At 70.8% G+C, this 54,269-nt stretch carries 55 protein-coding genes, 7 tRNA genes and 1 pseudogene (2 of these 63 running past the window's edge); 22 read left to right on the forward strand and 41 right to left on the reverse strand.

The genetic code is table 11. The annotated features are described in order from the left end of the window. Positions 1-78: the 5' end (the start) of a DUF4365 domain-containing protein gene (locus ACFU8W_RS13200; RefSeq protein WP_384035664.1), read on the reverse strand. 489 nt of this gene lie to the left of the window's left edge; only the first 78 of its 567 coding nucleotides appear in the window; its start codon is at positions 76-78; the stop codon falls past the left edge of the window. Positions 79-271: 193 nt separating this feature from the next. Between ACFU8W_RS13200 and ACFU8W_RS13205 the strand changes: the two genes are divergently transcribed. After that, positions 272-997, forward strand: a complete 726-nt coding sequence (locus ACFU8W_RS13205; RefSeq protein WP_384035667.1) for a 3'-5' exonuclease — start codon at positions 272-274, stop codon at positions 995-997. Positions 998-1,075: 78 nt separating this feature from the next. Here the strand turns inward: ACFU8W_RS13205 and ACFU8W_RS13210 are convergent. Together ACFU8W_RS13210 and ACFU8W_RS13215 are read right to left on the reverse strand one after the other, a co-directional pair. Beyond that, positions 1,076-1,147, reverse strand: a tRNA-Val gene (locus ACFU8W_RS13210). 39 nt (positions 1,148-1,186) lie between these two features. Further along, entirely contained in the window at positions 1,187-1,633 is a 447-nt protein-coding gene (locus tag ACFU8W_RS13215) for an SRPBCC family protein (RefSeq protein ID WP_384035670.1), read from the reverse strand. Between the two features lie 84 nt (positions 1,634-1,717). Here ACFU8W_RS13215 and ACFU8W_RS13220 point away from each other — a divergent pair, with 84 nt between their 5' ends. Then, positions 1,718-4,213, forward strand: coding sequence for an SCO7613 C-terminal domain-containing membrane protein (locus tag ACFU8W_RS13220; RefSeq protein WP_384035673.1), 2,496 nt, complete (start codon positions 1,718-1,720; stop codon positions 4,211-4,213). A gap of 63 nt (positions 4,214-4,276) precedes the next feature. On the opposite strand, the pseudogene ACFU8W_RS13225 reads toward ACFU8W_RS13220, so the two are convergent. The 3 genes and pseudogenes from ACFU8W_RS13225 to ACFU8W_RS13235 form a co-directional block, all read right to left on the reverse strand. Further along, positions 4,277-4,561, reverse strand: a pseudogene (locus tag ACFU8W_RS13225) (extracellular solute-binding protein); the annotation flags it as partial. Positions 4,562-4,809: 248 nt separating this feature from the next. Further along, positions 4,810-4,881 (reverse strand) — tRNA-Val (locus ACFU8W_RS13230). Positions 4,882-4,935: 54 nt separating this feature from the next. Then, positions 4,936-5,427 (reverse strand): TIGR02611 family protein, encoded by a 492-nt coding sequence (locus ACFU8W_RS13235; RefSeq protein WP_384035676.1) that lies wholly within the window; start codon positions 5,425-5,427, stop codon positions 4,936-4,938. 189 nt (positions 5,428-5,616) lie between these two features. Between ACFU8W_RS13235 and ACFU8W_RS13240 the strand changes: the two genes are divergently transcribed. Further along, positions 5,617-6,030, forward strand: a complete 414-nt coding sequence (locus ACFU8W_RS13240) for an SsgA family sporulation/cell division regulator (protein ID WP_003959770.1) — start codon at positions 5,617-5,619, stop codon at positions 6,028-6,030. A 347-nt stretch (positions 6,031-6,377) separates the two neighbouring features. Beyond that, on the forward strand, positions 6,378-6,950 hold the full coding sequence (locus ACFU8W_RS13245) for a CGNR zinc finger domain-containing protein (protein WP_345513158.1): 573 nt from the start codon (positions 6,378-6,380) through the stop codon (positions 6,948-6,950). Positions 6,951-6,977: 27 nt separating this feature from the next. On the opposite strand, the gene ACFU8W_RS13250 is transcribed toward ACFU8W_RS13245, so the two are convergent. The 4 genes from ACFU8W_RS13250 to ACFU8W_RS13265 form a co-directional block, all read right to left on the reverse strand. Next, positions 6,978-7,133 carry a hypothetical protein gene (locus tag ACFU8W_RS13250; RefSeq protein ID WP_266987865.1) on the reverse strand — a complete coding sequence of 52 codons (156 nt, stop codon included), beginning with the start codon at positions 7,131-7,133 and terminating at the stop codon, positions 6,978-6,980. A gap of 167 nt (positions 7,134-7,300) precedes the next feature. Next, positions 7,301-8,272, reverse strand: coding sequence for an acetylxylan esterase (locus ACFU8W_RS13255; protein WP_384035680.1), 972 nt, complete (start codon positions 8,270-8,272; stop codon positions 7,301-7,303). Positions 8,273-8,343: 71 nt separating this feature from the next. Beyond that, the gene (locus tag ACFU8W_RS13260) at positions 8,344-9,363 is read right to left on the reverse strand and encodes a LacI family DNA-binding transcriptional regulator (protein WP_345513156.1); all 1,020 of its coding nucleotides are present in this window, start codon (positions 9,361-9,363) and stop codon (positions 8,344-8,346) included. A gap of 256 nt (positions 9,364-9,619) precedes the next feature. Next, entirely contained in the window at positions 9,620-10,075 is a 456-nt protein-coding gene (locus ACFU8W_RS13265) for a hypothetical protein (protein ID WP_384035684.1), read from the reverse strand. A gap of 215 nt (positions 10,076-10,290) precedes the next feature. Between ACFU8W_RS13265 and ACFU8W_RS13270 the strand changes: the two genes are divergently transcribed. Continuing rightward, a complete protein-coding gene (locus ACFU8W_RS13270; protein ID WP_376666115.1) occupies positions 10,291-10,806 on the forward strand; it encodes a DsbA family protein in 516 nt (171 codons plus the stop codon). Between the two features lie 28 nt (positions 10,807-10,834). On the opposite strand, the gene ACFU8W_RS13275 is transcribed toward ACFU8W_RS13270, so the two are convergent. The 3 genes from ACFU8W_RS13275 to ACFU8W_RS13285 form a co-directional block, all read right to left on the reverse strand. After that, entirely contained in the window at positions 10,835-11,674 is an 840-nt protein-coding gene (locus ACFU8W_RS13275) for a GNAT family N-acetyltransferase (RefSeq protein ID WP_384035688.1), read from the reverse strand. A gap of 127 nt (positions 11,675-11,801) precedes the next feature. Continuing rightward, positions 11,802-12,623 (reverse strand): aminotransferase class IV, encoded by an 822-nt coding sequence (locus ACFU8W_RS13280; protein WP_384036197.1) that lies wholly within the window; start codon positions 12,621-12,623, stop codon positions 11,802-11,804. After that, positions 12,623-13,657, reverse strand: coding sequence for a chorismate-binding protein (locus ACFU8W_RS13285; RefSeq protein ID WP_384036200.1), 1,035 nt, complete (start codon positions 13,655-13,657; stop codon positions 12,623-12,625). Before ACFU8W_RS13285 ends, ACFU8W_RS13280 begins: the two co-directional genes overlap by 1 nt. A 163-nt stretch (positions 13,658-13,820) precedes the next feature. Between ACFU8W_RS13285 and ACFU8W_RS13290 the strand changes: the two genes are divergently transcribed. The 5 genes from ACFU8W_RS13290 (at position 13,821) to ACFU8W_RS13310 (ending at position 14,267) form a co-directional block, all read left to right on the forward strand. Beyond that, positions 13,821-13,893 (forward strand) — tRNA-Gly (locus ACFU8W_RS13290). A 37-nt stretch (positions 13,894-13,930) separates the two neighbouring features. After that, positions 13,931-14,004 (forward strand) — tRNA-Cys (locus tag ACFU8W_RS13295). 1 nt (position 14,005) lies between these two features. After that, a tRNA-Val gene (locus ACFU8W_RS13300) sits at positions 14,006-14,077 on the forward strand. Positions 14,078-14,097: 20 nt separating this feature from the next. Beyond that, positions 14,098-14,169, forward strand: a tRNA-Val gene (locus ACFU8W_RS13305). A gap of 23 nt (positions 14,170-14,192) precedes the next feature. After that, positions 14,193-14,267, forward strand: a tRNA-Val gene (locus ACFU8W_RS13310). A gap of 287 nt (positions 14,268-14,554) precedes the next feature. Here ACFU8W_RS13310 and ACFU8W_RS13315 read toward each other — a convergent pair. From ACFU8W_RS13315 to ACFU8W_RS13330, 4 genes are all read right to left on the reverse strand, one after another. Further along, complete coding sequence (locus tag ACFU8W_RS13315) at positions 14,555-14,827, reverse strand: zf-TFIIB domain-containing protein (RefSeq protein ID WP_384035690.1); 273 nt, start codon at positions 14,825-14,827, stop codon at positions 14,555-14,557. Positions 14,828-14,895: 68 nt separating this feature from the next. Beyond that, positions 14,896-15,861, reverse strand: coding sequence for a phosphotransferase family protein (locus tag ACFU8W_RS13320; protein ID WP_384035693.1), 966 nt, complete (start codon positions 15,859-15,861; stop codon positions 14,896-14,898). 254 nt (positions 15,862-16,115) lie between these two features. Next, positions 16,116-16,325 carry a hypothetical protein gene (locus tag ACFU8W_RS13325; RefSeq protein ID WP_345513150.1) on the reverse strand — a complete coding sequence of 70 codons (210 nt, stop codon included), beginning with the start codon at positions 16,323-16,325 and terminating at the stop codon, positions 16,116-16,118. A 191-nt stretch (positions 16,326-16,516) separates the two neighbouring features. Beyond that, on the reverse strand, positions 16,517-16,774 hold the full coding sequence (locus ACFU8W_RS13330; RefSeq protein ID WP_345513149.1) for a hypothetical protein: 258 nt from the start codon (positions 16,772-16,774) through the stop codon (positions 16,517-16,519). Positions 16,775-16,980: 206 nt separating this feature from the next. On the opposite strand from ACFU8W_RS13330, the gene ACFU8W_RS13335 reads away from it, so the two are divergent. After that, entirely contained in the window at positions 16,981-18,372 is a 1,392-nt protein-coding gene (locus ACFU8W_RS13335; protein ID WP_384035697.1) for a protein kinase, read from the forward strand. Here ACFU8W_RS13335 and ACFU8W_RS13340 read toward each other — a convergent pair. The 8 genes from ACFU8W_RS13340 to ACFU8W_RS13375 all read right to left on the reverse strand — a co-directional run bounded on the left by ACFU8W_RS13340 (position 18,339) and on the right by ACFU8W_RS13375 (position 29,122). Beyond that, a complete protein-coding gene (locus ACFU8W_RS13340; RefSeq protein WP_345513146.1) occupies positions 18,339-19,157 on the reverse strand; it encodes an RNA methyltransferase in 819 nt (272 codons plus the stop codon). The two genes, ACFU8W_RS13335 and ACFU8W_RS13340, sit on opposite strands and share 34 nt — an antisense overlap. A gap of 64 nt (positions 19,158-19,221) precedes the next feature. Further along, complete coding sequence (cobA, locus tag ACFU8W_RS13345; RefSeq protein WP_345513145.1) at positions 19,222-20,478, reverse strand: uroporphyrinogen-III C-methyltransferase; 1,257 nt, start codon at positions 20,476-20,478, stop codon at positions 19,222-19,224. Between the two features lie 237 nt (positions 20,479-20,715). Next, complete coding sequence (gene cobT, locus ACFU8W_RS13350; protein WP_384035702.1) at positions 20,716-24,000, reverse strand: nicotinate-nucleotide--dimethylbenzimidazole phosphoribosyltransferase; 3,285 nt, start codon at positions 23,998-24,000, stop codon at positions 20,716-20,718. A gap of 334 nt (positions 24,001-24,334) precedes the next feature. After that, complete coding sequence (cbiE, locus tag ACFU8W_RS13355; protein ID WP_384035705.1) at positions 24,335-25,549, reverse strand: precorrin-6y C5,15-methyltransferase (decarboxylating) subunit CbiE; 1,215 nt, start codon at positions 25,547-25,549, stop codon at positions 24,335-24,337. Positions 25,550-25,655: 106 nt separating this feature from the next. After that, positions 25,656-26,333, reverse strand: a complete 678-nt coding sequence (locus ACFU8W_RS13360) for a GNAT family N-acetyltransferase (RefSeq protein WP_345513142.1) — start codon at positions 26,331-26,333, stop codon at positions 25,656-25,658. A gap of 102 nt (positions 26,334-26,435) precedes the next feature. After that, positions 26,436-27,302 carry a MetQ/NlpA family ABC transporter substrate-binding protein gene (locus ACFU8W_RS13365; protein WP_345513141.1) on the reverse strand — a complete coding sequence of 289 codons (867 nt, stop codon included), beginning with the start codon at positions 27,300-27,302 and terminating at the stop codon, positions 26,436-26,438. A 75-nt stretch (positions 27,303-27,377) separates the two neighbouring features. Continuing rightward, on the reverse strand, positions 27,378-28,049 hold the full coding sequence (locus tag ACFU8W_RS13370) for a methionine ABC transporter permease (protein WP_345513140.1): 672 nt from the start codon (positions 28,047-28,049) through the stop codon (positions 27,378-27,380). Next, positions 28,046-29,122, reverse strand: a complete 1,077-nt coding sequence (locus ACFU8W_RS13375) for a methionine ABC transporter ATP-binding protein (RefSeq protein WP_384035711.1) — start codon at positions 29,120-29,122, stop codon at positions 28,046-28,048. Before ACFU8W_RS13375 ends, ACFU8W_RS13370 begins: the two co-directional genes overlap by 4 nt. A 625-nt stretch (positions 29,123-29,747) precedes the next feature. Here ACFU8W_RS13375 and ACFU8W_RS13380 point away from each other — a divergent pair. Both ACFU8W_RS13380 and ACFU8W_RS13385 read left to right on the forward strand, forming a co-directional pair. After that, a complete protein-coding gene (locus tag ACFU8W_RS13380) occupies positions 29,748-30,107 on the forward strand; it encodes a hypothetical protein (protein ID WP_384035715.1) in 360 nt (119 codons plus the stop codon). A 1-nt stretch (position 30,108) separates the two neighbouring features. Continuing rightward, complete coding sequence (locus tag ACFU8W_RS13385; RefSeq protein ID WP_384035718.1) at positions 30,109-30,537, forward strand: hypothetical protein; 429 nt, start codon at positions 30,109-30,111, stop codon at positions 30,535-30,537. Positions 30,538-30,754: 217 nt separating this feature from the next. On the opposite strand, the gene ACFU8W_RS13390 is transcribed toward ACFU8W_RS13385, so the two are convergent. The 3 genes from ACFU8W_RS13390 to ACFU8W_RS13400 form a co-directional block, all read right to left on the reverse strand. Next, complete coding sequence (locus ACFU8W_RS13390) at positions 30,755-31,258, reverse strand: GNAT family N-acetyltransferase (protein ID WP_384035720.1); 504 nt, start codon at positions 31,256-31,258, stop codon at positions 30,755-30,757. A gap of 46 nt (positions 31,259-31,304) precedes the next feature. Then, positions 31,305-31,841 (reverse strand): sigma-70 family RNA polymerase sigma factor, encoded by a 537-nt coding sequence (locus tag ACFU8W_RS13395; RefSeq protein ID WP_345513136.1) that lies wholly within the window; start codon positions 31,839-31,841, stop codon positions 31,305-31,307. A gap of 99 nt (positions 31,842-31,940) precedes the next feature. After that, positions 31,941-33,104 carry a glycerophosphodiester phosphodiesterase gene (locus ACFU8W_RS13400; RefSeq protein WP_345513135.1) on the reverse strand — a complete coding sequence of 388 codons (1,164 nt, stop codon included), beginning with the start codon at positions 33,102-33,104 and terminating at the stop codon, positions 31,941-31,943. Positions 33,105-33,337: 233 nt separating this feature from the next. Here ACFU8W_RS13400 and ACFU8W_RS13405 point away from each other — a divergent pair, with 233 nt between their 5' ends. Further along, positions 33,338-34,009, forward strand: a complete 672-nt coding sequence (locus tag ACFU8W_RS13405; protein WP_345513134.1) for a lysophospholipid acyltransferase family protein — start codon at positions 33,338-33,340, stop codon at positions 34,007-34,009. Between the two features lie 98 nt (positions 34,010-34,107). Here the strand turns inward: ACFU8W_RS13405 and ACFU8W_RS13410 are convergent, their stop codons facing one another. Both ACFU8W_RS13410 and ACFU8W_RS13415 read right to left on the reverse strand, forming a co-directional pair. After that, positions 34,108-35,652 carry an MFS transporter gene (locus ACFU8W_RS13410; RefSeq protein ID WP_384035725.1) on the reverse strand — a complete coding sequence of 515 codons (1,545 nt, stop codon included), beginning with the start codon at positions 35,650-35,652 and terminating at the stop codon, positions 34,108-34,110. Continuing rightward, positions 35,649-36,200, reverse strand: coding sequence for a TetR/AcrR family transcriptional regulator (locus tag ACFU8W_RS13415; protein ID WP_384035728.1), 552 nt, complete (start codon positions 36,198-36,200; stop codon positions 35,649-35,651). The genes ACFU8W_RS13410 and ACFU8W_RS13415 overlap by 4 nt, the downstream gene beginning before the upstream one ends. 85 nt (positions 36,201-36,285) lie before the next feature. Here ACFU8W_RS13415 and ACFU8W_RS13420 point away from each other — a divergent pair, with 85 nt between their 5' ends. Beyond that, the gene (locus ACFU8W_RS13420; protein ID WP_384035731.1) at positions 36,286-36,804 is read left to right on the forward strand and encodes a hypothetical protein; all 519 of its coding nucleotides are present in this window, start codon (positions 36,286-36,288) and stop codon (positions 36,802-36,804) included. Between the two features lie 20 nt (positions 36,805-36,824). On the opposite strand, the gene ACFU8W_RS13425 is transcribed toward ACFU8W_RS13420, so the two are convergent. The 3 genes from ACFU8W_RS13425 to argH form a co-directional block, all read right to left on the reverse strand. Next, positions 36,825-37,715: a sigma-70 family RNA polymerase sigma factor gene (locus ACFU8W_RS13425; RefSeq protein WP_345513130.1), complete on the reverse strand. Its 891-nt coding sequence runs from the start codon at positions 37,713-37,715 to the stop codon at positions 36,825-36,827. Positions 37,716-37,817: 102 nt separating this feature from the next. Continuing rightward, a complete protein-coding gene (locus ACFU8W_RS13430) occupies positions 37,818-38,789 on the reverse strand; it encodes an aldo/keto reductase (protein WP_345513128.1) in 972 nt (323 codons plus the stop codon). Positions 38,790-39,188: 399 nt separating this feature from the next. Continuing rightward, positions 39,189-40,622, reverse strand: coding sequence for an argininosuccinate lyase (gene argH / locus ACFU8W_RS13435; protein WP_345513127.1), 1,434 nt, complete (start codon positions 40,620-40,622; stop codon positions 39,189-39,191). Between the two features lie 206 nt (positions 40,623-40,828). Between argH and ACFU8W_RS13440 the strand changes: the two genes are divergently transcribed. From ACFU8W_RS13440 to ACFU8W_RS13450, 3 genes are all read left to right on the forward strand, one after another. After that, entirely contained in the window at positions 40,829-41,158 is a 330-nt protein-coding gene (locus ACFU8W_RS13440) for a hypothetical protein (protein ID WP_384035737.1), read from the forward strand. Between the two features lie 42 nt (positions 41,159-41,200). Then, on the forward strand, positions 41,201-41,794 hold the full coding sequence (locus ACFU8W_RS13445) for a pyridoxamine 5'-phosphate oxidase family protein (RefSeq protein WP_384035740.1): 594 nt from the start codon (positions 41,201-41,203) through the stop codon (positions 41,792-41,794). 74 nt (positions 41,795-41,868) lie between these two features. Beyond that, on the forward strand, positions 41,869-42,570 hold the full coding sequence (locus tag ACFU8W_RS13450; protein ID WP_384035743.1) for a L,D-transpeptidase: 702 nt from the start codon (positions 41,869-41,871) through the stop codon (positions 42,568-42,570). Positions 42,571-42,652: 82 nt separating this feature from the next. Here ACFU8W_RS13450 and ACFU8W_RS13455 read toward each other — a convergent pair whose 3' ends face one another. Genes ACFU8W_RS13455 through argC form a run of 5 tightly spaced genes read right to left on the reverse strand, consistent with a single transcriptional unit; the run spans position 42,653 to position 47,516 of the window. Further along, on the reverse strand, positions 42,653-43,189 hold the full coding sequence (locus ACFU8W_RS13455) for an arginine repressor (protein ID WP_037698928.1): 537 nt from the start codon (positions 43,187-43,189) through the stop codon (positions 42,653-42,655). A gap of 10 nt (positions 43,190-43,199) precedes the next feature. Next, complete coding sequence (locus ACFU8W_RS13460) at positions 43,200-44,411, reverse strand: acetylornithine transaminase (RefSeq protein ID WP_384035746.1); 1,212 nt, start codon at positions 44,409-44,411, stop codon at positions 43,200-43,202. Beyond that, a complete protein-coding gene (gene argB, locus ACFU8W_RS13465) occupies positions 44,408-45,340 on the reverse strand; it encodes an acetylglutamate kinase (RefSeq protein WP_384035749.1) in 933 nt (310 codons plus the stop codon). Before argB ends, ACFU8W_RS13460 begins: the two co-directional genes overlap by 4 nt. Continuing rightward, positions 45,337-46,491 (reverse strand): bifunctional glutamate N-acetyltransferase/amino-acid acetyltransferase ArgJ, encoded by a 1,155-nt coding sequence (gene argJ / locus ACFU8W_RS13470; protein WP_266987792.1) that lies wholly within the window; start codon positions 46,489-46,491, stop codon positions 45,337-45,339. The genes argB and argJ overlap by 4 nt, the downstream gene beginning before the upstream one ends. After that, positions 46,488-47,516, reverse strand: coding sequence for an N-acetyl-gamma-glutamyl-phosphate reductase (gene argC, locus ACFU8W_RS13475; protein WP_384035753.1), 1,029 nt, complete (start codon positions 47,514-47,516; stop codon positions 46,488-46,490). The genes argJ and argC overlap by 4 nt, the downstream gene beginning before the upstream one ends. A 527-nt stretch (positions 47,517-48,043) precedes the next feature. Between argC and ACFU8W_RS13480 the strand changes: the two genes are divergently transcribed. Both ACFU8W_RS13480 and ACFU8W_RS13485 read left to right on the forward strand, forming a co-directional pair. Further along, positions 48,044-49,090 carry an endonuclease/exonuclease/phosphatase family protein gene (locus tag ACFU8W_RS13480; protein WP_384035756.1) on the forward strand — a complete coding sequence of 349 codons (1,047 nt, stop codon included), beginning with the start codon at positions 48,044-48,046 and terminating at the stop codon, positions 49,088-49,090. A 500-nt stretch (positions 49,091-49,590) separates the two neighbouring features. Further along, a complete protein-coding gene (locus tag ACFU8W_RS13485) occupies positions 49,591-50,196 on the forward strand; it encodes a GPP34 family phosphoprotein (protein WP_384035759.1) in 606 nt (201 codons plus the stop codon). 165 nt (positions 50,197-50,361) lie between these two features. On the opposite strand, the gene ACFU8W_RS13490 is transcribed toward ACFU8W_RS13485, so the two are convergent. Next, a complete protein-coding gene (locus tag ACFU8W_RS13490; RefSeq protein ID WP_384035762.1) occupies positions 50,362-51,321 on the reverse strand; it encodes a GlxA family transcriptional regulator in 960 nt (319 codons plus the stop codon). 97 nt (positions 51,322-51,418) lie between these two features. Here ACFU8W_RS13490 and ACFU8W_RS13495 point away from each other — a divergent pair, with 97 nt between their 5' ends. Continuing rightward, complete coding sequence (locus tag ACFU8W_RS13495; RefSeq protein ID WP_384036203.1) at positions 51,419-52,351, forward strand: NADP-dependent oxidoreductase; 933 nt, start codon at positions 51,419-51,421, stop codon at positions 52,349-52,351. Positions 52,352-52,527: 176 nt separating this feature from the next. Here ACFU8W_RS13495 and ACFU8W_RS13500 read toward each other — a convergent pair whose 3' ends face one another. Then, entirely contained in the window at positions 52,528-52,932 is a 405-nt protein-coding gene (locus ACFU8W_RS13500; RefSeq protein WP_384035765.1) for a DUF5997 family protein, read from the reverse strand. A 58-nt stretch (positions 52,933-52,990) separates the two neighbouring features. On the opposite strand from ACFU8W_RS13500, the gene ACFU8W_RS13505 reads away from it, so the two are divergent. Further along, the gene (locus ACFU8W_RS13505; protein WP_384035768.1) at positions 52,991-53,755 is read left to right on the forward strand and encodes a LysR substrate-binding domain-containing protein; all 765 of its coding nucleotides are present in this window, start codon (positions 52,991-52,993) and stop codon (positions 53,753-53,755) included. 33 nt (positions 53,756-53,788) lie between these two features. Here the strand turns inward: ACFU8W_RS13505 and ACFU8W_RS13510 are convergent, their stop codons facing one another. Further along, positions 53,789-54,269 carry the final stretch of an alpha/beta hydrolase gene (locus ACFU8W_RS13510; RefSeq protein ID WP_384035771.1) on the reverse strand. It continues 1,127 nt past the right edge of the window, so only the last 481 of its 1,608 coding nucleotides appear in the window; its start codon lies beyond the right edge, outside the window; its stop codon occupies positions 53,789-53,791.

Genomic DNA, 54,269 nt, shown 5'->3' on the forward strand with positions numbered 1-54,269 from the left:
GGTGGTGGCGAGTGTGCCGCGCAGCGGAGCGATCCGCTGGGGCAACAGCCCGCTCGGGTCGGGCTGCGCGAGCGCCATGGCTCCGTATGCCTTCCGGGCTGTGCCGATCGGTTGGTCGGTCGGTGCGTCCTCAGGCAACTTTCTTGCCTGTCCTCTGTGTTGTCACCGCAGCGAGCGGTCCGCAAACGGCGTATCAGGCAAAGGGCGCGGGTATCACCGAATCGGGCAGGGGGATCACGCCATCTGCCGGTCAGGCACGAGGAGTTCGGGGATGAGTCACTGGTACGACGGGCCGCTGGCCGCTTTTGACACCGAGACAACGGGAGTGGACGTCGAGGAGGACCGGATCGTTTCGGCCGCCCTGGTCGTCCAGGACGCGGCGGGCGGGCGCATGCGCGTCACCCGCTGGCTGGTGAATCCGGGGATTCCGGTGCCCGTGGGGGCGACCGAGATCCACGGTCTGACCGATGACCATCTGCAGCGCAACGGCAGGTGGCCTGCGCCCGTGGTGGAGGAGATAGCCCGGGCGCTGGCCGAACAGTGCGCGGCGGGACGCCCGCTCGTCGTGATGAACGCGCCGTTCGATCTGACGCTGCTCGACCGGGAGCTGAAGCGGCACCGGGCGTCGTCGCTGGCCGGCTATCTGGGGAATACACCGCTGTGCGTGCTGGATCCCCGGGTTCTGGACAAGCACCTGGACCGCTACCGCAAGGGGCGGCGCACGCTCACCGATCTCTGTGCGCTGTACGAGGTGGTGCTGGACGGCGCTCATGACGCGGCGGCCGACGCGGCGGCGTCGCTGGAGCTGGTACGGGCGGTGGGGCGGCGCTTTTCGTCGCGGCTGGAGCGACTGTCTCCGGCGGAGCTGCACGCGCTGCAGGCGGTGTGGCATGCGGCGCAGGCGCGCGGTCTGCAGGCGTGGTTCGCGAAGAGCGGGACGCCGGAGACGGTGGATCCGGCCTGGCCGCTGCGTCCTGAACTGCCCGCCGCTGCGTGATCCCGGACGCCCCGGGGTGGTTCCGGACATGCAGAGGCCGGCCCGTCGATGCTGCTGACGGACCGGCCTCTCCCGGGGTGGGCGATACTGGTTTCGAACCAGTGACCTCTTCGGTGTGAACGAAGCGCTCTCCCACTGAGCTAATCGCCCGGGAACGGACTGAACCATACAGGTCCCGGTGGGTGTGGTTCAAACTCCTTCGAGCCGGGCCGCCAGTCCGCGGCGTCCCGCCCGCATCATGAGCGCGTGGTTCACCCGGAACACCGCACGTCCGGGCACGGCGAGCAGCCGCATGATCCGCCGCCGCACCTCGACCTCCTGCTCGTACGTGGCACGGCTGCCGGTGCCGTGCGCGGTGACGGTCCAGCGGGCCCAGCCGTCGAGGTCGCCGTCGAGGGTCACTTCGAGGATCCCGGCAGCCGGGTCGCGGCGGCTCGCGCGAACGGTCATGACCAGGTCGTACGGGAGGGCGGAGCGGATGCGCATGGTTCCGGTGGTGTCGTCGACGGAGGTGACCTCGCGAACCTGCGGCCACCACTGCGGGTACTCCTCGGCGCGTTCCAGGATTCCGTACACGGCATCGGGCGGGGCGGTTACGTCCCAGATGCTCACAAAGCGGTAGTGGCTCCAGCCCATGGGTCCCAGTCTGCGCGTACTCAGTCCCGTACCTGAGTATCCGAGCGCATGTCCGCATCTGTGGGCCGCGCCACACTCCCGAATATGGAACATGTGCCGCCGCCCGCCGAGGAATTGGCGCTCCTCGACCGCGAACTGGTTCGGCTGGACGCCCGCCGGATGCAGCTGCTGGCCCGTCGTGCCTGGCTGGTGAGCGTGCTGCAGCCGCCGGCCACGTCTGCGGGACCGGCGTCCGCCGCACCTCCCGGGCCGGCGCAGCCGTATCCGCAGTGGCCCGCGGCCCCCTTCGGCTCTCCCGGTGCGCCGGTCCCGCCGCGCAACGCCCAGAATGTGCTGCTGAGTCTCGGCGGACTGCTGCTGACGATCGCGGCGATCGCGTTCACCCTGGTCAGCTGGGGTCATCTGGGGATAGGCGGTCGCTCGGCGGTGCTCGCCCTGGTGACGGTCGCGGCGTCGGCCGCACCCGCGCTGCTGCTGCGCCGCGGTCTGTCGTCGACGGCCGAGTCGCTCGGCGCGCTGGCTCTGGTGCTGATGGTGCTGGACGCGTACGCGCTGCACGCGGTGGCGGCGCCGGACACGGACGGTCTCGGGTTCGGCGCGGTCGCGTCGGCGGTGCTCGCCGTGCTGTGGACGGCGTACGGCCTGGCACTCGGCAAGCTTCGTCTGCCGCTGCCGGTGGCCGTGGTGAGTGTGCAGTTCACGTTGGTGCTGTGGGCGTGGTCGGCGGGTGCGTCGGCCTCGGTCTTCGGTTGGGCGCTGGTGCTGACGGCGATGCTGGACTCTGCGATCGCCCGGTGGGGCAAGGGCGTTGGGGTCCGGGTGACCGCGTCCGTCTGCGGATGCGCGACGGGGCTCTCCGGGGCGCTGGTGGCGCTGGTGCAGTCGGTGACGGCTGGTTCGCCCCTCTCCGCCGTTGCCCCGGGGGCACTGTTGCTGGTGGGAGCGGCGGTCGCGCTGTTCGCGGTGTGGCGGGCGCCGAAGGAGATCGCGGTGGCCGGCGGGGTGGCGGCCGGACTGGCGGTGGTCGCGGCTGTGGGCGGTGTGCTGCGCGCGGGGGTCGCCGAGGACTGGTCGGTTCCGGTGTATCTGCTGTGCGGTCTGGTGCTGTGTGCGGCGGTACGGGCTCCGCTGCCCCGTCCGGCCGGACGGGGCGTCCTGTGGGCGTCGGCCGCGGTGGTCTCGGGCGCGGTGCTGGCGGCTGCGCCGGCGGTCGCCATGACGCTGACGGGTCCGGTGTCGCGGTGGGCCCGGGTGTGGTCGGGTGCCCCGGACGGCAGTGCGCGCGGTGCGCTGGGGCTGGAGGGTGCGCAGTGGTCGCAGCTGTACACGGCGCCGGTGATTCTGCTGGTGGTGGCCGGTCTGCTGGGGGCGGCACATCGCTGGTGGCCCCGGTGGGTGCGGGTGGCCGGTGCGGTGATCTCCCCGGGCGAGTCGTGGCGGGGTGCGGCGGGGGCCGGTGCGCTGGTGATCGGGTGGGCGGGGCTGCTGGTGGTGCCGGTCGCGCTGGACGCTCCGTACGCGGCCGCGGTGGTGGTGCAGTTGCTGCTGATCGCGGCGCTTCTCGCCGGGGCGGTACGGGTGTTGCGTCGTGGGGCGGGGCCGGTGGCGCCGGCGGCGCTGGTGTGCAGTGTGGTGGGGGCGGTGAGCGTGGGGGCACTGTCACTGGCTGCGGAGCCCGCCACCTATGCGGTGTTCGGGATCCTGCTGGTGCTGTTCGCTGCGGCCGCGGCTAAGACGCGTGCCGAGGGGTCACCGACGGCCCGGGTGACGCAGGGTGCTCTGGCGTGTGCGGCTGTGGTGTGCGGGATGGTGCTCGCCGGGGCCGCCGGGGTGTCGCTGGACCTCGAGGCGTACCGCGCCGCACCGATCATGCTGGTCGTCCCCGCACTGACGGTGCTGCTCGGGGCGCGGCTGCGGGGCGGCCCGTCGGCGCTGCCGGTCGAGCTGACCGGCGCCGTGGCGGGTGCGGTGGCGGTCGGGATGGCCGTGCCGGACAGGCCGTACCTGGCGCTGGTGCTCGCGCTGTGCGGGGTGCTGGCGGCGGGTACGGCGGTGCGAGCGGAACGGCGGCCGGCGGCCGGGTATGTGGCGGTGGTCCTCTTCGTCCTGGCGACGTGGGTGCGGTTGTCGGCTTCCGGGGTGTCGACTCCGGAGGCGTACACGCTGCCGGTGACGGTGCCCGCGTTGGTGGTCGGTGTGGTGCGGCGGCGCCGCGATCCGGCGGCGTCCTCGTGGACGGCGTACGGGGCGGGTCTTGCGGCGACGCTGGTGCCGAGTCTCGTCGCGGCCTGGACCGACCCGTCGTGGGTGCGGCCGCTGCTGCTCGGCGTGGTGGCGCTGGTGCTCACGCTCGCCGGGGCACGGCTGCGGCTGCAGGCGCCGCTGCTGCTCGGCGGCGCGGTGCTGGCATTGGACGCCCTGCACGAACTGACGCCCTATGTGGTTCAGGTGGTCGGTGCGCTGCCGCGCTGGCTGCCGCCTGCGCTCGCGGGTGTGCTGCTGCTCGTCGTCGGGGCGACGTACGAGCAGCGGCTGCGGGATGCGCGGCGGCTGAAGGACACCCTGCGCCGGATGCGCTGAGGGAACACGTGACCGGTGGGCCGGCCCGTTGCTTCACCGCCTCAGGCCGGCAACCGGTCGCCGCTTCCCGTTGACGTCGCCCGCCTTCTCCGGTCCGGCCCGGAAGTTCTCCATGCTGAGATTTCCGACCTTCACCTGGGAATTGAGATCGAGCAGAACCCGCTTGTCGCCGTACGTGCGCAGGAATGCGAGGGAGTTCCGGACGACATCGGGCGCATTGCCCGCGGAGGCCTGGGCATTGAACTTCTTCCAGAAATTCCCGTAGTCCTGAAAGTCCGTCTTGGCCTTGGTGTTCGGATGCTTCTTCTCAATCAGCGCGGCGACACACCCCTCCCGGGCAGACAGCACCCGCTGCCACGATCGATTGAATCGTGCGAGAAAGCGCTTGCGCGGGACAGCCGGGAGTCGAAGGGGTCGACGTCAGCGGTTGGAACGGAATCAGTCGAAGCGCTTCAACCGCATGCCGCGGCGCGTGGTTCGCGGGGCGTTCCGACGGGGCTCGTACCGCCGCGGAAACAGGCGGGAGGGCGCCCGATCGGCGCGGGAAACGCAGAGGGTCCGTGAGACTCTGCAGTCTCACGGACCCTCTGTCCGGGTGGGCGATACTGGTTTCGAACCAGTGACCTCTTCGGTGTGAACGAAGCGCTCTCCCACTGAGCTAATCGCCCGGGCGCACTGCAAACATTACCCCATGTCAGCGGTGCTCTCCGACCACCCCCGGGTCACTCGTGGATCTTCCACGGCATCACGATTCCGAACTTCCAGACATAGATCCCGACCAGCACGACGATGATCACGAGTCCGATCACGGTGAGGATGATGTTCCGCCGCCGGACCTTCGGGTCGAGCGCCTTCTGGGCGGCCTCGGTCACCTTTCGGCGCGTCCAGCGGAGCACCAGCTGCGCCCAGACGAACTCGGTCGCCCAGATCGCCATGCCACCGAAGATCACCAGCCAGCCGGGCCCGGGCAGCGGCAGCATGATGATGCCCGCCACGACCACGGCGAGGCCGACCACGAAGACGCCGACCTGCCAGCTCAGATGCAGGGCTCTGGACGCCTTGACGAACCCCGGCGCCCGGGAGCCGAGCGCCCGCTCCTCCTTGACCACATCCTCGATGACGTCCGGCGACCCGTCCCCCGTCACTTCCCCCGTGGCGGGCGACGGAGTCGCCGCTCCGGCGACTCCGTCCCGCGCGTCACTCTCCGCATTCATGGCCCCAACCTACCGGAACGGCCTTTGTCACCGGAATGGCCGCATAACCCAAAGTTACACACCGCCACACGAGCGACCTGAACAACCACAAAAGGGTCAGAGGGGTTTACAACGCCACCGTAGGTGGCATGTCGATTTCGCCGACGTGCGAATCCCCGAGCGCACACTGAGCGAAAGGCCCTGGCGCTTATGAACACCACGGTCAGCTGCGAGCTGCACCTGCGCCTCGTTGTGTCGAGCGAGTCCTCACTGCCTGTACCCGCGGGCCTGCGGTATGACACGGCCGATCCGTATGCCGTGCACGCCACCTTTCACACCGGAGCGGAGGAAACGGTCGAATGGGTATTCGCCCGCGACCTCCTCGCCGAGGGGCTGCACAGGCCCACCGGCACCGGAGACGTTCGCGTCTGGCCATCCCGAAGTCACGGCCAGGGCGTCGTCTGCATCGCACTGAGCTCCCCAGAGGGCGAAGCCCTGCTCGAGGCCCCGGCCAGGGCCCTGGAGTCGTTCCTGAAGAGGACCGACGCCGCGGTTCCACCCGGCACCGAGCATCGTCACTTCGACCTCGATACGGAGCTTTCACACATCCTGGCCGAGAGCTGAGCCAGGTCGAGAGCTGCACGGCGCCGTCCGACTCGGGGCGACGGTGCCGCGCGGACAACCTCATAGGGCAGACACCAGCGCCGTCATCACGGAATCCACTGTGGTGACGGCGTCGGCGCGCGTTCGACCGGAGGCATGACGGGTGCACGCCCCGGCCCTCCCGTACGCGCCGGGCGGGCCCTGTGCGCCCTCAGCGCCCCTGAGCGCCCCCGCTGGCCCCTGGTCGGCCGATACGTGCTCCTCGCCGGCCCCAGGGCCCCTCTCGGGCCGCAGTGCGTCCTCGCCGAGCCAGTAGAGTCAGCCGGCATCGGTGGGCGCCCGCCCGCCGGAGGCCAGGGAGCGAAAGCGTGCTGATCCCCCACGACACCCGGATCGCGCTCGACATCGTGGTCGAGCTGGTGAACACCGCACCGGAGACCGATCAGCCGGAGGGCGGACCGAGCGACGGTCTCGCCGGCATCGAAGCGCTTTACCGATTCGCCCGGCGCCACCGCATCAGCGGCGTGGCCGAACTCGGCGAGAAGGATCTTCGGGCCGTACACGACGTACGGAGGCGGTTCGCCGAGATCTTCGCGGCGCCGGACGCCGAGACGGCCGCCGGTCTCGTCAACAGCCTCGTGGCCTCAGCGGGCACCACGCCGCAGCTGAGCAACCACGACGGCTACGAGTGGCATGTGCACTACTTCGCGCCGGACGCATCGATCGCCGATCACCTCGCGGCCGACTGCGGCATGGCGCTCGCCTTCATCGTGGTGGCGGGCGAACAGGAACGACTGCGGCGCTGCGAGGCACCGGACTGCCGGGACGCGTTCGTGGACCTGTCCCGCAACCGCTCCCGCAGGTACTGCTCCAGCCGCACCTGCGGTAATCGGCTGCATGTCGCCGCATACCGGGCGCGCCGCAGAGAAGCGGCCGGCTGACCGCTCGCCGCCCGTTTCATCGCCCGCTCACAGCAGGAAGAGATCGTGCAACGCGGCCATCAGCAGCAGGCCGCCGACCACCGTGAGGAAGATCATCAAAGGGGGCTGGGACAGCGCGAAGAGGCAGCCACGCGGCTCTTCGGCAGGGGGTGCGGGGGCATCGCCCGGGGAGGTGTCCACCATCTCGGGACGATCATGACGCAGACCGGACCCCTTTGGCGATCAACACGCCTCTTTGTGACGGGAGTTCACCCCCGTCGAGGCCGAAAGGATTCGCTCCGGTGTCCGGTCCGCTGTCACATATTCGGGCTCACGGCCGGTTCTCCCGCGCCTCCCGCCCCCCGGCCGGATCAGCCGAGATCGCGCAACATCCGCAGCTGGGCGGCCCGGTGGACCGAAGAGCCGCCCTCGTGACCGTTCCAGGGGTAGACCTCGATCTCCTTCGGTCCCGCCCAGTGGTTGTACGCGGCGAAGACCGTGGACGGCGGGCAGACCAAGTCCATCAGCGCCACCGAGTAGAGCGCCGGGACGGTGGCCCGGGCGGCGAAGCTGATCCCGTCGAAGTACGAGAGCGTACGGAACACCCGGTCGGCGACGCCGTGTTGGGTCGAGAGGAAGCGGACGATCTCCTGGTAGGGGTCCTTGTCGGTGATCTCGACGGCCCGCCGGAAGTGGGTCAGGAACGGCACGTCGATCAGCGCCGCCTTCACATACGGACTGAGCCCCGCCACCGCCTGGGCGATGCCGCCGCCCTGGCTGCCGCCGTGCACGACGATCCGGTCGGGGTCGACGGACGGGTGGGCGCGGGCCACATCGACGGCGCGGACCGCGTCGGTGAAGACCCGGCGGTAGTAGTACTCGTCGGGGTCGAGGATGCCGCGGGTCATGAAGCCGGGCGACTGCGGGTTGGCGCCACCGTGGGGGTCGGGGGTGGAACCCGCCGAGTGGCTGTTGACGGCGCCCTGACCGCGGGTGTCGACGAGCAGGGTGGCCCAGCCGGCCGCGGGCCAGACGAGATGGTCGTGCGGCAGCCCTCGGCCGCCGCCGTAACCGAGGTAGTGGACGACGCACGGAAGGGGACCCTCGGCACCCGCAGGAACGTTCAGCCAGGCGCGTATACGGTGTCCGCCCCAGCCGGAGAAGGTCACGTCATGTACCTCGACGGCGCTCAACGCGGCGTCGTACGACTGGAATTCGGGGTCGAGCGGGTATGCGGCCGACTCGTCGAGGGTGCGCTTCCAGAAGGCGTCGAAGTCGTCGGGTTCACCGGACTCCGGGCGGTAGTCGCGAAGTTGGTGCAGCGGCAGATCGAACAGGGTCACAGTGTCTCCGTTTCGGACATGCGGCAGGGAGGGGGCGGAAGGAAAAAAGTGATCGAGCAGCGCCGGGTGGCTCAGTGCGGCGTCGTGCTGGAGGCGCGCACGACGAGCTCCGGCTGAAGCACCACACTGCGGTGCTCGTGCGTGCCGTCCTCGTCGTCCGCCTCCTGCAGCAGGAGTTCCGCGGCCATCCGGCCCATCACGACGGCGGGCTGGCGGACCGAGGTGAGCGGTACGGCAGCGGCGGCGGCGAATTCGATGTCGTCGTAACCGACGATGGCGATGTCCTGTGGCACCCGGACTCCCGCCGCGTACAGCGACTGCAGCACGCCGAGGGCGAGCAGATCGTTGGCGCAGAACACGGCGGTCGGCCGCGGCACGAGTCCGAGCAGCCGGGCCCCGGCGTCGCGACCCGCGGCCACGTCCAGCCGGTCGGAAGGGATCTCGACGAGCGCCTCGGGCCCCAGTCCGGCCCGCTCGAGTGCCGACAGGGCGCCTTCACGGCGGTCCCTGATCTGGTGGAGGTCGCCGGTGCCGCTGACGTACGCGACCGAGCGGTGCCCGGCCGTCAGGAGGTGACCGACGGCAAGGGAGCCACCACGGACGTCGTCGACGGAGACCGCGCAGTACCCCGGCGAGGACGCCACCCGGTCCACCAGCACGAAGGGGATGCGGTGGCGGCTGAACGCCTCCAGGTTGCGGCCGGTGGCGTCGGCCGGGGTGACCAGTACGCCGCACACCCGCTGTTCGGCGAAGAGCCCCAGATATTCGGCCTCCTCCGCCGGGCTCTGACCGCTGTTGCAGACCATCACCCCGAGGCCCGCCTCACGGGCGGCACGCTCGGCACCACGGGCCACGTCGACGAAGAAGGGGTTGCCCATGTCGAGGACCAGCAGCGCCATGATCCGGCTGCGTCCCGCCCTGAGCTGGCGCGCGGACTCGCTTCGTACGTAACCGAGCTCCTCGATGGCGGCCTGGACCCGGGCACGGGTCTCCGGCAGCACCGCTTCGGGCCGGTTGATCACATTGGACACGGTGCCCACGGAGACTCCGGCCTGCCGGGCCACATCCTTGATCCCTGCCACACGTGCCACTTGGTCTGCCCCACTGGCGCCCTTGGCCGCACTGGTCCGCGGCTGTCGCCCCATCGTACGGACGGCGTTGCGAGGCACTCCGCGGTCCCGATCCGGACAGCCTCGTGCGCCGGGCCGCGGCGCGGGTGGCCCGCCACGGATCACCCACCGTGGACTGAATTGTTTCAGTCCGATCCGACGCTAACCGCCATCCCGGCGCAGCGTCAAGAATCAGCAATGAATCGATTCACCACCGACGCTTGCCTGCGGTCCGGTTTCAGATTCCGTGCTTCTTCAGGATGGCTTCGATGTCACTGAAGTCCTCGCCCGGGGCAGCGGTCTGCTGCTTGGGCTTCGCCTTCGCCCGCGGCTGAACCGCCGGTGCACCGGCCCCCAGAGAGGGCACCGACGCCGCCGGCGCGACGGCATCGGACTGCGCCGCCCGCGCGGCAGCCCTGCGTTCCTTGCGGGTGCCGACGCCACGGCGTTCGACCGCGCGCGTGATCATGAAGAGCAGCCAGGCCACCCCGAGCACCCCGAAGCCGAGCCAGACGCTCGGCTTGAAGGCGATATTGGAGACCCACTCGACGACACCGGTCAGCACCAGCCCGATGGGGACGAGCGAGTAGGCGGCGATCCGGGTCGCAGCGAGGAAACGCTTCCGGTACGCGGTCACGGCGGCAATGCCCAAGCCCGCCGCGGACACCGCTGAGCAAATGGTCTCGGCAAGCATCGGGGCCTCCAGGCGCAGCGGGGAAACGTCCCTTCCATCCTGCACCGCCCACCGGGGCGGCGGCCACGATCCCGGACCACATCAGGGACATTTCAGGGCCGGGATCCTCCCCAGGTGCCGATCCGCACGATGCCGGCCCGAACCGGGCCTGCGGTGAGCGGGTCCCCCACCGGTGCCGGTTGGGATGCGCAGGCGGGCCCTGGGAGACTGGTTCCATGAACGAATCCACCCCTGCAGCCCCGGTCGTCCTCGACGTCTGGTGCGAGCTCCAGTGCCCCGACTGCCACCGGGCCCTCACCGATGTGCACGCCCTGCGGGCCCGTTACGGCGACCGGCTCGATGTGCGCCTGCGGCATTTCCCGCTGGAGAAGCACAAGCACGCGTACGCCGCGGCCCAGGCCGCCGAGGAGGCTGCGGAGCAGGGCAAGGACTGGCCTTACATCGAAGCCGTGCTCGCCAGGACCGCCGAGCTCGACCGCACCGGTGAGCCGCTGCTGATCGAGGTGGCGCGTGAACTCGGGCTGGACGCCGAGGAGTTCGACACCGCTCTGATCGACGGCCGGCACATGCTGATCGTCGACGCCGACCAGGCGGAGGGGAAGGCCATCGGTGTGACCGGCACCCCCACCTATGTGATCGGCGGCGAGCGGCTGGACGGCGGCAGGAGTCAGGACGGGCTGCGCGAGCGGATCGAGGAGATTGCCGACCGGCTCCTCGCCGAGCAGGGCTGACAGCGACGTCGGCTCGCCCTTCCACCCGTCACAACGGCTTGACGAGGTTGTGACGAGTCGTTTCGTAGCCGAGCGACTCGTACAGCCGGACCGCCGGGGTGTTGTCCGAGAGGACGTGCAGCCCCATCCGTTCGTCGCCGGCGGCCAGGGCGATGCGTTCGGCCTCCAGCATCAGCGCGCGACCGTACCCCCGGCCGCGGAACTCTTCGAGCACCTCGACGTCGAAGACGTACCCGACCACCATCCCCGGGTGCATTTCGAACCGCGCCACCCAGACATGCCCCACGGTCCGGCCGCCGTCATCGACGAGGACGTGAATGTACGTGCCCTCCGTGGCGAGACCGTGCGGAAGATGTGTCCGGTGGGAGGTCTCGGCTCTGCGCCGAGCCTCGTCCGCCGGGACGCCGCGCGCGACAAAGGTTTCGGCGTAGCCGGTGACAGCGGTGCTCTCCCACTGCGCGAACTCGTCCTCGGTCATCGGACGTCCGGTGACGCCGTCCGGCAGAACGGGCGGGGTCCGCGACAGGTCCTTGACCATGTTCCTGCTGCGCTCGGTGTAGCCGAGCGCAGCAGCCAGCCGCAGTCCGGCCGTGTTCTCCGGCTCGACCTCCACGGTCATCCGGGAGCAGCCCCAGCCGCGCAGCACTTCCTCGACGGCGAGCCCGGCGATGGTGCCGCGGCCACGCCTGCGGTTCCGTTCGTCGATCCGCAGGCCGCGGATGGTCCCTGTCGTCCCGCCCGACCCGGGTTCGGTGCCGATCTCGACGGCCCCGACGGGTCGCCCGTTGTCGCACACGTCGTACGCGCGCTTCCTCGCGCCGTCGGCGCCTTGCTGAATCGGCCCGGTCGGCCGGAGGGTCGTGGTCATCACCGGTGTTCTATCCGCTGCGCCGCGGCCCGTCACCCGGTTTTGCGGACCGATTCCGTTGTACGGCCCGCAACGGTGTCCGCGGCTCGGGACCATTGTGCGGATCGGACCGGGTCATGGGCCCGGCTCACGGGTCGAGGTCGTTCCCGGCGCGCTCCTCGAAGACCCGCATGGCCTTGGCCGTCACCGGCCCGGGTCCGCCGGGCAGCTCGCGGCCGTCGACCCGGTGGACGGCCTGGACGTCCCGGAGGGTGGAGGTCAGGAAGATCTCCTCGGCGTGCTCCAGGACGTCCAGGTGAAGCTCGGTCTCCAGTGCCCCGGACCATTCGACGGCCAGTGCGCGGGTGATCCCGGCGAGGCAGCCCGAGGCGATCGGCGGGGTGTGGAGCTGTCCGTCGAGGACGACGAAGACATTCGACCCGGTGCCTTCGCAGAGCTGTCCGACGGTGTTGGCGAAGAGCGCCTCGGATGCGCCCTGCGCATGGGCGCGGGCGAGGGCGACGACGTTCTCCGCGTACGAGGTGGTCTTGAGCCCGGCCAGTGCGCCGCGTTCGTTGCGGGTCCACGGGACCGTGATCACAGCGGTGGTGTCGGGGCGGCGCGTGGCCTCCCCGAGTGCGACGACCAGGCTCGGTCCGTCGTTGCCACGGTCGGAGCCGAGCGGGGAGAGGCCGCCGGTGTACGTGATGCGGAGCCGGCCGAGTTCCATCGGGTTGGCCTCGATGACGGCGGCGCAGGCCCTGCGCACCTCGTCGAGGTCGGGGTCGGGCAACCCGAGACCGCGGGCCGAGCGGGTCAGCCGGTCGAGGTGCCGGGTGAGGGCGAAGGGGCGGCCCCCGGTGGTCCTGACGGTCTCGAAGATCCCGTCCCCCACGGTCAGTCCGTGGTCGAGCACGGACACCCGGGCGTCGGCGGCGTCACGCAGTTCGCCGTTGACCCACATCCACATCATGCGGTCCTTCCTGTTTCTTGGTGGGCGCCCGACGCTACAGCGAGCAGCCGGGCGGCCTTGAGCTCGGTCTCGTCCCATTCGCGCTCCGGATCGGAGCCCCAGGTGATCCCGGCGCCGGTGCCGAACCTGAGGACCGGGGCCCCTGCGGTCCGGTCGATCCAGAAGGTCCGTATGCCGACGGCGAGACCGGCGGTGGCCCGGTCGGCGTCGACCCAGCCGATGCCGCCGCAGTACGGACCCCGGGGTGCGGTCTCCAGGGACTCGATGATGCGGAGCGCGCTGGATTTGGGTGCACCGGTGACGGAGCCGGGCGGGAATGCGGCGGCGAGCAGTTCGGGCCAGCCGGCGCCGTCGGCGAGGCGGCCACGCACGGTGGAGACGAGGTGGACGAGCCCGGGGTGCTTCTCCACCACGCAGAGGTCGGGGACGGTGACCGATCCGGTGGCACAGACCCGGCCCAGGTCGTTGCGGACCAGGTCGACGATCATCACGTTCTCGGCGTGGTCCTTCTCCAGCAGATCCGCCTCGGTGCGACCGGTGCCCTTGATCGGTCCGGACTCGACGGTCCGTCCGTCCCGGCTCAGGAAGAGTTCGGGGGACGCGGTGGCGATCTCCACGCCGTGCGCGGGCAGACGGATCGTTCCTGCGTACGGGGCGGGGTTGCCGCGCGCGAGCAGCGCAGTGAGGGCGTCGACGTCGGCGGCGGCCGGGTCCGGCAGCTTCGCGGACATCACCCGGCAGAGGTTGGCCTGGTAGACCTCGCCCGCCGCGATGTGCTCGCGGATCCGGCGTACGCCCGCGGTGTACGCGGCACGGTCCAGGGACGAGACCCAGTCGCCGACTCCGGGCCCGCGCCAGGCTCCGGGGACGGGTGCGGGCACCGGTTCGGTCCGTACGGTCCCGAAGCGGGCGCAGACGAGACGGCCCTCGAAATCGGCGCATACTGCCCAGAACCCGGACGAGTCGAGGGCTGAGGGATCACTGGTCACGTCCCGCAGTTCGGACGCGACGAGGCCGCCGAAGCGGGCCATTGGAGCAAGGTCGTGCACGTGGGTGAGTCTAGGACGGTGCACGGTGACCTGCGCCGGGGCGAGTGCACCTCAGCACGCTGCACAAACGCGTTTTTGTACTGGCCCAGGAATCCGCTAGAGTTCAACACGTCGCCGGGACACGCAAGTGAAACGGAAACGACAAGCGGACGTGGCTCAGTTGGTAGAGCATCACCTTGCCAAGGTGAGGGTCGCGAGTTCGAATCTCGTCGTCCGCTCGAAGTGGGGGATCTTTTCCCGAACCCCTGCACTCCTGGTGGAGTGGCCGAGAGGCGAGGCAACGGCCTGCAAAGCCGTCTACACGGGTTCAAATCCCGTCTCCACCTCCAAGGACGATTAGCTCAGCGGGAGAGCGCTTCCCTGACACGGAAGAGGTCACTGGTTCAATCCCAGTATCGTCCACTGGTCCGCAAGGATCCCCCGCGCGATTAGCTCAGCGGGAGAGCGCTTCCCTGACACGGAAGAGGTCACTGGTTCAATCCCAGTATCGCGCACGCAGTACACGCAGGGTCACCCTGCGCGATTAGCTCAGCGGGAGAGCGCTTCCCTGACACGGAAGAGGCCACTGGTTCAATCCCAGTATCGCGCACCAGCAAGCCCCGGTCGTCTCGACGACCGGGGCTTTGTCGTGGCTGCGGTGCGGGTCGAGTCCGCCCGGGTCAGCCGGTGAAGAGCTGGGTGGCCTGTCGAGGAAGGTCATGGGCCGGAACTTCAAGGATCAACCATGCCGCCGCCTGGATGCCTGACAGAAGTTGTCGACGGTATGCATCCCGCGGGATGTGTACATCGCGCGGTCCCGGACCGTGCACAGTGCGCGCATCGGACGCACTGCGGGCCCGGACGCAGTGCGTCCGGGCCCGCGGCGTGGTGCGGGGCGGGTCAGGACGAGAAGAGCATGTGGCCGAAGCTCTTGTGCCGGTAGTGCCCGCCGTGGTGCTGCGGGGCACCCCAGGCGGGGGCCGGCGCGGCGGGGTAGGCCTGGGGGGCCGGCGGCGCGGGCGGGGCCTGCTGGGTCCACTGCGCCTCGATGCGGGTCAGGGTCTCCAGCTCGCCGTAGTCGAGGAATATCCCCCGGCAGCCGCTGCACTGCTCGATCTGGATGCCATTGCGGTTGTAGGTCTGCATCTGCGCGTGGCACTTGGGACACTGCATGGTCGGCTCAGCTCCTCGCCGTCGGTTCGCCGTCGCCGGAATGCATGCCCGGAGACGATCGGTTCACCCTACGACGAGTGCTCGCCCGCCAACTCGGCCGGGAGGGACGCGATTCGGGCACAGGCGTCGATCATCGTCTGTTCCACCTCATCCGGATTTCGCCCCTCCGCCGCGGACTTGGCCAAGGCCAGTGCCGCGGCCTGAACCGTCAGGGCGCGGGCCGGAACGTCAAGTTCTGGCCAGGGATCGCCGTCGGCCCGTACGGCGGGCCCGCCCGCTGCCCGGTAGGCATCCAGGAAGCGCAGCCAGACCTCGGCGGGCAGCAGTCCTGCCGCGTACCAGGCGGCCGGGCGCGCGAGGTCCCAGGCGGGGTCGCCGAGCCCCGCGTCGTCGACGTCGATCAGCAGCCATCGGCCATGCGTCGCGGGGTGGCGGACGAGCTGGCCGAGGTGGAGATCACCGTGGCAGATGAAGTACGAGCGGTGCCGGGGTGCGGGGGCTTCGTCACGGGCCCAGGCGGGCAGGCGCCGCCATGCTTCGCGTACGGGGGCGGTGGCCGGATCACCCGGCCGGGCGGCGCGCATCCGGGCCACGGCGCGAGCGGCTTTTGCGGGTCCGCGCATGGGAGGAAGGGCGGGCGGGGGCGCGGTGCGGTGGAGCCGGGCCAGGAGGACGGCGGACGCTTCCCAGGGCGCGGCGTCGGGGTCCGCGGGGTCGACCGGTTCACCGTGGGGCCACAGGGTCACCGGACGGCCGTCGACCACGGGGACAGAAGGCTGGGGTACGGGTGGCAGCAGGATGCCGCTGAGGGCGGGGGCCGAGGCCAGGGCCGTGCGGGCGGCCAGAGCGGCGGTGTCGGTGTCCGCGGCGTGGGCCTTTGCGACCACGGGGCCGGAGCGGACGACCGTACCGTCGGCGCGGTCCGCGAGCACCGCCGGTGCCGGGCAGGAAGGGCAGGGGGCCGCGGTGCGCCGGTGCGGGTGGGCCGTGTCATGGGCGAGGGCGCCCAGCGCGCGGACAACTGCGGTGGTCACGGTCTCCCCCGGTGGCAACAGGTACGGCCCGGTCCGCCCCGGGCACGCCGACGAGCGTACGCGCTGCCCCGCAAGCCGTGGCGACCGCGTGACGACGGTGTGGTCCGCCGCCGCGTACTGCCCCCGGACAGCGCGATGTCCGGTCAGCTCCCCAGCTGACCGGACAAACGCTGCCGTCCGCCGCACCCCCGTCCCCACGGGGTTGTTGGCCGGATGTCCCGGTCCGGACCGCTCTTCCGGACCCGGGGCGCCGCTCAGCGCCCCAGCATCACGCCCACGGACGACGCCTGTGTGACCACCGCGTCCCAGCCGCCGAAGACGACTACGAGCAGGGCCGCCAGAGGAAGAACCATGGCCGTCGCCACCAGCGGGTGGCGCGTACCGGACGACCGGCGGCCGCCGAACGCGGCATGAGCCCTGCGTCCCTGCGTGCGGATCATCGTCCGCGTCGCCGTGTCCGCCATGGTTCCTCTCCTGACCTGAATCGTTGGAGCGGCGGGCGTGTGACCTCGGGGGACGAGTGCAACGCCCGCCGCTTGAGTTCAACATTAGGGACGCGGAGAGGAGGGGTCGTCATGCCCGCGTACCGAATGCCGGGCCTCCCGGAGGATGAGCCGTGGGTGGTCGTTGTACTCCCCTGGGTGGAGATCCTGCGCTACGCCTTGGGGTCATCCCGGAGGTGACGCTCGGATGCGTCCTGCCTCGGGACCGGTTGTTCGACCAGGGCGAGCACCCTGGTCGCCATGAAACGGGCGGTACGGACGGCGGTGCCGCTGCGAGTGACTTCACTCACTTCGACCACGCCTCGGCGGACGGCTGTCTCCACACGGCGGCCTGCTCTGGTGGCCACCACCTCGTACGTACGCGTCGTGTCTCCCGCGTCCACGACTATCTCCACACGATCGCCCTTCACTGATCCAATCCCCCTTCTGCGACGGACCTTTGAGATCTCGCACGGGCCCGGGAGCGTGGATCCGCGGCCCCCTGACCACTCTTCAAGTTTCCCACCCGGCACTGACAATCGATCGACGGGCGAGGGCGCGGCCTCTGAGCGCGCCGGGCCACGGGTACGTAAGCTGTGCCACGTCAGGCGGACCAGGCAGCGGGGATGGGCAGACGATGGCGATGATGCGGCTCCGGCGCGAGGACCCGCGTGTCGTCGGCTCGTTCAGGCTGCACCGGCGACTCGGCGCGGGCGGCATGGGTGTCGTCTATCTCGGTTCGGACCGGCGCGGCCAGCGGGTGGCGCTCAAGGTGATCCGCCCGGATCTCGCCGAGGACCAGGAGTTCCGTTCGCGTTTCGCGCGCGAGGTATCGGCGGCACGGCGGATCCGGGGCGGTTGTACGGCACGTCTGGTGGCCGCCGATCTGGAGGCGGAACGCCCGTGGTTCGCGACACAGTACGTCCCCGGGCCCTCGCTGCACGACAAGGTGGCCGAGGAAGGTCCGCTGTCGGCGGCCGAGGTGGCGTCGATCGGGGCGGCGCTCTCCGAGGGGCTCGTGGCGGTGCACGAGGCGGGTGTCGTCCATCGCGACCTGAAGCCGTCGAACATCCTCCTCTCCCCCAAGGGCCCCCGGATCATCGATTTCGGGATCGCCTGGTCGACCGGGGCGAGCACGCTCACGCATGTCGGTACAGCGGTGGGCTCGCCGGGATTCCTCGCGCCCGAGCAGGTGCGGGGCGCGGCGGTGACGCCCGCGACGGACGTCTTCTCGCTCGGTGCCACGCTGGCGTACGCGGCGACGGCCGACTCGCCTTTCGGGCAAGGCAGTTCCGAGGTGATGCTCTACCGCGTGGTGCACGAGGAACCGCAGTTGTACGACGTGCACGACGCGCTGGCGCCACTGGTGAGTGCCTGTCTCGCGAAGGATCCGGAGGAGCGGCCGAGCACGCTTCAACTCTCCATGCGCCTCAAGGAGATCGCAGCCCGTGAGGCACACGGCCTGCACGAGAACCGGCCGCCCGCCCAGCGCTCGGCGCGGGAGCTGGACCGGCCGACCGGTCGGCTCGACGGCCCGTACACCGAACAGCAGACCCGTCGCGCGGCGGGCTCGCCGCCGCCCCGTCCGCAGAGCCGGCAGGCCTCGGCGCCGCCCCGTCCGCAGAGCCGGCAGGCCTCGGCGCCTCCGCGTGGTGCGTCGTCCCGCCCCGGTGGCTCGCGCCCTCAGCAGCAGGTGCCGCGCAATACGACACGCTCCGGCAAGCGCCCGCAGGGCACGAACGGGACGAACGGCCGGCCGGGCACGCGACCCGGCGCCCGCACGACCTCGACGGGCCGGCGTCCCGCCAATCCGCGGCTGCTGCGGCAGCGGCTCGTCGTCTTCGTCGTGGTGACGCTGCTCGTGGCACTGGGCATCGCGGCGGCGCAGGGCTGCCAGGGGCCGGCCCGCGGGCTGGGCGTCATGGACACCCCCGGTCGGCACGGGCAGCATCAGCCGCTGCGCCCCGACGATCCGTGTCAGGAAACGGCAGGCGGTCAGTCCTGCGGGCGGCCCGTCGCCACCGCGTAGAACGCGACCGCGGCGGCCGCGCCCACGTTCAGCGAGTCGACGCCGTGCGCCATCGGAATCCGTACCCATTCGTCGGCGGCGACCAGGGCCTGCGTGGACAGTCCGTCGCCCTCGGCACCGAGCATCAGCGCCACCTTGTCCATCCGGTGCGGCGCCGCCTCCTCGATGCTGCCGGCCTTGTCGTCGGGGGTGAGGGCGAGAAGCCTGAACCCCGCTTCCCGTACGGTCTCCAGTGCCTTCGGCCAGGTGTCGAGGCGGGCGTACGGAACGGAGAACACGGCGCCCATGGAAACCTTGACGGAGCGTCGGTACAGCGGGTCCGCACAGTCCGGGGAGAGCAGCACCGCGTCCATCCCGAGGGCGGCGGCGCTGCGGAAGATGGCTCCGATGTTGGTGTGGTCGTTGACCGCCTCCATGACGACGACGCGGCGGGTCGTCGCCAGCAGCTCCTCGACCGCCGGCAGCGGCTTGCGCTGCATGGAGGCGAGCGCGCCGCGATGCACGTGGTAGCCGGTGACACGTTCGGCGAGCTCCGGGCTGACCGCGTACACCGGGGCCGGGACCTCGTCGATGACGTCGCGCATCACATCGACCCACTTCGCCGAGAGCAGCATGGACCGCATCTCGTACCCGGCGTGCCGGGCGCGTCTGATCACCTTCTCGCCCTCGGCGATGAAGAGTCCTTCGGCCGGCTCCCGCCTGCGCCGGAGTTCGACGTCGGTCAGGCCCGTGTAGTCGCGCAGGCGAGGGTCGTCGGGGTCGTCGACGGTGATGAGATCTGCCACAGGTTGATACTGCCTTGTCCGGTGTGTGGTGCCAACGGCTTGGAAAAAGATCCGTTACCGCTGGTTACTCGGCGGGGTGCGGGGCGGTGTCCGTACCGACCGCGACGACATCGCCGATGACGATCACGGCCGGGGGCCGCACCTCTTCGGCGACGGCCCGTTCGCCGACGGTCGCGAGGGTCGCGTCGACGCGGCGCTGGGATGCCGTCGTGCCCTCCTGGACCAGGGCGACCGGGGTGTCCGGGGACTTGCCGTGGTCGATGAGGGCCTTTGCGATGGCGCCGATCTTGTCGACGGCCATCAGCAGCACGAGGGTTCCGCGCAGCCGCGCGAGCGCCGCCCAGTCGACCAGCGAGCGCTCGTCGTCGGGGGCGACATGACCGCTGACAACGGTGAACTCGTGGGCGACCCCGCGGTGGGTGACGGGGATTCCGGCTGCGCCGGGCACGGAGATCGAGCTGGAGATGCCGGGGACGACGGTGCACGGGATGCCCTCGGCGGCGAGCGCCTGCGCCTCCTCCATGCCCCGGCCGAAGACGAACGGGTCGCCGCCCTTGAGCCGGACGACAGCCTTGCCCGCCTTGGCGTGCTCGATGAGCGCCTGGTTGATCGCCTCCTGCGCCATGAAACGGCCGTACGGGATCTTCGCCGCGTCGATCACCTCGACGTGCGGCGGCAGTTCGTCGAGCAGGTCACGCGGGCCGAGCCGGTCGGCGATGACGACATCGGCCTCGGCGAGGAGGCGACGGCCGCGCACGGTGATCAGGTCGGGGTCGCCGGGGCCGCCGCCGACCAGGGAGACACCGGGGGTGGGGCGGGTGCGGTGGTGCGGGGCGGCCAGCGTGCCGTCGCGCAGGCCCTCGACGATGGCGTCGCGGACGGCGGCGGAATGACGCGGGTCGCGGCCCTGGGCGTCGGTGGAGAGGACGGCGACGGTGACGCCCTCGCTGCGACCGGTGGCCGGGGTCCAGGCGGTGGCCACGTCGGCGTTGTCGCTGCGCACACACCAGGTGCGGGTGCGCTCGGCCTCGGCGGACGCGGCGTCGTTCGCGGCGGCGTCGTCGGAGGCGATGAGCGCGTACCAGGTGTCGGTCAGGTCCCCGTCCTCGTACCGGCGGCGCTCCCAGCGGATCTCACCGGCGTCGGCCATCGCCTCGACGGACGGAGTCGCGGATGGCGATACGAGGGTGATGTCGGCACCCGCCGCGACGAGCGCGGGGAGGCGGCGCTGTGCGACCTGGCCGCCGCCGACGACGACGACGCGGCGCCCGCTCAGGCGCAGTCCGACGGGGTACGCGGGGTGATCGGCGTGCTCGGCCATGGCGGTGCGGGCTCCTCGTGCAATGCGGGGTGCGGGCCGCTGCGGCGGTGGAGCGGCTGTGACATGCGGTTTCGTGGGGCGTGGGTCCACGATACGGGGTGCGTCGGGGCGCGGGGAGGGACGGTGGGGCGGGTGGGCGGCCCTGCGCGGAGCCGTCCCCTGCCCGCCCCTGCCCGAAACCGTGGCTCCGCCCCGGACCCGCGCCTCAGGCGCCGGCCGGGCCGAGCACGGCCGGCGCTACTTCTCGGTGACGCCTGCCGAGTCGAACGTCGCCACCTCGTGCATGGCCCGCGCCGCGCTCTGCACGATCGGGAGCGCCAGCAGCGCGCCCGTTCCTTCACCGAGGCGGAGGTCGAGGTCGACCAGTGGGCGCAGACCCAGCTTGTTGAGCGCGGCCACGTGGCCGGGCTCGGCGCTGCGGTGGCCGGCGATGCATGCGGCGAGGGCCTCGGGGGCGATCGCCCGGGCGACCAGGGCCGCGGCGCCCGCGCTGACGCCGTCCAGGATGACGGGCGTACGGAGCGAGGCGCCGCCGAGCAGGAAGCCTGCCATCGCGGCGTGCTCCAGGCCGCCGACCGCGGCGAGTACACCGATCGGGTCGGCCGGGTCGGGCTGGTGCAGTTCGAGGGCCCGGCGGACCACGTCGACCTTGCGGGCGTGCATCTCGTCGTTGATGCCGGTGCCGCGACCGGTCACCTCGGCCGGGTCCATGCCGGTGTACACGCAGATCAGCGCGGCGGACGCGGTGGTGTTGGCGATGCCCATCTCACCGGTGAGCAGGCCCTTGTTGCCCGCCGCGACCAGGTCGCGGGCGGTCTCGATGCCGACCTCGATGGCCGAGAGGACCTCCTCGCGGGTGAGGGCGGGGCCGGTGGTGAAGTCGGCCGTGCCGGCGCGCACCTTGCGGGGCAGCAGTCCGGGTGTCGCGGGCAGCTCCGTGGCGACGCCGACGTCGACCACGCACACTTCGGCGCCGACCTGGGACGCAAACGCGTTGCAGACCGCGCCGCCGCCGAGGAAGTTGGCGACCATCTGGCCGGTGACCTCCTGCGGCCACGCGGTGACGCCCTGGGCGTGCACGCCGTGGTCCCCGGCGAAGATCGCGACGGCCGCGGGCTCCGGGATGGGCGGCGGGCACATCCGGGAGAGGCCGGAGAGCTGTGCGGAGATGATCTCCAGCATGCCGAGCGCACCGGCCGGCTTGGTCATCCGCTTCTGGCGTTCCCAGGCCTCGCCGAGCGCCTTGGCATCCAGCGGGCGGATGTTGGAGATGGTCTCCTGCAGCAGGTCGTGCGGTTCCTCACCGGGCAGGGCGCGGCGACCGTACGTCTCCTCGTGGACGACCCAGGACAGCGGGCGGCGCTTGGACCAGCCCGCCTGCATCAGTTCGGGCTCCTCGGGGAACTCGTCGACGTAACCGACACAGAGGTACGCGACGACTTCGAGGTGCTCGGGCAGGCCCAGGGCGCGGACCATCTCGCGCTCGTCGAAGAAGCTGACCCAGCCGACACCGAGGCCCTCCGCGCGAGCGGCGAGCCACAGGTTCTCGACGGCGAGCGCCGAGGAGTACGGGGCCATCTGCGGCTGGGTGTGCCGGCCGAGCGTGTGGCGGCCGCCGCGGGTGGGGTCGGCGGTGACGACGATGTTGACCGGGGTGTCGAGGATCGCCTCGATCTTCAGTTCCTTGAACTGCTTGGCCCGGCCCTTGGGCAGCGACTTGGCGTAGGCGTCGCGCTGACGCTGCGCCAGTTCGTGCATGGAGCGGCGGGTCTCCGCCGAGCGGATGACGACGAAGTCCCAGGGCTGCGAGTGGCCGACGCTGGGCGCCGTGTGCGCGGCTTCGAGGACGCGGAGCAGGACCTCGTGCGGGATGGGGTCGCTGCGGAAGCCGTTGCGGATGTCGCGGCGTTCGCGCATCACCCGGAGCACGGCTTCGCGCTCGGCGTCGTCGTAGCCGGGGGCGGGTGCGGAGGCGGGAGCCGGGGTCTGGGCGGCGGCCTCCGCGCCCTCGGGCTCTGCCGCGGCAACGGCCGGGACCGGTTCGATGGGCTGCTGGTCCGCAACGGGCTCCGTGTCGGCCGAGTCCGTGTCGGCCGGCTCCGTGTGCGCGGAGACCTCTGCGGGCTCGGCGGCAACTGCGGCGGGCGCGTCGGCCACGGGGGCCGTGAGGTCCGGGGTCTCGATGACCTCGGGGCCGGTTTCGGGCTCCGGTTCGGGGGCCGTCACCGCCTCGGGCGCAACCTCGGCCACGAGGACGGGTGCGGGGGCGGGCTCCTCCGGAGCGGTGACCGGCTCGGGAGCGACGACCGGCTCGGGGGCGACGACCGGCTCCTGGACGGCGACCGGCGCGGGGGCCGGTGCTTCGACCGCTTCGACCGGATGGACGGTCTCGGCGGTCTCGATGACCGGGACGGGTGCGGGCTCGACCGTCGGCTCGACGACCGGGGCGGGTGCGGGCTCGACGGCGATCGCCACGCGCTCGGGCAGGGGTTCGGGTGCGGGCTCGAATGCCGCGACCGGCTCCGCGACCGGCGTCGGGGCCAGATGCGGGGTGGTCGGCACCGACCCCTCCACGGGCACGAACTGGCCTGCGGACGCTGCTTCCACCGGCGTCTCCACCGGCGCGGGGGCCTCCGCGGACGGCTCGAACGGAACCTCGGCCGCGGCCGGCACGGCGACCGGCTCTGCAGCCGGTTCGGCCACCGGGGCGGGCTGGACGGACTCCGGAACGACCGTTTCTGCGACGGGTGCCGCGGCCACGGGCGCCGCGACCTGCTCCGGTGCATGGGCCGCCCACGGGCTCCCGCCCTGCGGCGGGATCTCGCCGAGCTGCGGGCCCGGCAGCACAGCCGCATCGGTGCCCGGCTGGTCGAAGTACTCGGGACCGGTGGTGGGCGGTCCCGAGTGCCGTGCGGGCATCGGGGTCTGCGGCGCGCCCGCGGGTCCTCGGTCGGCGAGCGAACGGACCACTCCGCCGGTCGGCGTCCCGCCGTACGACGGGGTCGACTCACCCGAGGCCGGGCCGCGGTGCAGCGGTCGGCGTACGGGGGCGGCGGCCTGCGCCACCGCAGCCTGTGCGGTAGCGGGGGCCTGGGCCGGCATACGTACGCCATTGAGGTCGACGGCACCCGAGTCGCGGCCGCCGGACTCGTGCGTGCCCTGCCCGGTCTCGGTCATCGCTCCGGCCACCGCCTGCTGCACGGCGTACACCGCCGGGTCCGGTGCCTGGACCTGCACGGGTCCCTGGGCCTGTACGGCCTGCGTGGCGGGGCGGCCCTGCGGCTGCGTCTGGTAGGCGGCCTGCTCGGCTCCGCCGTCCGTCGGCTGACCGGGGGCCGGGGCAACCTGATGGTCGCTCCAGGCGCCCTGCGGGCTCGGCATCAGCAGAAGGTCGTCGTCCTCGGGCGCATGCTCGGAGGGGTCGAGGAAGGTGTACGCACCCGGGGCGGGGATGCCCGGTTGCTCCACCATGCCTACGCTCTCCGGCAGTCCCTCGCCCGGGATCTGGCCGGTGTCACTCATGCGTACCCCTCGCCCATCGTCAGTGCTCCTTCGGCCCTTCGCCCGGGGCGCCCGAACACGGCACGCCGGTGCTCGTCATGAAGAACGAGCGGGCTCGCCGCGCGGCACGAATCGGACGCGGACATACATCATTCTCGCGGCCGTTCGCCGCCGCGGCAGGCAGTTCTGCCACGGCTCGCTGTGGGCTGCGCCACGTTGCGCGTCCCCCGGGGTTTGCCGTACCACAACGAGGTCCAAAACGGTCCCCTTTTCCGGACATTGACGAACAAACCGACGAACGTCCAGGTGCGGTGCAACGATCGGCCAGCCTACCTCGCGCAGTACGCCGACCGGGTCACGGGGCGAGGTCCGATCGCACGGCCGAGAGCAGAAACACGACCGAGCGTTCGCGCTCCACCCATGCGGACGTGTCGAGTTCGACGGACTGGAGGAGTGCGCACTCGACCGTGTAACCGTTCCCGGTGAGTGCGGCGCCGAGCGCTTCGGCCTCGTCGCGGGTCGAGGCGTGGGTGACGATCCGTTCGGGCCGGCGGTCGGCGACGGCGGTGACGACGGGGACGCCGCCGCCCCCGATCCGTACGACATCCGGCTCGGGCAGCCGCTCCAGCACATGGGGTGCACGGCCCTGGACGACCTGGAGCTGTACACCGAAGGCGCGGGCAGCGGCCGCCGTTCGGGCGCAGGCGTCCGGGTCGCTGTCGACCGCAAGGACCGCCGCGCCGAACCGCGCCGCCTCCACGGAGAGGGCGCCACTGCCCGAGCCGATGTCCCAGACGAGGTCGCCGGTACGCGGGCCGAGGCGGGCGAGTTGGGCGGCGCGCAGCCCCGGGGATTCGCCCTCGGGGCCGGTGGCACCGTCCGGGTAGGCGTCGGAGGGCAGTGCCCAGCCCCGTACGCCGTGGGGGTGGCGGCCCGAGACCCAGGCACCGGTGGTCTGCTGTTCGGGTCCGCCGCCGATGACGATCACGACGTTCGGGTCGCGCCAGACGTGGTCGGCGGCCTTGTCGGAAGTCAGGACCGTGACCTGTTCGCGTGCGGTGCCGAGTTCCTCGCAGATGACGAAGGTGCGGTGGACGCCGTCGAGGAGCAGGGCGAGTTCGGCGGGTCCCGCGCCGGGCGAGGTGAGGACGGCGACCTTGTGGTGGGCGCGGCAGACGTTGACGGCGCGGCGCAGGGTGCGGGGGTGGGCGACGACGATCTGGGCGTCCTCCCAGGGCATTCCGGCGCGGGCGAACGCGGTGGCCACGGCCGACACGGCGGGCACGACTTCGACTTCCAGTCCGTGTTCGGGTGCGCGGAGATTGCGTACGACCCCGAAGAAGCCGGGGTCGCCGTCGGCGAGGACCACGGCGGTACCGCGGTGGCCGGCGATCCTGCGGGCGGCCAGGTCGATGGAGCCGAGGCGGATCCGTTCGGCTGCTGCCGGAACTTCGGGGAGAGCGAGGTGGTGGGCGGCGCCCGCGACGAGGGTGGCGGCCGAGAGCGCGGCCGTGGCCACTGTGGTCAGCGGCGAGCCGTCCCAGCCGATCACCGTGACCCGGTCGGCCATCTGTCGTCAGTCTCCTGGAGTTGTCGCAGGTGGGCTGCCCACGAGAGGGCGGGCAGGGTGAGACTATCCGGTCCCCGACCGGTCCGTACCGGTGCGGTCCCCTGCATCAGTTCCAGTCGCTGTAGGTGCCGTAGCCGCCGGCGTCGGCCAGCTGCTCGGCGACTCCGTCGAGGTCCTCGGGAAGCAGGCCCCAGACGATCAGGTCGGTCCTGATGTCGGTCCAGCCGCCGTCCTCGGTCTGAGTGCGCGCTATCCGGGCGTTGCGCAGCACGCCCTCGCTGATGCAGCCGAGCTTCTGGGCGACCTGCTGGGAGGCGGTGTTGTCGGCGGCGGTGCGCAGTTCGATGCGTTCGAAGCCCTGGTCGCGGAAGAGCCACTGGGCGACGGCGAGGACCGACTCGGTGGCGTATCCCTCACCGCGGGCCCAGGGGGCCGTGATGTAGGCGGCCTCGGTGGCGAGGGTGCGCCAGTCGGTGTTCTGCAGCCGGACCGAGCCGACGAGGCGCTGGGTGAGGAATTCGGTGACGGCGAAGACGATGCCGTCGCCGCCCGTTCGCTGTGCAGGAGCGATCCTGCGGACCCAGCGTTCGGCGTCGACCTGGGTGTAGGGGTGGGGCGCCTCGGTCCAGGCAGTGACGAGTTCGTCGTTCATCATCTCGACGTACGCGGGAACGTCGGCCATGTCGAAGGGGCGCAGCACCAACCGATCCGTGCTGATGGAGATGGACGGAAAGGTGGAAGTCATGCGCAGCTCCATGCCGAAGACCGTGTAAAGGCACAGCATGCAGCATGGGACGGACCTTGCGCATGGCCGGGTCCGCACGGCGGAGCCCCGCACACCCCGGTGGGGTGCGCGGGGCTCGGCCACGCAGGTGCGGTACGGATGTCAGGAGTTGCCGAGGGCACCGAAGGCGGGAATGACCGAGCCCTGGTAGGTGTCCTCGATGAACTTCTTGACCTCGTCGGAGTGGAGGAGCTTCACGAGCTTCTGGACGCGGGCGTCCTTCTCGTTGCCCTCCTTCACCGCGAGGATGTTGGCGTACGGGTTGCCGTCCGCCTTCTCCAGCACGAGGGCGTCCTTGGCGGGCTTGAGCTTGGCCTCGATGGCGTAGTTGCCGTTGATGACGGCGGCGTCGACATCGTTCAGGGCGCGGGGGACGGTTGCGGCCTCCAGCTCCTTGAACTCCAGGCCCTTCTTGTCCGTGATGTCACTGATCTTGGCGTTGGTGCCGACGCCGTCCTTGACGGTGATCAGGCCGTTCGCGGCGAGGAGCTGGAGGGCGCGGCCCTCGTTGGTGGTGTCGTTCGGTACGGCGATGGTCTGGCCGGCCTTGATGTCCTTCAGGTCCTTGACCTTGTTGGAGTAGAGGCCGAGCGGCTCCAGGTGCACATTGGCGACCGCGACGATGTGGGTGTTGTTCTTCTTGTTGAAGTCGTCGAGGTACGGCTGGTGCTGGAAGAAGTTGGCGTCGACCTGGCCGTTCTCGGTGGCGGTGTTCGGCAGGACGTAGTCCGTGAACTCCTTGACCTCGAGCTTGAGGCCCGCCTTGGCCGCCAGGTTCTTCTTGACGAAGTTCAGGATGTCGGCGTGCGGCGTCGGGGACGCGGCGACGACGAGCGCCTTGGAGGTATCGGCCTTCGCGCCGGTCTCGCTCTTGGAGGCCGGGTCGGACGACGTACCGCAGGCGGTGAGGCCGAAGGCGAGGGCGGCGGTGGCGGCGGCAGCTGCGGTGATCTTGATGTTCTTACGCACGAAAAGTGCCTCTTTCTGGTGGTGAGGGTGGTGCGCCCGGACAAGGAGTTCGGGCTTGTGAGCGGAGAGAAAGTCTCAGGAGGCGGTGCGGCCCCGCCGGGCCAGCAGGCGTACGGCGATGTCGCCGATCAGCTGGACCGCGGTCACGATGACGACGAGCAGCGCGACGGTGATGAGCATGAACCGGTTGTCGAAGCGCTGGAATCCGTAGGTGACGGCCTTGGAGCCGAGCCCTTCGCCACCGACCGCGCCGGCCATCGCGGAGTACCCGATGAGCACGATGACAGTGGTGGTGATCCCGGAGACGAGCGACGGCAGGGCCTGCGGCAGCAGCACCTTGCGGACGATCGTCGGGATGGATCCGCCCATCGACTGGACGGCCTCGACGAGCCCGTGGTCGACCTCGCGGATCGATGTCTCGACGAGCCGGGCGAAGAACGGGATGGCGCCGACGGCGAGCGGCACGATCATCGCGGTCGGGCCGATGAAGGTGCCGACGACCCAGGTGGTGAAGGGGATCAGGGCGATCAGCAGGATGATGAACGGCAGCGAGCGGCCGATGTTCACGATCACGCCGATGACCTTGTTCACCACGGTGTTCCGGAGCAGTCCACCCTTGTCGGTGAGGACCAGCAGCACGCCGAGGGGCAGTCCGACGAGGACGGTGACGAGCGCGGACCACAGCACCATGTAGAGGGTGTCGACGGTTCCCTGGGACAGCAGCGGCTGCATTTCGGACCAGGTCACTTGGCCACCTCCTTGGCGAGCGGGGTCTGGGTGAGCGGGGCGGGAGTCTGTACGGGGATGCCGGCGGCGGCCGTGTCCACGACCTCGGCCTGCAGGCCCTGCTCGCGCAGGAAGCCGATGGGTACGACGTTCTCCTCGAAGCGGCCGGGCAGCTCGATCCGCATCCGGCCGATCTGCTTGCCGCCGACGGTGTCCATCGCGGCGCCCAGGATCGAGATGTCGATGTTGTACGTACGGGAGAGCTGGGAGATCACCGGCTGGGACGCCGCCTCGCCGTGGAAGGTGACGTCGACGACCGTGCGGTCGGGGCCGGAGGCCGTACCGCCGACCGGGAACAGCTCGTGTGCCAGTTCGGAGCCGGGGGTGGCGAGCAGTTCAGCGACGGTGCCGGACTCGACGATGCGTCCCTTCTGCATGAGCGCGGCCGAGTCGCAGATCGTCTTGACGACGTCCATCTCGTGCGTGATCAGCAGGACGGTCAGGCCGAGCTGCTGGTTGAGGTCGCGCAGCAGCTGCAGGATGGAGCGGGTGGTCTCGGGGTCGAGGGCGGAGGTCGCCTCGTCGGAGAGCAGCACCTTGGGATCCCCGGCGAGGGCGCGGGCGATGCCGACGCGCTGCTTCTGACCGCCTGAGAGCTGGCCGGGGTACGCCTTCGCCTTGTCGGCGAGGCCGACCAGGTCGAGGAGTTCGAGGGCTTTGCGGGTGCGCTCCCGGCCCTGGACGCCCAGGATCTCGAGCGGCAGCTCGATGTTGTCCTGGACATTGCGCGAGGCCAGCAGGTTGAAGTGCTGGAAGACCATGCCGATGCGGCTGCGCGCCTCGCGCAGCTCCTTGCCGGCCCGGCGGCCCCGGCCCGCGAGGGCGGTGAGGTCCTGACCGGCCACGGTCACGGTGCCGGAGGTGGGGCGTTCGAGCAGGTTGATGCAGCGGATCAGGGAGGATTTGCCGGCGCCGCTCTGTCCGATGACGCCGTACACCTCGCCCTCGCGGACGTGCAGGTCGACGCCGTCCAGGGCGGTGACCTCACGGCCGCGCGACTGGTAGACCTTCGTGAGGCCCGTAGTGGTGATCACAGGGTTTCCGTCACTGTCGAGTGCACGGCGCGGTGTCCGCCGGGCACGGGGCGTTCGTCTGATGAGACTGTTCGGACTCGGATGTTCGGGCCGGTGGGTCTCGGCAGGCTGCGGGCGGCGGGTGACCGGGGGGCAGCGCATGCGGGGGCAGGCTCGTTCCGCTGGGTGCGGACGGCAGGCTCGGTCTCGCTTCGGGGCGCGAGGCTCAGGCGGGGGCCCTCAGAAGGCGCGCATTCGACACATACAACGGGCACCGGGCGTGGTGATCGCCTCGGTCGCAAGGATGCGGCTGCTCGTCGTGGTCATGGGGCAAGTAAAACAGACGTCCCGTTCCATCGAGCCCGCCTGTCCGAATAGCGGACAGTCCTGGTCAATCCGTGGACCTGTGCCCCGGGCAGTCGCGACCCCGGTGAAACCCTGCGCGACCTGCATCGATGCGGCGGCAGGGCGGTGGGACGGCATCTGCGGGCGGCCCGGACCTGTCGTGCGTTGTGGCCAAGGCCACGGCCTTGCTCCCTGTCGCCGGAAGCAGCGCCGGGGCGCGGATCTGCACGCGCCTCCGCACCGGGCGGCCCGGGCCGGGGGCGCACGCGGGACGCCGTCCGGCCCGTAATACCCTCGGCTCATGCTTGTCGCCCTGACGGTCGCGGTCGCCGTGGCCGCGCTCGCCCTCGCCGCCTGGTGCGGTTTCGCCGCCTACCGGGACCAGCCGACCAAGGACTGGCACTTCATCGGAATGGCCGTGGTGTCGCTGCTGGCGCTGGCCCAGTTGGTGGTGGGGATCGTGCTGCTGGCCCGGGGTCAGCGGCCGGAGCAGGGCATGACGATCTTCATCTGTTATCTCATCGGCGCCTTCGCGGCCGTGCCCGCAGCGGGTTTCCTGTCGCTGACCGAGCGGACCCGGTGGGGATCGGTGACGGTGGCGGCGGGCGCGGTCGTACTGGCCGTCCTGGAAGTACGGCTCTACGACATCTGGGGAAGCTGACGTGACCGACACCGATCGCCGCACCGCCGGCGAGAAGACCGGCTTCCAGCTGGGCAGCGGACCGGGCCGCGTACTGGTCTGGTTCTACGGGGTGTTCACCGTGGCCGCCGCCTCCCGCGCGATCGTCCAGATGATCCTGGACTTCGGCAGGGCGCCGCTCGCCTATGTGCTGTCGGCCCTCGCCGCGCTGGTGTACGGCTTCATCACGTACTCGCTGGTGCGCGGCGGCGAGAAGGCGCGCAGGACGGCGCTGGTGTGCTGCGCCGCCGAGCTCGCGGGCGTGCTGATCGTCGGTACGTGGACGCTGGTCGAGCCGTCCGCCTTCGCGGACGCCACCGTCTGGTCGTACCTCGGCAGGGACTACCTGTTCATCCCGGTGATCCTGCCGGTCACCGGGATGATCTGGCTGCGTCGCGCGAAGAACGCGTAACGCCCGCATCCCTGGGGTCCCTCCCGGCAAGCTCTGCCCCGTCGCGCCGTCCGGCACACCCTCCCCCAAGGCCTTGAGGGCCAAGGGGGCCGCCTTCCGCGTTGGACGAAAGCCCTGGTAGCTCCACTACGAGGACGTCCGATCGCCTTGCGATCGCACGCACCGGACGCCGCCGGGCCCGCCCTTCGGGCGGACGGCGGGACTTCCGACACATGCCCTAGGCGCTGGCGACGTAGGCCTGCTCGGCAACGTCCTTCTCCAGAAGGATCAGCCGGACACCGTCCTGACCGGTGGCGCTGCCCACAGGGGCGTAACCGGCTCGCCGGTAGAGCCGCAGATTGGTCTCGCTGCGGTGCCCGGTGTGCAGCCGGAACCGAGTGGCCGACCGCTGGTCGGCGAGTGCGGACTCCGCGGCGTTCAGCAGCCGGGCGCCGAGCCCGTGCCCCTGGAGCCGGGGGTGCACACAGAGCTTGCCTATCTCTCCGATGCCGTCCGGATCGGTGGATCCGCGTACCGAACCGACGACTTCGTCACCGAGCCGTGCCACGAACACCAGGTTCGCGGTCACTTCGTCGCGGACCGAGTCGAGGGTCTGCACCAGCGGGTCGATGCGGTAATTCCCGTAGAGCTCCGCCTCGCCCTGAAAACAGAGGTACTGGAGCTTCAGTATCTGTTCGGCGTCCTCCGCGGTCGCCGCCGAGATGATCACACTCATGCCCATGTGTGCATGCCTCCCGCTCACCTGGTCCACCGGTTGTCCCCTGCTCCTATCCCCGCAGTTCAGGAACGACAACCTCCGCCGCGAGCATTCTGCGCAGACATCCAAGGCATCGGGAACGGATCGGCCCCAAACTGCCTTGTGACATACCCAACTTCCCTGCGATTTCCTTATAGGTGGAATCGGTCGGGGCGAGCATCGCCGCCAGCAGGCTCGCGCACCGTCCGGGCAGCCGCTCCACCGCGGCGTGCAGCGCACGGCGCTCGTCGGCGCCGACCGCGGACCGCTCGGGGCAGTCGGCCGGATCCGGGATGGTCCCATCGGCGTACGGACGTTCGCGCCGCGCGGTACGGCGGGCGCGGCGCGCCTCCTCCCGTACGGTGTCGCGGACCCAGCGGGCCGGATCGGCCGGCGGCGTCCGGTCCGCGAGCAGTTCCAGCAACCGCAGCCAGACGGTCTGTTCGAGATCGGCGGGTTCGACGGCCGCGCCCACTGCCGCGCAGCCGGCCTCGGCCGTCGCCTCGGCACTGACGAGGGGGTACAGGGCGCGCACGACGGCGGCGGGGGCGTCTGCGGGAAGCGTCATGCCTCACCCGACGTGCCGCCGCGGACGGGCGGTTGCCGTCCGCGGGGCACATCACCCGACCGGGGCATGGCCGGCCGGGTGCTGACGCGGCGCGATATGTCAGTTCTTCGCGAAGTCCTCGGCGGCGAGCAGGGCGGTGTCCGGGTTGTCGGAGAAGATCCCGTCGATACCGGTCGCGAAGTACGTCCGGAACGCGCCGAATGCGTCGCCGTACGCGTTGGGGTCGGTGCCGCGACGGAAGTCGGCGGGCAGGAAGGAGTTCTCGTTGCGCATCGTGTACGGGTGCAGGATCAGGCCCTGCTCGTGCGCGTCCCGCACGAGGGAGGTCGGCGTGGTGAGCCGGCCCGACGCGTCCTTGGGAATGATCAGGTCCAGCGTGGGGCCTATGCCCTGTGCGAAGGACGCCATCCACTTCAGCCCCGCGGGGGTCACGAGGTCGTCGACCGTGCGCGGGTCGCCGGTCGCGACGAAGTCCCAGGGCCGCGATCCGGCGCCGGAGAGCAGGACGACGCGCGGGGAGGCGACGAGCTTCGACAGCCGCTGGATGCTGCTGGGTTCGAAGGACTGGAGGATCAGCGGCGACTGCGCGCGGTGGCGGTTGTAGCGGCGCAGCAGCTTGGCGAGCGGCTCCTCCAGACCGAGCCCGAGGCCGCGGAAGTAGGTGGGGTGCTTCGTCTCGACGTACAGCCAGATCTGCTTGCCGCGCCTGCGGCCCTCGCGGTCGGCCCACTGGAGCACCTCTTCGAAGGTCGGGACCTCCCAGCGGCCGTCGTAGAGGGTGTTCTTCTGGCGGTTGCCCGGGATGCGCTCCTTGGCGCGCAGCGTCTTCAGCTCGGCGAGGGTGAAGTCCTCGGTGAACCAGCCGGTCAGGGAGACCCCGTCGACCTTCTTGGTGGTCCTGCGGCCGGCGAACTCGGGGTGGGCCGACACATCGGTCGTGGCGGTGATGTCGTTCTCGTGACGGCAGACGAGATGGCCGTCCTTGGTGGGGACCAGGTCCTGCTCGATGATGTGCGCGCCCATGTCGAGGGCCAACTGGTACGAGCCGAGGGTGTGCTCCGGTCGGTAGCCACTGGTGCCGCGGTGACCGATGACGGTCGGCACGGGAAGGTCCAGCGGGCTGCCGTGGTCGCCGCCGTGGCCACCGGACCGCTCGGCGGCGTCCGCCGTGCCGGGAAGTCCGAGCGCGGCCGTGCCGAGTACGGCCGCTCCCGCTCCCAGGACGGTCCGACGACCGGGGTTCGCCTGCGCACGCTCTGTCATGAATGCTCCCTCGCATGTGATGTGTGGCACCGTCGAGCGAGGCCCGATCGTAGGCAGCCACACCGTCCGGACGGCAGCTCATGGACGAACATGGCGGAAACACACGTCAACACTGCGTGTCGACTCGATGAACCCGATGTGCGATCAGCGAGTACCCGCGAGTATCGTCCTCACCTGCATGGACCGTCACGATCCCGCGCCTCGGCCGGCCGGCCACTACACCGGAGGAACCGTTGTCCCGACACGCACTCATCAAGGCAGTGCTCGGACCGATCTTGCGCCTGATGTTCCGCCCCCAGGTGGAGGGCGTGGAGAACATTCCGGGCGACGGTCCGGTGATCCTCGCGGGCAACCATCTGACGTTCATCGACTCGATGATCATGCCGATCTGCTGCGACCGGCCGGTGTTCTACATCGGCAAGGACGAGTACGTGACGGGCAAGGGCCTCAAGGGCCGGATGATGGCCTGGTTCTTCACCGGCTGCGGCATGATCCCGGTGGACCGGGACGGCGGACGCGGCGGTGTCGCAGCGCTGATGACGGGCCGTCGGGTGCTGGAGGAGGGCAAGGCGTTCGCCATCTACCCGGAGGGCACCCGCTCCCCCGACGGCCGCCTCTACCGCGGTCGTACGGGCATCGCCCGGCTGACGCTGATGACGGGCGCGCCGGTGGTGCCGTTCGCGATGATCGGCACGGACAAGCTGCAGCCCGGTGGTGCCGGTCTGCCCCGTCCCGGCAAGGTGACGGTCCGCTTCGGCGAGCAGATGGAGTTCTCCCGGTACGAGGGCATGGACCGCGACCGCTATGTCCTGCGGGCGGTGACGGACTCCGTGATGGCCGAGGTGATGCGGCTGTCGGGCCAGGAGTACGTCGACATGTATGCGACGAAGGCGAAGGCCGCCTGATCGGACTTGTGGAAGGGCCCGTACCCCATTCGGCGGTACGGGCCCTTCCGTATGTCGAGACAACCCGAATGGCCGCAGAAGGAGGGGTCAGGACGCCGCTAGGGGTGTTCGATCCCCTCCTCCAGCGCCTGGCCGCGCAACAGGAACCAGGAAGCGACGGCCGTCGCCAGCAGGACCACAGCGCCGACGCCCGAAGCGATGTGCAGCCCGTCGACGAACGAGGCCTGCGCCGCGGAGACCAGGGCGTTCCCCTGCGCCTCCGGCAGACCGTGGGCCGCTTCGACCGCGCCGCCCAGTGACTCGTGGGCGGCCGCGGCGGTCTCGGCCGGGACGCCGGTCGGGGTGACGAAGTCCTGGTAGACGCCGGTGACGATGGAGCCGAGCAGAGCGATCCCCAGGGCCGCGCCGAGCTCGTACGCCGTCTCGGAGACCGCGGACGCGGAGCCCGCGTACTCCTTCGGGACGCTGGAGAGGATCACGTCCGCGGTCACGGTGAAGGCGAAGCCCGCGCCGATGCCGACGACCAGCAGCAGCAAGCCGATCAGCGGATAGCCGGTCTCCTGGTGGACGAAGGTGACGCCGGCGAGTGCGACGCCGACCGCCGCCAGTCCGGCGGAGACCACGGACCTGACCGAGAAGCGGCGGGCGGTCATGCCCGCGACCAGACCGCAGGCAACCGAGCCGACGGCCGCGGGCAGTTCGGCGAGCCCGGCCTCCAGCGGTCCGCGTCCCTGGACCAGTTGCAGGAACTGGGAGAGGAAGAAGACGAGCCCGGACAGGCCGAGGATGGTGAGCAGGTCGGCGAGGACTGCGCCCGAGAAGCCCCGGTGGTGGAAGAGCCGCATGTCCAGCAGCGGCTCGGGGAGTTTCAGCTGCCTGCGGACGAACCAGTACAGTGCGCCCGCACCGCCGATACCGAAGACCGCGACCTCCCCGCTCGCCCCGTGCGCGGCCAGCTCCTTGATCGCGTACACGACACTGATCATGCCGATCAGGGAGAGCGCGACACTGGCCAGGTCCCAGGGGCCGGGCGCCGGGTTCTTCGACTCCGGAATCATGCGGATGCCGACGACCACGAGGACCACCATCACCGGCAGATTGATCAGGAAGACCGAGCCCCACCAGAAGTGCTGGAGCAGGAATCCTCCGACGACCGGACCCACGGCCGCGCCCGCCGACGCCATGGCCCCCCAGATACCGATGGCGAAGCTGCGCTCGCGCGGGTCGTTGAAGAGGTTGCGGATCAGGGCGAGGGTGGACGGCATCAGAGTGGCGCCGGCGACCCCGAGCAGTGCCCGCGCCAGGATCATCGTCTCGGGGCTGCTCGCGTACGCGTTCAGCACGGAGACCGCACCGAACGCGGTGGCGCCGCTCAGCAGCAGCTTCTTGCGGCCGATGCGGTCACCGAGGCTGCCCATGGAGACCAGGAGTCCGGCGATGACGAACGAGTAGACATCGCCGATCCAGAGGAGCTGGGTGCCGGTCGGCTGGAGATCCTCGGTGAGGAACGGTGTCGCCAGACCGAGGACCGTGGCGTCGACGGCCACCAGCAGCACGGCGAGGACGAGGACGGCCAGCGCGATCCACCGCCCGGGTCGGCGCAGTTCGTCCGACGTCTCCGTGCGCTGGTCGATGCTGGTCATTGCTCCGCGCTCCGGCGTGCTCCGCCGAGCAGCAACTCGACGATCATGTACTGGAAGTCCTGTCCGGCAACCCGGCCCACCTGGACAGCCCAGGCACCGGTGGAGACGAGTCCGTAGAGGGCCTCGGTCAGCCAGGCCGGGGTCAGGTCGATCCTGAACTCGCCGCGCTCCTGGCCGCGCCGGAAGAAGGCGGAGACCCTTGCGTCCGTCCGGTTCCAGCCCTCGTTCACCTCCTCGCCCTCGAAGAGCTGGTTCTCCGTGACGAGGAAGGACAGCAGTCCGGCGCTCGGTTCAACGGCCGCGATCAGCCGCCGCAGCGCCTCCTCCGAGGTTCCCCTGTCGAGCTCAGCGGCGTCCAGGGCCGCTTCGAACTCCTGGATGCCCAGGTTCTCCAACGCTCTGACCAGAGCGTCCCGTCCGGCGAAGTGCCGATGCAGGGTGGCGCGCCCGATGCCCGCCGCGCGCGCGACCTCGTCCATGGTGGCGGTCGATTTACGTGTCAGTAGAGCGGCGGCACTGCGCAATACCTGCTCACGGTCAAGAGTCATGAGACGAGAGTAACCCACATGAGACAAGAATGTCTCACTGAATAATGCGTCGCCCCTTCCTGCCAGGTGGCGGGACCATGGCGCCATGAAGCCGCTGCTGCTGATCGACATCGACGGTCCGCTCAATCCGTACGCGGCACTGTCACGCCGTCACGTCCCCGACGGATATACGAGACACCGGATGAGGCCGACGGGGTGGACCGTCGGGCCCGCACTGCCCGTCCTGCTCAACCCGGCGCACGGGGCGGAGCTGCTGGCGCTCGCCGACCGGTACGCCCTGGTCTGGGCGACAACCTGGGAGGACGAGGCCAACGAGTGGATCGGCCCGCATCTCGGACTGCCACCGCTGCCGTACATCGACTGGCCGGCGATGCACGGCAGCGCGCCGGACGGGACGCTCTGGAAGACGCAGTACGTCGTGGAGTACGCGGCGGGGCGGCCGTTCGCGTGGGTCGACGACGAGATAACCGAGCGGGACCGGGCGTGGATCGCCCGACAGGGACCGGGCCGGTCGCTGCTGCTCCAGATCGATCCGCGGATCGGGCTGGAGCGCGCCGACTTCGACGCGCTCGCCCGGTGGGCGGCGGACCGGGACGAGAACTGAGCCCTGGTCCGCGGCCCTGCTCAGTCGTTGAGCACGGTCAGATCCAGCTCCGGCAGCCGGGCCGGGTCGTTGATCACGTACAGCTCGGTGACCCTGCCTCGCTCGATCGTGAACCGCATGACCGAGAACCGCTGTCCTTCGCGGGTCGAGATGACCGCGAGGGCCCCGTCGACGAGCGCCATCTGCGAGGACCGGGCGAACGGCGCGAACATCATCGCCTGGCGGGCGACCGACGCGGCTCCGCGCACCAGCGACGGGGCACCCGCGCCGCCGTCGGACCGTGCCACCACGTCCGGGTCGAGCACGGCGACGAGTGCGTCGAAGTCGCCGCCCCGGGCGGCGGCAAGGAACGCCTCGACGACCTCGCGCCTGCGGACGAGATCGGGATCGGGCGCCGGGTCCACACCCTGGACCCGGCGCCGCGCCCTGCTGGCGAGCTGGCGGGCCGCGGCCGGGGTGCGGTCCACCATGCGCCCGATCTCGTCGAACGGCACCGCGAACATGTCGTGCAGCACGAACGCCAGCCGCTCGGCGGGGTCCAGCGTCTCCAGCACCACGAGCAGTGCGAGCCCGACCGAGTCGGCGATCAGCGCCTGCTGCTCGGGGTCACCGCCGGGCTGCGGACCGAGGACCGGATCGGGGGTGTGTCCGTCGGGTGTCTGTGCCTCCAACGGCTCCTCGCGCCGGGACCGGCGGGAGCGCAGCATGTCCAGGCAGACCCGGCCGACGACCGTGGTCAGCCAGCCGCCCAGGTTGTCGATCTGCCGGTCGTCGGAGCGGCTGAGCCGGATCCACGCTTCCTGGACGGCGTCCTCCGCCTCGCTCAGCGAGCCGAGCATCCGGTAGGCCACGGCCTTCAGATGCGTCCGGCTCTCCTCGAAGCGTGCTGCCAGAAACTCGTTCTCGTCCACAGGCCCATTCCTCCGTCGCGTGCCGTCAGAGCATTGACGCATGGAACGGCGCCGATGTGACAGAACGGCCGATGATCGAGGAATCGGCAGGCGCGCCGCCGATCAGCTCCAGGGCAGCGCGGCGCGGTGGCGCCAGTACGCCTCGGGCTCCTCGACCAGCGCGTCGAGCTGGGACCGCCGCTCCTCGTCGAGGCCGAGAAGCGGGGCGTGCAGGTTCCCGGCGAGCTGGGTGACCGTCGCCGCGCCGGAGAGCACGACGCCGGCCCACGGCTGGTGCAGTACCAGCGCGAGCGCGACCGCGTCGCTCCCGAGGCCCGCCTCGGCCGCGATTTCCTGGACGATCGCCGGGGCATCCGTTCCGGCGAGGCGTCCGTTGGCCATGGCTTCCTTGACGATCACGGTCAGCCCGGCCTCGTGCGCCTCGGCGAGCGCAGAACCGGCCGAGGTCTCCAGGGCGTTGTAGGTGGCCTGGACGGTACGGAAGAGGGGTTCGCCGTCGACCCTGACGGTGAGCGCGGCACGGATGGCGTCCGCCTGGGCGGGGCCGCTGGTGGAGAGTCCGACGCTGACCCCGTCCGCCGCGAGTTCGGCGAGCCGCGCGTGGAGTTCCTTGTCGGTGAGGGCCGGGCTGTCGGCGGTCACGGAGTGGATCTGGTAGAGGTCGAGCCGGTCACCGAGCAGCGCCTCGGTCTCGGCGCGCTGCCGCTCGAACGTGGCGAGGCTGTGGTCCTTGACCTCGTGCGCCTCGGCGTCGACGCTCCAGTCTGCGGTGTAGGTGTAGCCCCACTTGCTGCCGATGACGACATCACGCACCTCGGGACGGGCGGCCAGCCAGGCGCCGAGGAACTCCTCGGAGCGGCCGTAGGAGCGGGCGGCGTCGAAGTAGCGGACGCCCTGGGCGTAGGCGGCGTCGAGCAGTTCATGGGTGCGCTCGCGCAGGGCGTCGACGCTCCGGTCCTCGGGCAGGTCCCGGTCGCGGTGGAGATTGATGTAGCCGGGCCGGCCGACCGCGGCCAGGCCGAGCCCGATATGGGCGGTCGGGGTCGTGGCCGAGGCCAGGCGTCCGAAGGGCATCGCGGGCTCCTCGTTGATGGGGTGCTCCCCGCCAACGTAACGCAGCCGGATTCCCGTGCGTCCAGACGCGGGATTCGGCCGATCGGGTCCTCGCCGGCCGGGAGCGGGCCGGGCAGGAGGACCTCACCCCTCGGACCTGCGCCGACCTGGTCGAGGCCGGCCGGCAGGTCGGCTTCCATGCCGTCCGGAGTTTCAGCCGGATGGGCACCGGCTGGAGCAGACCGATGGTCATCGGCCCGGCGAGTGCGGGTGTCGGCGTCCTCACCGTCACAGCGGTGACGTGGGGGTCGGCCGCACCCCGGACGCCCTCGTCGCGGTTCGGTCGCCCGTCCGTACGGACGCGACGAGGCGGGGAGCGCACGACCGCTCCCCGCCTCGTCGCCTGAGTCCGGGCCGCTGTCAGCTCTTCGCGGTCGCCCATGCGTGCTGGACGGCGAGGTCGGCCTTGACCTCGGTGAGCTGTACGGCGACGGCCGACGGGGCCGTGCCGCCGCGGCCGTTGCGGGAGGCCAGCGCGCCCGGCACGTTGAGGACCGTGCGGACCTCGGGGGTGAGGTGCGCGGAGATCTTCGCGAACTGGGCGTCGGTGAGCTCGCCGAGCTCGATGCCCTGCTGCTCGCACTCCTTGACGCATTCGCCGGCGACCTCGTGCGCGACACGGAACGGGACACCCTGCTTGACCAGCCATTCGGCGATGTCGGTGGCGAGCGAGAAGCCGGCCGGTGCGAGCTCCTCCATCCGTTCCCGGTTGACGGTGAGCGTGGCCATCATGCCGGTGAAGGCCGGCAGCAGGACTTCGAGCTGGTCGCAGGAGTCGAAGACGGGCTCCTTGTCCTCCTGGAGGTCGCGGTTGTACGCGAGCGGGAGAGCCTTCAGCGTGGCCATCAGGCCGGTCAGGTTGCCGATCAGACGCCCGGACTTGCCGCGGGCCAGCTCGGCGATGTCCGGGTTCTTCTTCTGCGGCATGATCGACGACCCGGTGGAGAAGGCGTCGTGCAAGGTGACGAAGGAGAACTCCTTCGTGTTCCAGATGATGACCTCCTCCGCGATCCGGGAGAGGTTGACGCCGATCATCGCCGTGATGAACGCAAACTCGGCGACGAAGTCGCGGGAGGCGGTGCCGTCGATGGAGTTGGCGACGGAACCGTGCTCGAAGCCGAGGTCGGCGGCGACCGCCTCCGGGTCGAGCCCCAGGGACGAACCGGCGAGTGCGCCGGAACCGTACGGGGAGACGGCCGTGCGCTCGTCCCACTGCCGCAGCCGCTCGGCGTCCCGGGACAGGGGCTGCACATGGGCCAGGACGTGGTGGGCGAAGAGGACGGGCTGCGCGTGCTGCAGGTGCGTACGGCCCGGCATGGCGACATCCGCATGCGCCTCGGCGAGACCGACCAGGGCGTCCTGGAACTCGGCGATCAGGCCACCGATGATCCGGGCGTGGTCGCGCAGATACATCCGGAAGAGCGTGGCGACCTGGTCGTTGCGGGACCGGCCGGCGCGCAGCTTGCCGCCGAGGTCCTTGCCGAGGCGCTCCAGCAGGCCGCGCTCCAGCGCAGTGTGGACGTCCTCGTCGGCGATGGTGCCGGTGAAGGTTCCGTCGGCGACATCGGCTTCGAGCTGGTCGAGCCCGGCGATCATGCGGGTCAGTTCGTCCGCGGTGAGCAGGCCCGCCTTGTGGAGGACACGCGCGTGGGCGCGGGAGCCGGCGATGTCGTACGGCGCGAGCCGCCAGTCGAAGTGGACGGAGGCGGACAGCTTGGCCAGCGCCTCGGCCGGGCCGTCGGCGAAACGGCCGCCCCAGAGGCGTACGTCGCTGTTGCCGGTGCCGTTGCTCACTGCGTGCTCCTCGGAAATGCCAGGGGATGGATGTGCGACCGCCTCCCCGCCGTGGAGGAAACGGGGAGGCGGTGACGTAAACGGGTGGGCGTCAGGCCAGGTCGTCAGGCTACGCCTGCAGATCGCGCTGCGCGGCGATCTTCGACACGGTGCAACCTCTGTAGGTATAACTATGCAGACCTCCGTATGATTTGTCAAAGCCGCTGGTGAACGGTTCACCCGAACGTTCGATCCCGGACCGTAAATGCCGGGCCCGGCTCGCTGTCGCGTTGTGTCATCCGGACGGCCGGATCCGGGAGGCGGCACTCGAGTGGGCCGCCCGCTCCCCGGCTCCGCGGCCGCTCCTCGACGACCCGTCACCCGCCGTCGTCCGGGCGGTGACGCGGGCTCTGCTGCCGGACGCCGACCGGATACCGCACGAGTGGCTGCTCGTCAGGACCGGGGCGGACCGACCGCGTGCGCTGCACGTGGCGGCCGAGCGGCTGTTGCGAGCCCACCTCCGCGCGACGGTCCGCCAGCCGCGTCCCACCGGCTGAAATGCCCCTGTCGGGCGCCGCATTGGCACCGATAATCGCCTCATGGGAAAGACGTACGAACGCATCGACGGACGGCTCAGAACCTTCATCGAAGAGCAGCACCTCTTCTTCACGGCGACCGCGCCCCTCGACGGGAACGGCACGGTCAACCTCTCCCCCAAGGGCGTCAGCGGATCCTTCGCGGTCGTCGACAAGCGGACCGTGGCCTATCTGGACTTCGCCGGGAGCAACGCGGAGACCGTGGCGCATCTCCGCGAGAACGGCCGCATCACCCTCATGTGGTGTGCCTTCCAGGGCCCGCCCAACATCGTGCGGGTGCACGGCCAGGGCGAGCCCGTCTTCCGCGACGACCCTCGATTCACCGGCCTGCTCGCCCACTTTCCCGGCATCGACCCCACACCGCACGGGTTGCGCGCGATCATCGTGGTGACGGCCGAGCTGATCCGGGACACCTGCGGATACGCCGTGCCTTTCATGTCCTACGACGAGGACCGGCCCCTCCACGCCCAGCGCTTCGCACGGGAGGACGACGCCTCGCTCAGCGAGTACTTCGAGAAGAAGGAGCACGTCGCCACCAGCATCGACGGCCTCCCGGGGCTGCCGCTCCCGCTGCCGGGCATGCCCGCCGCGGAATGAGCCGCCGGGCGTTGGTCCGTACGGAGCAGGCCCGGGGGGGGTGGACCGGCGGCGTCGCGTCTACGGTCCGGGACATGCGCATATCACTGGTGACCGGTTCGGTTCTGCTCGCCCTCACGGGTTCGGTGGCGGCGCGGCCCGCCGTCACGCCGCCGCTGCCGGAGCGGATGGCCGACACGGGCGGCGGCACGCAGCTGATCACCGCCGAGGCCCCCGGCACCGGATCCACCACGGGGACGGTGAGCTGGTGGAACCTGCGGTCCGGGCAGTGGGTACGGATGGGGTCGGCGTCGGCCCGGTTCGGGGCGAAGGGACTGGCGGAGGGGAAGCAGCGGGTCCAGGGCACGAACACCACGCCCACCGGTCTGTACGACCTGCCGTACGCCTTCGGGATCAAGGCGGCCCCGGCCGGGACCGCCTACCCGTACCGCCGGGTCAGCGACCGGTCGTGGTGGTGCCAGGACAACGAGGCCTCCCGCTACAACCGCTGGGTGGAGCCGCTGCCCGCCGACTGCCGGGCGGGCGAGGCCGAGCACCTGATCGCGTACGGGACGCAGTACGCCCGCGCACTGGTGGTCGGATTCAACTACGACCGACCGGTACGCGGGCGGGGTGCGGGCATATTTCTGCATGTGAACGGGGACGGGGCGACCGCCGGCTGCGTCTCCGTACCGGCGGCCGCGATGGACCGGACCCTCGCCTGGGCGGACCCGGACCGCCGGCCGCACATCGCAATCGGGACCCGTTCGGGCCCGACCGCGATCACCCGCTACTGATCCGGGCGCCCAGGACCCCTCTCCCGGGTCGGTCCGGACGCCCAGGGTCCGTCCCGCCCCGGAAAGAAGAGCCCGCGCGGGCTCAGCGGCCGTTCTGCGCCAGCCGCAACAGATGGTCGGCGAGTGCCTGACCGCCCGCCGGGTCACGACTGATCAGCATCAACGTGTCGTCGCCCGCGATGGTGCCGAGGATGTCCTGCAGCTCGGCCTGGTCGATGGCCGATGCCAGGAACTGGGCCGCGCCCGGAGGCGTACGCAGCACCACGAGGTTGGCCGACGCCTCCGCCGAAATGAGCAGTTCGGCGGAGAGGCGCCGCATCCGCTCCTCCTTGGCCGACTCGCCGAGCGGCGCCTGAGGGGTGCGGAAACCGCCCTCGCTCGGTACCGCGTAGATCAGCTCGCCGCCGGTGTTACGGATCTTCACCGCGCCCAGCTCGTCCAAGTCGCGGGAGAGCGTCGCCTGGGTGACGCTCAGCCCGTCGTCGGCGAGGAGCTTGGCCAGCTGGCTCTGCGAGCGCACCGGCAGCCGGTTCAGGATGTCCACGATCCGGCGGTGGCGTGCCGTGCGGGTCTGCGGCACGGACTGCCCGCCGTACTCGGATTCCTGCGCCTCGGTCATCGTCGTCGCCTCATTCTCCGGAGCGCTTCTCTCCTGATGGTTTGTGCCCGTGTGCCGCGTCGAGAGCGCCGGGCAGTGCCTCGAGGAACGCGTCCACCTCTGCGTCGCCGATGATCAGCGGCGGCATCAGCCGCACGACATCGGGGGCGGGCGCGTTCACCAGAAGTCCGGCTCCCTGAGCCGCCTGCTGCACCTGGGGTGCGAGGGGCTCGGTGAGCACGATACCCAGGAGCAGTCCGGAGCCGCGGACGTGGGAGACCAACGGGTGCCCCAGCCCCTCGACACCCTCCCGGATCCGCTCGCCGAGCCGCTTCACCCGATCCAGGGCGCCATCGGCGGCGAGGGTGTCCAGCACGGCGAGACCGGCAGCGCAGGCGATCGGGTTGCCGCCGAACGTCGTGCCGTGCTGACCGGGCTTCAGCAGGTCGGCCGCGGCACCGAAGGCGACGGTGGCGCCGATCGGCAGCCCGCCGCCCAGACCCTTGGCGAGGGTGACGATGTCGGGCTCGATGCTCTGGTGGGCCTGGTGCTCGAACCAGTGGCCGCACCGGCCGATACCGGTCTGCACCTCATCGAGAACGAGCAGGGTGCCGGTGGCCCGGGTGATCTCCCGGGCGGCCTCCAGGTAACCCTTGGGCGGGACGACCACACCGTTCTCGCCCTGGATGGGTTCGATGACGACCAGCGCGGTCTCGGTGGTCACCGCGGCGCGGAGGGCTTCCGCGTCCCCGTACGGGACATGCGTGACGTCGCCGGGCAGCGGGAGGAAGGGCTCGCGCTTCCCGGGCTGGCCGGTGAGGGCGAGGGCCCCCATGGTCCGTCCGTGGAAGCCGCCGTCGGTGGCGACCATATGGGTCCGCCCGGTCAGCCGGCCGATCTTGAAGGCGGCCTCGTTGGCCTCGGCGCCCGAGTTGGAGAAGTAGACCCGGCCGGTCCGTCCGAAAAGGTGCAGGAGCCGTTCGGCGAGGGCGACGGGGGGTTCGGCGATGAAGAGGTTGGAGACATGGCCGAGGGAGGCGATCTGGGCGGAGACGGCCCCGACGACGGCGGGGTGGGCGTGGCCCAGCGCGTTCACCGCGATACCGCCGACGAAGTCGAGGTACTCGGTGCCGTCGGCGTCCCACACGCGGGCGCCTTCGCCGCGGACCAGGGAGAGCTGCGGGGTGCCGTAGTTGTCCATGAGCGAGCCCTGCCACCGCTGTGAAAGCTCGGCGTTGGTCATGCTTCCCCCTCTGTCCCGGGCTGTGCGACTGTTCCTGGCTGTGCGTCGGGCACGACCATCGTGCCGATTCCTTCGTCGGTGAAGATCTCCAGCAGGATCGAGTGCTGGACCCGGCCGTCGATGACACGGGCGGTCTCGACGCCGTTGCGCACGGCGTGCAGACAGCCCTGCATCTTCGGGACCATGCCGCTGGACAGCTCCGGCAGCAGCTTCTCCAGCTCACCGGCGGTGAGCCGGCTGATCACGTCGTCGCTGTTGGGCCAGTCCTCGTAGAGACCCTCGACGTCGGTGAGGACCATCAGCGTCTCGGCGTTCAGCGCGGCGGCGAGTGCGGCGGCCGCGGTGTCGGCGTTGACGTTGTAGACATGGTTGTCGTCGGCGGAGCGGGCGATGGAGGAGATGACCGGGATCCGGCCGTCGTCCAGCAGCGCCTGGACGGCCCCGGTGTCGATGGCGGTGATCTCGCCGACCCGGCCGATGTCGACGAGCTCGCCCTCGATGGTGGGCCGGTGCTGGGTGGCGGTGATGGTGTGCGCGTCCTCGCCGGTCATGCCGACGGCGAGCGGGCCGTGCTGGTTGAGCAGGCCGACGAGCTCGCGCTGGACCTGTCCGGCCAGCACCATCCGTACGACGTCCATCGCCTCGGGCGTGGTGACACGCAGCCCGGCCTTGAACTCGCTGACCAGGCCCTGCTTGTCGAGCTGGGCGCTGATCTGCGGGCCGCCGCCGTGCACGACGACGGGCTTGAGGCCGGCCTGCCGCAGGAAGACGACGTCCTGCGCGAAGGCCGCCTTCAGCTCCTCGTCGATCATGGCGTTGCCGCCGAATTTGATGACGACGGTCTTGCCGTTGTGCCGGGTCAGCCAGGGCAGCGCCTCGATGAGGATCTGCGCCTTCGGCAGTGCGGTGTGCTTCCTCGCGGCGCTCATGAGCTGTACGCGCTGTTCTCGTGGACATAGTCCGCGGTGAGGTCGTTGGCCCAGATGACGGCCGACTCGGTGCCTGCGGCGAGGTCGGCGGTGATCTTCACCTCGCGGTAGCGCATGTCGACGAGGTCGCGGTCCTCGCCGACCCCGCCGTTCTTGCAGACCCAGACGCCGTTGATGGCGACATTGAGCTGGTCGGGCTCGAAGGCGGCCTTCGTCGTGCCGATCGCCGAGAGGACCCGGCCCCAGTTGGGGTCCTCGCCGTGGATGGCGCACTTGAGGAGGTTGTTGCGCGCGATGGAACGGCCCACCTCGACGGCGTCGTCCTCGGTCGCCGCGTTGATGACCTCGATCCGGATGTCCTTGGAGGCACCCTCGGCGTCGCCGATCAGCTGCCGGGCCAGGTCGGCGCAGACGACCCGTACGGCCTCCGCGAACTCGCCCTGCTCCGGGGTGATCCCGCTGGCCCCGGAGGCCAGCAGCAGCACGGTGTCGTTCGTCGACATGCAGCCGTCGGAGTCGACCCGGTCGAAGGTGGTGCGGGTCGCGGCGCGCAGCGCGGAGTCGAGACCGGCGGCGTCGACGTCGGCGTCGGTGGTGAGGACGACCAGCATCGTGGCGAGCCCCGGTGCGAGCATGCCCGCACCCTTGGCCATGCCGCCGACGGTCCAGCCCTCGCCGCCCGCGACTGCGGTCTTGTGGACCGTGTCCGTGGTCTTGATCGCGATGGCGGCCTTCTCGCCGCCGTGCTCGCTGAGCGCCGCGGCGGCGGTCTCGATGCCGGGCAGCAGCTTGTCCATCGGGAGCAGCGTGCCGATCAGCCCGGTCGAGGCGACGGCGATCTCACCGGCGCTGTGACCGATGAGGACCTCGGCGGCCTTCTCGGCGGTGGCGTGCGTGTCCTGGAAGCCCTGCGGGCCCGTACAGGCGTTGGCACCACCGGAGTTGAGGACGACGGCGGTGACCTCGCCGCCCTTGAGGACCTGCTCCGACCAGAGGACGGGGGCGGCCTTGACGCGGTTGGAGGTGAAGACTCCCGCGGCGGCGCGACGCGGGCCGTTGTTGACCACGAGGGCCAGGTCCGGGTTACCGCTCTCCTTGATTCCCGCGGCGATACCCGCCGCCGAGAACCCCTGTGCTGCCGTGACGCTCACGGTGCCACTCCGATCGTGGAAAGACCTGTGTCCTCGGGAAGTCCGAGGGCGATGTTCATGCTCTGCAGGGCGCCGCCCGCGGTGCCCTTGGCAAGGTTGTCGATGGCGCTGATGACGACGATCCGGCCGGCTGCCTCGTCGTACGCGACCTGGATCTGCACGGCGTTGGAGCCGTACACGGACGCGGTGGCGGGCCACTGTCCCTCGGGAAGGAGGTCGACGAACGGCTCGTCCGCGAAGGCCTTGTCATAGGCGGTACGCACGGACTCGACGGTCACGCCCGGCTTCGCCTTCGCGCTGCACGTGGCGAGGATGCCGCGGGGCATGGGCGCGAGGGTCGGCGTGAAGGAAACCGTGACCGGCTCGCCGGCGGCGGCGCTGAGGTTCTGGATCATCTCGGGCGTGTGCCGGTGGACACCGCCGACGCCGTACGGCGACATGTTGCCCATCACCTCGGAGCCGAGCAGGTGCGGCTTGGCCGCCTTGCCCGCCCCGGAGGTACCGGACGCGGCGACGACGACGGCCTCGGGCTCGGCGAGCTGGGCCGCGTACGCCGGGAACAGCGCGAGGGAAACGGCCGTCGGGTAGCAGCCGGGCACCGCGATCCGCTTGGAACCCGCCAGCGCGGCACGGGCACCGGGAAGCTCGGGCAGACCGTAGGGCCAGGTCCCGGCGTGCGGCGACCCGTAGAACTTTTCCCAGTCAGCGGCATCCCTCAGCCGGAAGTCGGCGCCCATGTCGACGACGAGCACCTCGTCACCGAGCTGCTCGGCGACGGCGGCGGACTGCCCGTGCGGCAGGGCGAGAAAGACGACGTCGTGCCCGGCGAGGACCTCGGGCGTGGTCGGCTGGAGCACCCGGTCGGCGAGCGGGCGCAGATGCGGCTGCAGCGCGCCGAGCTTCTGGCCGGCGTTGGTATTGCCGGTGAGAGCACTGATCTCCACCTCGGGGTGAACGAGCAGCAGACGGAGCAGCTCCCCGCCGGCATACCCGCTCGCCCCTGCCACTGCTGCACGTACCGCCATCGGAATCCTCCTCATCGATGGCATGACTATACGCATCGCCGAACTTTTATGCAAAGCATCGGCGCGCGGCGATGTGTGGCTGCCCCAGTCGTAGCCCACCTCTGACGGACAGGTGGGCGCGGCGCCGGGCGACACTCCGCTCGGCGCGTTCGCTCAGGTTGTGCCACATATCCCAATAGTCCGCCACCTGCACCGCCCGCGGCGCTCCCGCGGGCGGGCCTGCGCGGAGAACGGTGCGCATGCACGGCATACGGCCTCGGTCCCCGACCATTCGACGGGCCATGCGGCCGAGCTCGAAGCCTCCCGGTCGGGCAGCAGGTACACCGGCCGACGTGGCTCGCCATCCACCGCGGTCCTGCGGTTACGGCCCTTGCGCGTCGCCCACTCATCGACGCCGACCACCCCTCGGGGCAGGAAGTTGCGGGTCGGGCAATGCCTCGGCCATCCGCGGCGCCGTGCCGCGGACAGAAGAAACTGATTCACCCAGTGGCTCGTCTTGGGGAGCGAGGTCACGTGGAGGGGAAGCCATGATGGAGCAGGCGCGGGCGAACTGCGGTGCGACGGTGAAGGCGGCAGCGCCCCGGTGGGGGTGGCGCCGGGCGGGGCGCTGCGCTCCGGGCGAGGACGTGAGGGTCCGGTCGGTCTGGACGCGGGGGCGGGCGATCGCCGCGCTCGCGGTGCTGACGGCCGGGCTGCTGGCGTTCCACCGGGCCGTCCCCAACTCCGGGGGTCGCCTGGGCAGTCTGCTGGAAGCGTTCCTGCCTTGGCTCGGCCTGGTGATCGTGGTGCTGCTCGGCGGGGCACTGCTGCGCCGTTCGGCCACCGCGGTGGTGGCCCTGCTGATGCCCGTGGCGGCCTGGATGCACCTCTTCGGCGGGCTGCTCCTGCCCGGGGCGAAGCCCGGCGGGCACGACCTGGTCGTGGTGCAGCACAACGTCAGCGACGAGAACACCGACCCGGCGGGCACGGCCCGCGCCCTGGCCGACGCCGAGCCCGATGTCATCGCGCTGGAGGAGCTGGTGCCCCCGGCGCTGCTGGTCTACGAGAAGACCCTCGCCCCGGACTACCCGTACCACGCGGTCCGGGGCACCGTCGGACTCTGGTCGAGGTATCCACTGACCGACACCCGGCTGTTGGACATCAAACCCCAGGGGATCGCGGAGGCCTGGAGTCGCGGGCTGCGGACGGTGGTCCACACGCCGCACGGGGAGATCGCGGCGTACGTCGCGCACCTGCCCTCGGTCCGCGTCCGGGCGAGCGGCCTCGCATCCTCCCGGCGCGACGAGAGCGCCGGCCTGCTGGGCAAGGCCGTCGCTACCGAGAAGCTGAGTGCGGTGATCCTGCTGGGGGACCTCAACGGCACGGTCGACGACCGCGGGCTGGCCCCTCTCACTTCACGGATGAACGGAGCGGAACGCGGCTTCGCCTTCAGCTTCCCCGCCGCCTTCCCGCTGGCCCGGATCGACCAGGTCATGGCCCGCTCGGCGACCGTCGCCCACATCCGCACCTTGCCCGCCACCGGCAGCGACCACCTGCCGGTTGCCGCCCGGATCACGCTGAGGGCTGCCCCGTAGGCCGAGGAAGGGTCCCGGTGACAGCGAACCGCGCAGGTGGCAGTCGGCGTGCTTCGGCACAGGTGGTGCGATCGAGCGCGGCAGTCGACCAGAGCGCGCACTACTGCTCCGAGGACCGGCCACGTCACTCGGACGTACCGACTGAAGCGCTGAAGAGCCGACGCGGCCGGAGCTTCAGCCGGCGGTCGAGGCAGCATGGTGGGGCGGACGCAGGATGCAGGATGCAGCTGCCGCTCTCGCTCCGTAAGCTCGATATCGGGAATGCTCGGCGACGGGCAGGAAGGTCTTTTCCCCATACACCGACCACACCATCAGCGACCTGATCCCGATGGACAACACAGGCCGGACTTCCCGCCCGCCGGCTACGCGCAGCAAATCCGCTCGGCGATCGCGGCGGCCGCCGACAACGGCAGCCGACCTTGCCGCCCGGCGTCACATCGGGTGCCGGACCAGTTGCTCGGCGACGCCTCGCTACCGATGCCTCTGACGTGGAGCCCTTCATGACCACACCGCGGGACCTCTCGATCGCCGTCATGGACATGGCACCCGGTCGCTCTGTGGAGCAAGGTGACCTGTCACTCGCGCTCGCGGGGGCCGAGTTGATCGACCTCCTCGGTGCCGAGGCCATCAGACTGGACGGCGATCGGATCGTGCCGGGCCTCCGGCCTCCCATAGCCGATCACCTGCTGGACGAGGCTGCGGTGTCGCTGATCCGAGAGGCGCCGTACGAATCGGTCGACGACTGGCTGTGGCGCAGAGGTCGCGGCCTGTCCGCGGCCTATCTGGCCGCACTCGAGGCGGAGGGGCAGCTCACTCGGCAGCCCCGTCGCGGAATGCCCTTCCGGAGCGGTCGGGCGGTGCTGGTCGATTCGCCCGCCCGCCGCGCCGCCGCGAATCGCTGGACATCGGACGAACCCGTCCTCGCCGCCCTTGCGGCAGCCATCGGAATCCGGGACGAGTGGACCGGGGACTTCCCGACCACGGCCGACGACCCGGTGGTGACAGTGCTGGCCGCCGTCAACGACGCGTTGATGGAGCTGGAGGCCGTGCGGCAACGGCGAGCCATCGAGGACGCGGCCTTCGACAACATCTGGCGAGGCGAATGACGACGGCACCACACCCGGGGCGGTGGCCGTCGCCACCTGATGGCCACCGCACATGGCACACCTGAGCGCCCCTGGCAACCGACACTCCCGAGTCGGCGGGAAGGTCGCCGCCCCGCGCACAGTCCGGTACCCCCGTCGCCCACCCGCCCGGCCTGCGGCGATATGTCAGTCCCCTGCGCGCGGCGCACCCCGGAAGGTGCGCCGGTAGGCGAGGGGCGAGACGCCGATCGCTGCGTGCAGGTGCTGGCGCAGCGAGGTACCCGTGGCGAAGCCGACCTGTCCGGCGATCTCGTCCACCGACAGGTCACTCGATTCGAGCAGCTGGCGCGCCCGCCCGACCCGCTGCTGAATGAGCCACCTGCCCGGGCTCATGCCCACCTCTTCGTCGAAACGGCGGGCGAAGGTGCGCAGGCTCATCCGGGCGCGGTCGGCCAGCTCCGCCAGGCTCAAGGGCTCGTGGAGGTGTTCCAGGGCCCACTGACGGGCGGCGGCCGTTCCGTTGGCGGACGGCTCGGGGACCGGCTGCTCGATGTACTGCGCCTGTCCCCCGTCCCTCCAGGGCGGGACGACACACATACGTGCCACCCGGTTGGCGACCTGACTGCCGTGGTCCTTGCGCACGAGATGCAGGCAGACATCGACCCCGGAAGCGGCGCCCGCGGAGGTCAGTACGTCCCCGTCGTCGATGAACAGGACGTCCGGGTCCAGTTCCACCTGGGGGAACCAGTCACGGAAGACCTTCGCGAGCGCCCAGTGCGTGGTGGCCGGCCGGTGATCGAGCATCCCGGTGGCCGCGAGCACGAAGGCGCCTGTGCAGATCGACACGATGCGCGTGCCGGGTGCCATGGACCCGAGGGCCGCAACAACGGCCGCGGGCGCCTCCCGCGTGATGCGGGAGGTGTCGAAGGGCGGGATGACGACGGTGTGGGCCGTGCCCAGAATCTCCGGGCCGTGCTCGACACCGACCGAGAAGTCGGAGTTGGTACGCACCGAACGGCCGTCGACGGTGCAGGTGAGGACCTCGTACCGGCCCTCCGCGGCCCCGAAGACCCGGCTCGGAATGCCCAGTTCGAACGGGTACACCCCGTCCAGGGCCAGCACGACGACACGGTGCACGTTTCCCATTGGCAGAATCCCGTCGAAAGATGGCAATCATGCCATGGTACGGAACGGCGAAACCGGTCACGCTTGCCTCATGACGAACGACACGAACCAGGCCACCATGCGCGCGATCAGCCAGGACATTCACGGAACCCCCGACGTACTCAGGGAAGTACGGCTTCCCAGGCCCGTCCCCGGCCCGAGTCAGATCCTGGTCGCCGTCCGTGCCACCGGCGTCAACCCCACCGACTGGAAGCACCGGGCGAACGGCCTGTTCCTCGACCGACTTCCGCTCGTGCTCGGCTGGGACGTCTCGGGAGTCGTCGAGGCCGTCGGTTACGGGGTCACCCTCTTCAAGCCGGGCGACGAGGTCTTCGGCATGCTGCCCTACCCGCACGGCGTCGGCTCCCACGCCGAGTACGTGACCGGTCCCGCCCGCGCATTCGCCCACAAGCCGGCCGGCATCGATCACGTCCAGGCCGGAGCACTCCCCCTCGCCGCCCTCACCGCCTACCAGGCACTCGTCGACACCGCCGAAGTCCGGCCCGGCCGGCGGGTCCTCATCCACGCCGCCGCCGGCGGCGTGGGCCACCTCGCCGTCCAGATCGCCAAGTCACGTGGCGCGTACGTGATCGGCACCGCGAGCGCGCCCAAGCACGACTTCGTACGCGGGCTCGGTGCGGACGAAGTCATCGACTACCGCACCGTCGACTTCGCCGATGCCGTCCAGGACATCGACATGGTCCTCGACCCCCTCTCCGGCGAGACCCGCGCCCGCTCCCTCGACGTCCTCCGCCGCGGCGGCATCCTCGTCTCCCTCCTGGGCGGTGGCTCACCCCAGGAGGCGGCGAAGGCCGCCGAGTTGGGCATCCGCGTCGAAACCCTCCTGGTCGAGTCCGACCACGCGGGCATGAGCGCCATCGCCGAACTCGTCGAGTCCGGCTCTCTCCGCGCCCACATCGAGGCCACCTTTCCCCTCGCGGACGCGGCCAAGGCCCACGCGCTGGGTGAGACCGGCCGCACCACCGGCAAGATCGTCCTGATCGTGGAGTAACGACCTGGGAGGGTGAGGATCAGCAGCGCCCGACCTCGCGAGCAGGTCGCCGGGGATGCCGTCGATCACGCGCTGCGGGCACGGACCTCACAGAAACGACGCTGTCGGCGGTCCTCATCCCGGTTGGGTGAGGACCACCGACAGCGTCGTCGCGTCCGAACGTCGAGAGAAGCAGGTCAGGAGCGCGGTCGCTGGGACTGGCCGGCTCGCTCCGCGTTCTTCTCCTTGATGCGCGCCGCTTCCTTCCGGACCTCGGCCTGGGTGGCGCGCTCCTTCTGCAGCCACTCGGGGAGGTCCTTCTTCAGCGCGTCGATCTGCTCCGTGGTGAGGGGGTCCGTGACTCCGCCACGTGCGAGACCCGCGATGGAGACGCCCAGCTTCGCCGCGACCACCGGGCGGGGGTGCGGTCCGTTGCGCCGCAGTTCCTGCAGCCACTCGGGCGGATCGGCCTGCAGCGCGTTGAGCTCGCTGCGCGAGACGACACCCTCCTGGAACTCGGCGGGGGTGGCCTCGAGGTACACACCCAGCTTCTTTGCCGCGGTTGCGGGCTTCATCGTCTGGGTGGTCTGGTGCGACGTCATGGTGTCAAGGGTAGCGAGCGTGTGCGATACCTCCGACCACGACCGGTAACCTGGCGGGGTGACAGGCTCCGATGTACCCCTCTCCTTCCGGCTCGCATACGTCCCAGGCGTGACGCCGACCAAGTGGGTGCGCATCTGGAACGAGCGGCTGCCCGACATCCCACTGACTCTCGTCGCGGTGGCCGCCGCCGAAGCATCCGACCTGTTGCGGCGCGGCGGCGCCGACGCGGGTTTCGTGCGGTTGCCGATCGACCGGACGGACCTCAGCGCGATCCCCCTCTACACCGAGACCACGGTGGTCGTCGTCCCGAAGGACCACGTCGTGGCGACGGTCGACGAGGTGTCCGTGGCGGATCTGGCCGACGACGTCGTGCTGCACCCCCTCGACGACACCCTGGGCTGGGAACTTCCGCCCGGCCGACCCGCGATCGAGCGTCCCGCCACGACGGCGGATGCCATCGAGCTGGTGGCGGCAGGGGTAGGCCTCCTCGTCGTCCCTCAGTCACTCGCACGCCTGCACCACCGCAAGGACCTCACGTACCGGCCGCTCACGGACGCCCCCGAGTCACGCGTCGCGCTGTCGTGGCCGGAGGAAGAAACCACCGACCTGGTGGAGGACTTCATCGGGATCGTCCGCGGGCGGACCGTCAACAGCTCGCGGGGGCGCAACCCCGCCCCGGCGCAGCCGAAGCAGCGCAAGCGCCCTGAGACAGGCGGCGCGCAGCGAAAGACCACAGCCGGGAAGCCGGCCCGCAAGAGCCCGCGGAGCGGATCCGGCGGTCCCAAGACCGGCAGGCGGGGCAAGCCCCGTCGCCGGTCCTGAATCCGGTCTGCGTTGCCTGCCTCGTTCCGGAGCTCACTTCGCGCCCGTATCGCCTCCTCCGTCGCGGACGGCCGGTGTCTCCGTAGCGAAGGGAGGGACGTCCTGTTCGCACGTGGCGCCGACGGGGGGCAGGACACCGCTGAGGAAGTAGCGGGCCGCGTACCGGCCGACGCAGCCGCTCGGATTGTCCAGTGCTGTGTGACCGTACCCGTTGAGCGTGAGCAGACGGGCGTCGGCGAGTTCACGGGCCATCGCCTGGCCTGCCTGATACCGGGTGGCAGGGTCGTAGGTCCCATTGACGACGAGTACAGGGTTCGCGGTGTGCCTGTTCCAGGGGCCGGTGTAGTTCCTCACGGCGCGGGCCGGCCAGGTTGCGCACGGCTCGTTGGCCCAGGCCCACCAGTGTCCGAGGTCTCCCGCTCGCGCGGTACTCAGCTTGTCGAGTCCGACGTAGTGTGCCGGGTCGCGGGGGTTGGGGCTTTCCGCGCACAGTACGCCGAGATGCTGCTCGAAA

It is taken from the genome of Streptomyces sp. NPDC057565, assembly GCF_042801455.1.
GTDB classification, from domain to species: domain Bacteria; phylum Actinomycetota; class Actinomycetes; order Streptomycetales; family Streptomycetaceae; genus Streptomyces; species Streptomyces yanii.

Bases quoted from the DNA above. Each gene is read 5' to 3' on its own strand.
- ACFU8W_RS13205 (WP_384035667.1), top strand. From the start codon at position 272: ATGAGTCACTGGTACGACGGGCCGCTGGCCGCTTTTGACACCGAGACA.
- ACFU8W_RS13215 (WP_384035670.1), bottom strand. From the start codon at position 1,633: ATGGGCTGGAGCCACTACCGCTTTGTGAGCATCTGGGACGTAACCGCC.
- ACFU8W_RS13220 (WP_384035673.1), top strand. From the start codon at position 1,718: ATGGAACATGTGCCGCCGCCCGCCGAGGAATTGGCGCTCCTCGACCGC.
- ACFU8W_RS13235 (WP_384035676.1), bottom strand. From the start codon at position 5,427: ATGAATGCGGAGAGTGACGCGCGGGACGGAGTCGCCGGAGCGGCGACT.
- ACFU8W_RS13240 (WP_003959770.1), top strand. From the start codon at position 5,617: ATGAACACCACGGTCAGCTGCGAGCTGCACCTGCGCCTCGTTGTGTCG.
- ACFU8W_RS13250 (WP_266987865.1), bottom strand. From the start codon at position 7,133: ATGGTGGACACCTCCCCGGGCGATGCCCCCGCACCCCCTGCCGAAGAG.
- ACFU8W_RS13265 (WP_384035684.1), bottom strand. From the start codon at position 10,075: ATGCTTGCCGAGACCATTTGCTCAGCGGTGTCCGCGGCGGGCTTGGGC.
- ACFU8W_RS13270 (WP_376666115.1), top strand. From the start codon at position 10,291: ATGAACGAATCCACCCCTGCAGCCCCGGTCGTCCTCGACGTCTGGTGC.
- ACFU8W_RS13275 (WP_384035688.1), bottom strand. From the start codon at position 11,674: ATGACCACGACCCTCCGGCCGACCGGGCCGATTCAGCAAGGCGCCGAC.
- ACFU8W_RS13280 (WP_384036197.1), bottom strand. From the start codon at position 12,623: ATGTGGATGTGGGTCAACGGCGAACTGCGTGACGCCGCCGACGCCCGG.
- ACFU8W_RS13285 (WP_384036200.1), bottom strand. From the start codon at position 13,657: ATGGCCCGCTTCGGCGGCCTCGTCGCGTCCGAACTGCGGGACGTGACC.
- ACFU8W_RS13315 (WP_384035690.1), bottom strand. From the start codon at position 14,827: ATGCAGTGTCCCAAGTGCCACGCGCAGATGCAGACCTACAACCGCAAT.
- ACFU8W_RS13325 (WP_345513150.1), bottom strand. From the start codon at position 16,325: ATGGCGGACACGGCGACGCGGACGATGATCCGCACGCAGGGACGCAGG.
- ACFU8W_RS13335 (WP_384035697.1), top strand. From the start codon at position 16,981: ATGGCGATGATGCGGCTCCGGCGCGAGGACCCGCGTGTCGTCGGCTCG.
- cobA (WP_345513145.1), bottom strand. From the start codon at position 20,478: ATGGCCGAGCACGCCGATCACCCCGCGTACCCCGTCGGACTGCGCCTG.
- cobT (WP_384035702.1), bottom strand. From the start codon at position 24,000: ATGAGTGACACCGGCCAGATCCCGGGCGAGGGACTGCCGGAGAGCGTA.
- cbiE (WP_384035705.1), bottom strand. From the start codon at position 25,549: ATGGCCGACCGGGTCACGGTGATCGGCTGGGACGGCTCGCCGCTGACC.
- ACFU8W_RS13360 (WP_345513142.1), bottom strand. From the start codon at position 26,333: ATGCTGTGCCTTTACACGGTCTTCGGCATGGAGCTGCGCATGACTTCC.
- ACFU8W_RS13380 (WP_384035715.1), top strand. From the start codon at position 29,748: ATGCTTGTCGCCCTGACGGTCGCGGTCGCCGTGGCCGCGCTCGCCCTC.
- ACFU8W_RS13390 (WP_384035720.1), bottom strand. From the start codon at position 31,258: ATGGGCATGAGTGTGATCATCTCGGCGGCGACCGCGGAGGACGCCGAA.
- ACFU8W_RS13395 (WP_345513136.1), bottom strand. From the start codon at position 31,841: ATGACGCTTCCCGCAGACGCCCCCGCCGCCGTCGTGCGCGCCCTGTAC.
- ACFU8W_RS13400 (WP_345513135.1), bottom strand. From the start codon at position 33,104: ATGACAGAGCGTGCGCAGGCGAACCCCGGTCGTCGGACCGTCCTGGGA.
- ACFU8W_RS13410 (WP_384035725.1), bottom strand. From the start codon at position 35,652: ATGACCAGCATCGACCAGCGCACGGAGACGTCGGACGAACTGCGCCGA.
- ACFU8W_RS13415 (WP_384035728.1), bottom strand. From the start codon at position 36,200: ATGACTCTTGACCGTGAGCAGGTATTGCGCAGTGCCGCCGCTCTACTG.
- ACFU8W_RS13420 (WP_384035731.1), top strand. From the start codon at position 36,286: ATGAAGCCGCTGCTGCTGATCGACATCGACGGTCCGCTCAATCCGTAC.
- ACFU8W_RS13430 (WP_345513128.1), bottom strand. From the start codon at position 38,789: ATGCCCTTCGGACGCCTGGCCTCGGCCACGACCCCGACCGCCCATATC.
- ACFU8W_RS13445 (WP_384035740.1), top strand. From the start codon at position 41,201: ATGGGAAAGACGTACGAACGCATCGACGGACGGCTCAGAACCTTCATC.
- ACFU8W_RS13450 (WP_384035743.1), top strand. From the start codon at position 41,869: ATGCGCATATCACTGGTGACCGGTTCGGTTCTGCTCGCCCTCACGGGT.
- ACFU8W_RS13455 (WP_037698928.1), bottom strand. From the start codon at position 43,189: ATGACCGAGGCGCAGGAATCCGAGTACGGCGGGCAGTCCGTGCCGCAG.
- ACFU8W_RS13460 (WP_384035746.1), bottom strand. From the start codon at position 44,411: ATGACCAACGCCGAGCTTTCACAGCGGTGGCAGGGCTCGCTCATGGAC.
- argB (WP_384035749.1), bottom strand. From the start codon at position 45,340: ATGAGCGCCGCGAGGAAGCACACCGCACTGCCGAAGGCGCAGATCCTC.
- argC (WP_384035753.1), bottom strand. From the start codon at position 47,516: ATGGCGGTACGTGCAGCAGTGGCAGGGGCGAGCGGGTATGCCGGCGGG.
- ACFU8W_RS13480 (WP_384035756.1), top strand. From the start codon at position 48,044: ATGATGGAGCAGGCGCGGGCGAACTGCGGTGCGACGGTGAAGGCGGCA.
- ACFU8W_RS13485 (WP_384035759.1), top strand. From the start codon at position 49,591: ATGACCACACCGCGGGACCTCTCGATCGCCGTCATGGACATGGCACCC.
- ACFU8W_RS13490 (WP_384035762.1), bottom strand. From the start codon at position 51,321: ATGGGAAACGTGCACCGTGTCGTCGTGCTGGCCCTGGACGGGGTGTAC.
- ACFU8W_RS13495 (WP_384036203.1), top strand. From the start codon at position 51,419: ATGCGCGCGATCAGCCAGGACATTCACGGAACCCCCGACGTACTCAGG.
- ACFU8W_RS13500 (WP_384035765.1), bottom strand. From the start codon at position 52,932: ATGACGTCGCACCAGACCACCCAGACGATGAAGCCCGCAACCGCGGCA.